Source organism: Pseudomonas sp. Q1-7 (assembly GCF_028010285.1).
GTDB lineage: Bacteria > Pseudomonadota > Gammaproteobacteria > Pseudomonadales > Pseudomonadaceae > Metapseudomonas.
The window spans coordinates 3,424,033-3,481,703 of the sequence record NZ_CP116304.1; the positions used below are offsets into that span (position 1 = coordinate 3,424,033).

A 57,671-nucleotide genomic window follows, 5' to 3' on the forward strand; every position below is an offset into this window, starting at 1 on the left:
GCGCGGTACGCGATGGACGCGACCTGATCCTCGTCGGCCCCTTCGCCCGCCTGATCTTCCAGCTCAAGCGCCTGTCGGTGGGCCTGCTGCGCAGCCTCATGCTCAAGGACGCGCGCAAGATCGGCTACCTCTGAGCCAGGGCGGGCCATGAGCGACCTCCCGCCACAGGGCATGCACCTGATGGCCAAGCCCGTCGGGCCGATCTGCAATCTCGATTGCGACTACTGCTTCTACCTGGAGAAGGAGCGGCTGCATCCACCAAGCAACCGCTTTCGCATGCCCGACGAGGTGCTGCGGGCCTATGTGCAGCGCTACATCGCCGCCCAGAACAGCCCCGAAGTGGAATTCACCTGGCAGGGCGGCGAGCCCACCCTGCTCGGGCTGGCATTCTTCCAACGTGCCTGCGCCTACCAGCGCGAGTTCGCCAACGGCAAGGTGATTCGCAACACCCTGCAAACCAACGGCACCCTGCTCGACGACGCCTGGTGCGCCTTTCTCGCGCAGGAAGGCTTCACCGTCGGCCTCAGCCTCGATGGCCCACGGGCGCTGCACGACCTGCATCGGCCGGACAAACGCGGCCGCTCCAGTTTCGACCAGGTCATGCGCGGCCTGGCGCTCTTGCAGAAACACGCGATCCCCTACAACGTGCTGGTGACCGTGACGCGCGAAACCGCCCGGCAGCCGCTGGCGGTCTATCGCTTCCTCAAGGAAGCCGGCGTGCGCCACATCCAGTTCAACCCGGTGGTCGAGCGCCTGCCGACACCGTCGGACGCGTCACGCGGCCAGGCTTTCGCCACCCCGCCCGAGCTGCGCCTGCGGAATCTGCAGGCACCCACCGCGCCGGTGACGGCGCAAAGCGTCGAAGCCGAGGCCTATGGGGAATTCCTCGTCGCCATCTTCGACGACTGGGTACGCCACGATGTCGGCAGCGTCCATGTGATGAACTTCGAGTGGGCGCTGGCCGCCTGGTGCCAACTGCCGGCCAGCGTCTGCCTGTTCGCCCCGCGTTGCGGCAAGGCGGCGATCGTCGAGCACGATGGCAGCCTGTACGCCTGCGACCACTACATGTACCCGGAATACCGCCTCGGCGACATCCGCCAGCAGGACCCGGCCGAGCTGCTCGCATCCCCCGCCCAGCAAGCCTTCGGCGCGGCGAAGGAAGAGACGCTGCCGGACTATTGCCGCCGCTGCGACTATCGGTTCGCCTGCCACGGCGAGTGCCCGAAGAACCGCTTCATCGAAACGCCGGATGGCCAGCCGGGGCTCAACTACCTGTGCGCGGGCTACAAGCGCTATTTCCGCCACATCACGCCCTACCTCAATGCCATGGCCAAACTGATCGCCCACGGCCAACCCGCCGAGTTGATCATGCAAGCCTTCAACGGTCCGCTGCTGATCACGCTTTAGGCACGTCGCGCGCATTCCCGTACAGCGCCAAGCCAGCGTGCGCCGCCACACGCCCTCACATCACGAGCAAGGGGAAGCGGCCAGACGCCGTTCTGCGTTCGTAGATCCGGATGCAATCCGGGAGCGGCGGCTGGAATTTCCCCGGATTTCATCCGGGCCACCGGTTGCGGCGAGTGCCGTGCAGGGCAGAAGCATTTAGGCTCCGCACGGCCTCGCCGCCCGCCGTCAGGGCGCCGTTCTGCGTTCGTAGCCCGGATGCAATCCGGGAGCGGCGGTTGGAATTTCCCCGGATTTCATCCGGGCCACCGGTTGCGGCGAGTGCCGTGCAGGGCAGAAGCATTCAGGCCCTGCACGGCCTCGCCGCCCGCCGTCAAGGCGCCTTTTTGAGCAGGAAATGCGACAGGGCCGGGATCAGCACCAGCGCACCGACCATGTTCCAGATGAACATGAAGGTGAGCAGGATGCCCATGTCGGCCTGGAACTTGATCGGCGACCAGGCCCAGGTCACCACGCCGGCGGCCAGGGTGACGCCGACCAGGGCAACCACCTTGCCGGTGAAAGCCACCGCATTGCGGTAGGCCACCGCCAGCGGCATGCCGGCACGTTGCTGGGCCAGTTGCACGCTGAGCAGGTAGAGGGCGTAGTCGACACCGATGCCGACGCCGAGGGCGATCACTGGCAGGGTGGCAACCTTCACCCCCATGCCCAGCCAGACCATCAGCGCTTCGCAGAGTATCGAGGTGAGCATCAGCGGCAGCACGGCCACCAGTACCGCGCGCCAGCTGCGGAAGGTCACGAAGCACAGCAGGATCACCGCCGCATAGACGTAGAGCAGCATGGTCCGGTTGGCCTCGCGCACCACGATGTTGGTGGCGGCCTCGATCCCGGCGCTGCCGGCGACCAGCAGGAACTGGCGTTGCTCGGTGCTGTGTTCGCGCGCGAAGCCCTCGGCCACCTGGATCATGTGATCGAGGGTTTCGGCCTTGTGGTCCTTCAGGTAGGCCACCACCGGCATCATCGAGCAGTCGGTGTTGAACAGCTCCGGGTTATTGACCGAGGCCTGCTGGGCGCCGTAGTTCAGCACATTCTGGTTGCGCGCGATGGTCAGCCACTTGGGGTTGCCCTCGTAGGAGCCGGCGGTGATCTGGCGCACCGCGTCGACCAGCGAGACGGTGGTCTGCACCCCGCCCTGCTGCTGCAGGAGCCAACCCAGGCGATCCGCCTCGACCAGGCTCTCGTACTTCAGGCAGCCTTCGTTGGGCGTCTTCAGCATCACCGCGAAGAGGTCGCTGGACAGCGAGTAGTTCGCGGTGATGTAGGCATTGTCGAGGTTGTAGCGCGAGTCCGCCCGCAGCTCGGGCGCACCGGGGTCCAGGTCGCCGATCTTCAAGTTCAGGCTGACGGCGAAACCGGCCACCGCCAGGACCGCGGCCACCGCCAGGGTGACCGTCGCCCAGCGCCGCTCGGTGAAGCGGTCCAGCCAGCCCCAGAGCGCCCCCAGGCCCTTGCCGCGCACTTCCTCGCGCTCATGCCGCAAGCTGCGGGCGGCGGCGCCTTCGCTGACGCCCAGGTAGGACAGCAGCACGGGCAGCAGCACCAGGTTGGTGAAGATCAGCACCGCCACGCCGACGCTGGCGGTGACCGCCAGGTCCTGGATGACCGGGATGTCGATCAGCATCAGCACGGCAAAGCCCACCGCGTCGGCCAGCAGCGCGGTGAGCCCGGCGAGGAACAGGCGGCGGAAGGTGTAGCGCGCGGCCACCAGTTGGTGGGTGCCGCGCCCCACGTCCTGCATGATGCCGTTCATCTTCTGCGCGCCGTGGGACACGCCGATGGCGAACACCAGGAACGGCACCAGGATGGAGAACGGGTCCAGCGCGTAGCCGAACAGCGCAACCAGGCCCAGTTGCCAGACCACGGCGATCAGCGAGCAGCAGACCACCAGGGTGGTGCTGCGCACGCAACGGGTGTAGGCGTAGATGATGAGGGTGGCGATCACCGCCGCGGCGGCGAAGTACGCCATGACCTGCAGCAGGCCGTCGAGCAGGTCGCCGATCAACTTGGCGAAGCCGATGACGTGGATCCTGACACCGCCCTCCTGCCCCTCGTAGCGGGCCCGGAACTTGTCTTCGATCACCCGGGAGAAGGCGTGGTAATCGATGGCCTGGCCGCTGACCGGGTCTTTTTCCAGCAACGGCACGAAGATCATGCTGGAGCGGAAGTCGTTGCCCACCAGGCTGCCGACGATGCCGGACCGGGCGATGTTCATGCGCAGCTGTTCGACACCGGCCGGCGAGCCGTCATAGGCGTCGGGCATGACCGGGCCACCCTGGAAGCCCTGCTCGGTCACCTCGGTCCAGCGCACGGCCGGCGTCCACAGCGACTTCATCCAGGCGCGGTCGACGCCGGGTGTCACGAACAGCTCGTCGTTGACCTCCTTGAGCACCTGCAGGTAGGCGGGATCGAAGATGTCGCCACGGGTGTTCTCCACCACGACTCTCACGGCGTTGCCGAGGCCGCGCAGCGAGTCGCGGTTCTCCAGGTAGTTTTTGATGAACGGCTGGCTCTGCGGCAGCATCTTCTCGAAGCTGGCGGTCAGGGTCAGGCGGGTCGTCGCCCCATAGCCCAGCGCGAGGGTGACCAGCACGCAGGTCAGCACCACCAGCAGGCGATGGTTGAAGATGATGCGCTCCAGCAGGCTGCCGGAGCGCGGGTCGAACCCCCGCAGCTCCCGCACCACCGGCATGCTGTCGTGCTCGTAGTTACCCATGTGTGTGTCTCTCTGATAACGGGGTCATGGAACGCGCAGCGGGCGCGCGCCGCGCACGCCGACCAGCACCAGTTGCCCCGGCCCGGCGGCCTGGGCGGCCTGGGCGGCGGCGACTGGCGCCAGCGCGGGTTGCGGCTGCAGCTGGAAGCTGGCGCCGTCGTCGCGGCTGAGCAGCAGGTGGCCGGCCTGGCTGAGCAGCGCGAGGCGGCCGTCGGCGAGCGCGGTTCCCGTGGTGATGCTCACCGGCAACCCGGTCTCCACCGGGTTCCAGCTCGCGCCGCCATCGACGCTGCGGAAGACGTTGCCGCGCAGGCCGAAGACCAGGGCCACGCCGGGCTTGCCGAGGATGCCGAAGAAGCTGCCGTCGTAGGCTGCCGGCCTGGACTCGAAGCGCCCCGTGGCACGGTCGAGCCGCAGCAGCAGCCCCTGTTCGCCGGCGATGTAGAGTTCGCCGTCCGCCGGGCGGATGGCATAGAGGTTTAGCGCGCTCGGGTTGTCGGTGCGCTCCATCCAGGGCGTCCAGCTACGCCCGCCATCCTCGGTGCGGAACAGCAGGTTGAAGGCGCCGACGATGTAACCCACCCGTTCGTTCTCGAACCACACATCGAGAAAGGGCTTGTCGGCGCCCTCCTCTGTCATGCGCTTGGCTTCGTCCACCAGCGCGGCCAGCGCCTCGTCGTCCGGGGCGCTGCGCGCCAGGGCCTCGTAGTGCGCGAGCAGGGTGGGACCGATCTGGCGACCATCCAACTGGCGCTCCCAGTTCGCGCCACCGTCGCCGCTGTGCAGGACCACGCCGTCGTGGCCGACCGCCCAGCCGTGGCGAGCCGTGGGGAAGTGCACCGCCACCAGGTCGGAGCTGACGGGAACGCGGGCCTGCTGCCAGCTTTCGCCGGCGTCATCGGACGTGAGAATGTGCCCGCGCTGGCCGACCGCGACCAGGCGATCGCCGGCGCTGGCCAGGCCCACCAGCAGGCTGTGCTGGGCAAGCGGGCTCTGCTGTGCCGGGGTGTCCAGCACGTCGATGAACCCCTCGGCCACCACCGGCCGACAGAATGGCGCGCTCAACGCCGCCATGAGGGCGAACAGCAGCGCCCACTTGAGAATGTTCATGAGTCGATCTCGTTGGAAGCCACCGGAGCATCACAGGGATGCCCCGGTGGCGAGGCCGCATCAGCGGATGCCGGTCCCAGCCAGGGCGTCAGGCGCCCATTGGGCCTTGGAGAGCGGCTGGATGTACTTCACGCCGCCGTGCGGGCCGTAGATGCCGGTGATGTTGTAGCTGCCGGAAACGAAGTCGTAGAACATGTGGTTGTCCGAGTTCGGCGCCTGCACGTCGTAGCTGTAGGCCATGTGGGCGAAGGCGCCGCGATAGAGCTGGCCACGGGCATCGAAGGCATCGGAGGCCAGGGCGATCCAGCTGTCCTCGTCGAGGTAGAAGGTGCGCTTGCTGTAGATGTGCCGCTTGCCGGGCTTGAGCGTCGCCTCGACCACCCAGACACGGTGCAGCTCCCAGCGCACCAGGTCGGGGTTGACGTGGTTCGGCGTGGTGATGTCGGCCGCCTTCTCGTGGTAGTTGAGTTTGTAGGTGTTGTACGGCACGTACATTTCCTTCTTGCCGACCAGTTTGAAGTCGAAGCGGTCCATCGCGCCGTTGAACACCCAGGCGTCATCGTAGGTCGAGCTGCCGGCCGAACCCGGGTTCGGCGTGTCATAGGCGATATCGGGGGCGAGCTTCACCCGGCGCTGGCCCGGCAGGTATTGCCAGCCGCGGCGGGGTTTCTCCAGCGGGTCCACCGCGTCGTTGAGCAGGATGGCTTCGCCCGCGCGGCGCGCGGGCCCCTGGTAGTAGAGCTTGGTCTTGAAGTACAGGTCCTCGGCCTTGGCCGGCACGTCGTTGCGCTCGGGCGCGAACAGCGGGTACTCCAGATAGGCGTCGCCCGTGGTCGCCAGGGCGGCGTGGCCGGCCGAGTCGACGTTCCAGGAATCGTACCTGGAGTTGAGCGCATGCCCCTGGTAGCGCAGCAGATGGTTCCACATGGCCTCGTAACCATCGTTGGGAATCGGAAACGGCACTCCCGGCAGGACATTCTCCAGCGCCAGCCCGGCATCGGTCGTCCGGGCTCCGGTGGCGTTCTTGCGCGTGTTGTCCAGCAGGCGCTGCGGCAGGGCGACGGTGCGATGGGTGGGGTAGACATCCATGCGGAAGGACGGGAAGCGCTTCAGCAGCTCGCGGGACGCGGCGGTGAGCTTGTCCCCGTGCTCGGCAGCGTTCTTGCCATCGATCACCAGGCGCGGTTTTTCATCGGCGAAGGGGTCCACGCGCATGGCGCTGCCGGCCTGGTAACCGCTCGGCGGCGTGGTCAGGCCACCGCTGTAGGCAGGGATGCTTCCGTCGGCATTGGCGGCCTGCTCGGCGCCGACCGGGGTGAGGCTCTGCCCCAGTTGTGCGGCCTGCTCCGGCGAAACGGCGGCCTGGGCGGAGGCGACCACAGCGAGCGACAGCGCGCTGACCATCAAGGAATTGATAAAAGCCATCTCTGATCTCCTGGATGAGTTGCTCAGAAAGTTGTCTTGAAGGTGAAGGTGACCATGCCGCGGTCCTTGAGCTGGGCCGGGACTCCAGCGAATGCGGTGGTCTGGCCGGGCACGCAGTTGTACTGGCCATTGGCACCCGGGACGGCGCCATCGACTGGCGAACCGCAGGTGTCGAAAGGACCGAAGTTGTCCACGTACTTCAGGTCGAAGCGGTATTGGTTGCGCAGGTCGACGCCGACGCCGACGGAGTAGCTGCCGGTGTCCTCGTTGCCACCCAACTGCACCGCCGAATGGCCATCCAGGCCGACGTTGTAGGTCATGGGCAGGTGAACATCGACGCCCGGGAAGACCTGGTACCAGGTCGGTGTGAAGTTCACGCCGAGGACATAGTTGTCGCGGGTGACCTTGTCGACGCCGCGGTACCAGTCCTCGCCCTTGAACAGTTGTTTGTTGTCCGTCACGTCCAGCCAGCGGCTGTAGGCCAGCTCGACCAGCAGCGACGCCGCGTCCCACGCCGGCGTGTCGGCGAAGGTGGTCAGGCCGTTGACCACCGCGTGTACCGTCTTGCCGCGCGCCACGGCGTCGTCGCCGTCGAAGCTGGAGACGAAGCCCGGAACGCCGAGGGCGGCGGCGGCCGGGTTGACCTGGCCGGGCACGCTGGCCAGCGGCATGTTCTCGCGGTAGTTCAGATCCACGCCCACGCTGACGCCGGCGATGTTCTTGGACAGGCTGATGCCGTAGATATCGATATCGTCGACATAGAACTGGTTGTAGCGACCGACGACGCCAGAACGCAGTTGCGGCAGGCCGACCGCGACCGGCTGCAGCGCCAGGTTCGGCAGGATGTCGGAGGTATTGCGGTAGTAGAGGCCGAGGGTCCCGTCGAGCCACTCCGGGCTCCACCTGACCATCAGGCCGAAGTCGCCACGCTTGTCCGGCGTGAAGGTATGCCCCCCCGTCAGGCGCAGGAACTGGGGCGCGCCGGGGATCACACCGAAGGCCGGATTGGGCTGGGCGATCAGCGAGAGGTCGTCGCTGCCGTGCTGGATCGCATCATTGAAGCCCAGATAGGTACCGGACTCGGGCAGGCGCGAAGCGTCCCAGTCCAGGAAGTACTGGGCGCCGAACGACAGCTCGGGATTCAGGGTGAAGCTGGCGGAAATCTGGTTACGCGGTATGAACAGCTCCTTGGCCTCGGTCCCCGGCACCGCCAGGGCCTTCGAGATGTCCAGACCGGACTGGCCGTAGCTGTTGCTGTGGGCGAACGCCAGGATGCTTTCTCCCCAGTACTGGGTATGGCTGCCCACCTTGGCGCTGAGCAGGGACTCGTCGCCCAGCTCCACGCTGCCGAAGACGAAGGCGTCGAGCACTTCCGAGGACGGGCCATTGAAGTAGCGCTCCGCGTAGCTGCTCAGTTGCCGCGAGTCGGCCACGCCGTTCTGGAACTGGTTGGTCGACGCATTGTCGCTGCCGACCTTGTCATAGGCATGGTCGTACCAACTGTTGCCGCTGACGCGGAAGCCGTACTGGCGACGGTAGACCACGTCGAGTTCATGCAGCACGTCGATGCGCTGGGATACCGCGCTGCCCGCCGAGAAGTTGCGGTTGCCGTCGTTGTTGTTCCAGGCATTGGCCAGCTTGGAGTTGGCGCTCTCCACACGCTGCGCGTAGTTGAGCTTGACCGTGTTGTCGAAACGCACCTGGAGGTCGTCGATGCCGGTGTCGAATTCAAAGGCATGCGCGGGCAGGCTGCCCAGGCCGACAAGCACGGCGGAGGCCAGGAGGCTCGGCCTCGGGTTGCGGCAGGTTCTATTGTTCTTGTTGTTGTCCTTCATCGTCATACTCGCTGTGTTTTGTGAATGCTGTTGCGGACGCGATTCACAGCCGCTGGAGAATCGCGACCGTGACCGAGCGCCCGATGGCAGCGCTGTGCTGGAGGCCGATGCGCGCCCCCCTTACCTGTCGTGCTCCTGCTTCGCCGCGCAGCTGGCGAACCAGCTCCGCCAGCTGCGCCAGGGTGCTGGCCCCCGGCACCAGGCCGCATCCGAGCAGCCCTCCCGAAGGGCATACGGCGGGTTTCGTCTCCCTGCGGAAAGCGAACGCGCCCATCCCCTCCTCCCCACACAGGCCAAGCGCGGCGCTGAACATCAGGAAGTCGCCCACGCTCTGGTCATGCAGCTCGACCACATCCAGGTCCTCGGCGCCGATCCGCGCCTGCGCGTAGGCCTGGGCGGCGGCGCGCCGCGTCGCCGCGCGGCCGAGGACGTCGAGCAGGTTGCCGGCGGCGAGTTCCGAGAGCGTCTCGCTGGCCCGCGCGCTCCCCAGGATGGCCACGCCACCGCGCGAGCCGTAACGGCCGGCGAAGGACTCCGAGCACAGCAGCAGCGCGGCTGCACCACAGGCTGGCGGGCACAGGTAGGGCGGCAGCCATCCGTCCCGCTCGGGGGAGTGGGCCAGGGCGACGGGGTTGAGGCGGGCCTGCGCCCGAGCCCGCTCCAGAACCCGCTCGAAGCACGCGGGCGTGACGCCCAGGTGTGTCTGCAGCCAGCTCATCTGTGCGGCATACAGCGCCGCCGGGTGGTCGCGCTGGGCGATCATCGCCAGCGGGTCGCCGGGCACGTTCGGATCGCGGCGGTCCTGGTCGACGACATCGTCCAGGCCGAAGAGCGCCCGCTTGGAGAGTCCCGCCTGCATGCCCTCGAAACCGAGGACCAGAATCGCCTCGGCCTCGCCCGCCAGGATGCTATTGCGCGCCAGATGCACCGCGGTGCTGGCGGACACGCCGCCGTCGCGCATGCAGAACATCGGAATGCCGGTCAGGCCGATCTGCATCAGCAGCTGTTCGCTGGCGCCGATACTGGCGTTCACGCTGGACAGGAACACCTGATCGACCAAGTCGCAGTCGATGCGCGCATTCTCCAGGGCCATGCGCACCGCCTGCCCTGCGAGTTCGGGCAAAGGGCGTCGAACGGTCAGCGGGGCAAAGGGCGTCACCCCTACCCCGGCGATCAGCACACGTTCTGGCATGTCTGCTCCCCAAGTCGGCCGCCCGCCGGGCGGTTCCCGCCGGGCACGAAATCTGTAGGGACACGGTATGCGTGGGAATCAGCTCTGCCCCCCCCAGCGTCTGGGGGGACACACGACCGGCAGGGGGGGCGGGGGGAGGCGTCGGCCCGGGCGCGGGAGCGCGCCTAGTGCTCTGACTGCAGAATCCCGAGCATATAGGCGCGATCCACCACATGCCGACGGGTGCCGGCCTGGAACTTGCCGAAGAGGTTCTTCAGGTGCCACTTGACCGTCTCTTCGCCGACATTGAGGGCGAGCGCGATCTGCTTGTTGGACAGGTTGGCCGCCAGCAGCTGCAGGACTTCCTGTTCCTTGGGCGTCAGCAGCCGGCTGGGCGCCACCTTCGCCACCGGGACACGGGCGACGGGCTCCGTCGTCTTCGGCACCGCAGATGCAGGCGTGGACCCCGCCTTCGAGCGGCTCCAGCGGGCCAGCATCGGGTGGGTATCCAGCAGGACGCGGCGCAGGCCGTATTCCTCCGCCAGGCTGTGTGCCTCGTGCAGGCTGGCCTGGCCATCGCGGCCGCTCTCGTTGAGGGCCAGGGCCTTGAACAGCAGGGCCTGGACCAGTTCGCGCCCGCGCCGCATCCGGCCGGCCAGTTCGTGCAGCTCGGCGGCGCTGGCCAGTAGCTCGGGCCACGCCCTCTGCGCCAGTTGCAGGTAGGCGCGGGCGACACCGGCCTGCAGGCGCAGTTCCGGCGCCAGCAGGCTGTCGGGGTCATGGAAGCATGGCGGAATCGCCTCTTCGAGGCGGCGCCAGAGCACCTGGCAGGTGTCCGCCCGACCTTGCAGGGCGTGAAGGCGGAGCTGCTCGCCGAGCGAGACCAAGCAGAAGCGCGGCACGTCCCGCTCCTCACCGAGCGCATGCAGCGCCTGGAGCAGGTCATGGCTGCGATGCGCTTGCCCTTGCAGACCCGCCAGCCGGGCCGCCGTGACGAAGCCGAAGACGATGGCATCGGGGCTGGCCAACCGTTCCACCACATCGAGCCGGTTGGCCAGCACGGTGGTCGCCTCGTCCAGCTCGTCGCGCTCCAGCAGCACCGCCGCCAGCGCGCTGGCGAGCAGGGTTGCCACCGAGCTGCGTCGCCCGATGTCCTGTTCGGCACGCTGCAAGGTGCCACGCAAGGATTCTTCGGCCGCCAGCATGCGCCCCTCCCACAGGTAGGTGACGCCGACCACCCACTCGGAGAAGCCGCGAATGGCATCCAGGCCCTCGGTCCAGCTGTACTGGGGCGCGCGCCGGCATATGCGGCGCGCCACTTCCGGCTGGCCGCGGAACAAGGCCAGGCGCGCCTGCTGATTGGCGACGATGGCCTGCACCTTGACCGCGCCCTTGGGCGGAGACTCGGCCCACCGGCCGATGATGGCCTGGGACTCGTCCGGGCGGTCGGCGAAGTAGGCCGCCGCCGAGGCGATGGCCGCGGCCTCGCAACTGGCCTCCTCGTCGATGGACGGATCGGCGCGCAGCGTGGCGACCAGATGCCGGGCCTCCCCCGAACGGTCGCTCATCGCCAGGGCCCAGGCCGCCGCCAGGCACATGTGCGGGCGCGACTCCACCTCCTCGGCGGGCAGCTCGCCGATCCACTCGATGACGCGATTGAACTGGCCGCGCAGCATGATCTCGTACAGGCACTGCTCGATCATGCCGTAGGCCTGGGCGGGCCGCTGCGCGCACAGGTAGTGGCGCGCCGCCTCTTCGAAGAAGCCACGGGCTTCCAGCCAGGCGGCCGCGCGCAGGTGCAGAGCGTAACGCCGCTGCTCCGGCAGCATGGCCACGCGCTTCTGCAGGAACTCGCGCGCCAGCGGATGGATGCGCACCCAATCGCTGTCCACGCCTTCGGCGAAGATCGGCGTACTGGCGCACAGTTCGGCCATCAGTTCCCCGGCGCGGGGCTGGTCGGTCAGCGCGACGCACAGATCGGGGTGCAAGTTTTCCGGCACGGCGATACAGGTGAGAAAGTCGACCTGCTCGGGCTGCAGCTTCTCCACCAGGCTGTCGACGAAGTAACGCTGGATGTCGCCGCTACAGGCCTTCAACGCCTGGATCGCGAGCTCGGGCCGGGCGCTCCGCTCGATGGCCGCCACGGCCAGTTGCAGGCCCAGCGGCCAGCCCTCGGTGAGTTCGTGGAGGAGGACCTTGTGGTCGATGTCGAGGCTCTCGCCGAAACGGCTGGCGAGCACGGCGACCGTCTCGTCGACGCGAAAGCGCAGGGCCTCCAGGCCCAGATCGAGGAACATCCCGCGGGCCTGCAGCTCGGCGGCCTGCAGGTTGAGGCGGCGACGGGAGGCCATCAGCACCCGCAAGTTCGCCGGTGCGTTGTGCAGGAGATAGGTCAGGGCACCCCGAATGGTGGCGTCCGGCAGCACATCGACCTCGTCCAGCAGGAGGACCACCTCGCCCCCCAGGTCCGCCACCTCGGCCAGCCATTCCGTCAGGTCACCCAGGGTATCGCGGCGGCTCATGGCCTGGTTGGCCGAACTGGCGAACGCCTGTCGACCGCTGGCCACCAGCATGGCCGCGGCCAGCCCCTGGATGAAGCGTATGCCGTCGTCGCGGCCATCCAGCGTCAGCCAGGCGACCACCGCCCCGCGCGACAGCAGCTCGCGGCGCCACTGGGCCAGCAGCCAGGTCTTGCCGAACCCGGCCGGCGCATGCACCGAAATCGCCATGCGCGAGGCCAGCGCCTCCACCTCGAGGTTCAGGCGCTCGCGGCGAAAGGCCGCCTTCTGGCTTCGCGGCGGCGTGGTCTTGAGCACCAGCTCAGGCTCGACTCTGTCCACGGTATGGGGCCTCAGGCAGGGAAAGTTCCCGGAGTCTTCCAGTATTGTTCCGAGCCCGGGCCGTTCGCCAGCCGAACGTCCACGCCTTTGCCAACGGCCCTCGACACAATCTGCCCCGTCGGGTGGCATCCGCCGGCATGTTCAGGCAACGCGGAGACAAGCAGGCGAGTGGTCCTGCGGCAGACACAACACGGCTTCGCTCCAATCGTTCTTGTTAGATGGACGGTCGCGCGACGATCACCGGGGTTCGCCCGGCGCCACGCGACCGCCCTGGCACAACATGGGGCGACACGACCCTGCCCTCCCCCAGCGGCGAGGAGGACCAGAGTGGTCTTGCGAGGGCCGGCTATTCGACCCGAACGATCTTCGGCGGGGTCCAGCTGCCGTCGAGGATCGAGGGGGTCTGCGCCTTCGGCCAGTACATGCGCAGCATCGGCAGAAAATCACCCTTGGGCGCCGGCAGCCAATTGGCCTCCTTGTCCTTGCCCGGCGACTCATGCTGGAAGTACAGGGTCAGGGAACCGTCGGCGTTGTACGTCATCTCGTCGCGGGGGCTGACGGTGAACTTGTTCAGCGGATTGGGCACGAACCACCAGCCCTGGTCGATCTGATACTGGGTGATGGACCAGAAACCGTTCACCGGCGGCAGCTGTCCCTTGGCGAAGGTCAGGGTGTAACGGTGGGCGCCGTTGAGCTTCTGCCCGCTGCTGTCCTCGGTGGCATAGGGATAGACGGCATCCGCCTCGACGTTCGCCGGCCAGCCGAAGGCGGCGACCACCGCACGCTTCATGTAGTTTGTACCGTAGTCGCCGAGCCCCTTGGTGTAGGTCCAGCCGTTGACCTTGCTGCCCAGGGCCTGCTGGTTCGCGCCGATTTCCTTCAGGGCGACCGCGGGCAGGTCCGCCAGCGCCTCTTGCAGCGCCGGCTCCAGCTTGCCGAGTTGGAACGGCTTGCACGGCTCGATTCCCAGCGTGGCCATGCGCGCCAGGATGGGTCCATCCTCGGCGGCCGGAGGCGCCTCCTCGCACATCAGCGAGGCAAGCTTGTTGAAGTAGGTCTCGGTGCTCATGCCGAGAATCACTTCCTGGGGCTTGGCGGTCATGCTGAAGCCCGGGTTCGGGTCCACCGCCGGGGCCTTGGGCGTGTAAGGCTTGCCCCAGGCCGACAGGGGGGTGAGCGTCAGCTGCGCCTGCAGCGCATTGACCGCCGCGTAATCCTGCTCGCTGCCATCGGCGTAGGTACGGCCCAGGATCAGCATCTTCCGGGTGGCGGACTTTATCTGCACCATGCCCTCGGGCACTTCGCCCTGCCAGCCTGGACCGGTGAGCAGGTACTGGGTCGGTGCGCCACCGGCAGTGCGCGCTCCCGGCGAGTGGAAAATGGTCATCCACAGGTCGTACATCGGCATCAGGTAATAGCGGTCGCCCATGTCGGGCTGGCTGAACACCTGGGGCTCGCTCAGGTCTGCCCAGGCGACCGAATAGAGCGTATCGGCGTTCGGCGCCGACACGCCACGGTACTCGGCCGGCGGGTAACGCTTGACGTTGAAGAACTGCCCCATGGGCGCATGGGCGTTGTCCACGCGGTCCACGTTGGTCATCTGCACACGGGTGACTTCCGTGGTAACCAACGAGTAGCCGTAGATGTACGCCTCCTTGGCGATCTGCAGCAGTTGATCCTGGTCGGCAGCCGGCGCGGGGGTTGCCAGGCTGAGGCTGATGGCAGCCAATAAGGCCGTAGGCGCGACTCTCATAAGCGTTCTCCAGGCTAGGAGTGGTTGTTGGAATACGGCTCCGGGTAGCGCATTCGCGCAGGTCGTTTCAGGGGCCGCTGCGCCCTGCCGACTGACCGGCATCGACAGTCGGCGATCATTCGGAGAGGCGAAGCAGGCGCGACAGCTCGGATGGGGCCGTTGGCTGCACAGGAGCGTGTCGAGCACACTCCGCGCCAACTGGAGCCAATCCTAGGCGCCAGGGTAGTCCACCGCCCCCCCCACTTAGGGTGGGCCCGGCTGGGCTTCGTACCTCGAGATGCTGACTCCCCAAGAGGAGCCAACGGGAGAAGTCGTTCCGATCCTCGACGGTCGACGGGACCGGCCTGGCCCCAATCGTAGTCCTGTTTGCCTCGACGCCGCCGGCGTTCAAGGCTCGCGGAGGCCTGGGATACCGCCCCCCCCCCTTTTCGCCGACCGGCCATCCGTCCGTGACATTGCCTGGCGCCGCTCCACTAAAATGGTTCCTGACAGCTACAAACACGACGAGAGGCAGAGCGATGAACTTGCCGAGTCTCGTGTGGGCGGACTTTCGCACCGACCGGGCAGAATCCAGCCCGGTAGACGGCTTGAGCGGGCGGTTTCGCATCCAGCACGTCGTTGAGCCGGCTACCTTGGCACAGAGCATCGAACAGGCCTCGCCACTGTTCGTCTGCTTCGAGTACGACTATCCCAACCTGCCCGCCCTGAAGGTCCTGCGCGCCACCAAGCAGACCTACCCTTCCCTGCCCATCCTGATGCTCACCGTTCATCACTCGGAGGCCCTGGCCATCTGGGCATTTCGTACCCGGGTCTGGGACTTCCTGGTAAAGCCGCTCACCACCGACGAGCTCTCTGATCGGATCGCGCCACTGCTGTCGATATTGGAGCTGCTTCGGCAGGCGCGGCGGGAGAATGCCATGCCGGCACCGCGCATTCCGCCAGAGAATCGCTTCGGTGTCCCCCACCTTGGCCAGCACGCGGCCCAGACCGCCCTGGCCTACATGCACCGCCACTATGCGGAGCCGCTGCGGCTAAAGGAGGTCGCAGGGGCCTGCCAGATGAACCACTACGAGTTCAGCCGCGCGTTCAAGCGTAGCGTCGGTCTGACATTCCGCGAATACCTTTGCCGCTACCGGCTGGAGCGCTCCCTGGAACTGCTGGGCAACCCCCACGCCACAGTGTCCGAAATCGCCTGCGCCGTCGGCCTCCCGAACCTCTCGCACTTCACCCGGACCTTTCGTCAGCGGGTCGGCATCACGCCCTCGCAGTATCGGCACGAAACCGGTACGCAAAAGACGCACAGGTCGCCGCAACAAGAGCACAGCAGTGGGGCTCTTCCCCCCATAAACTAATCAATCAGCCCGCCAATCGCGGACACTGACTCCCGCCAGCGGCGACAGCGGCATCAACAAAAGCGCGGCGTCGCGCAGCTGTCGCCCCTTCCAGGGAGTACGCGAACACAACCCAGACAAGTGCCTTCCGGCACCCAGTGGGCGAGGGCCGCGGACGTTTCGCGGCGACCGTCAGGAAGAAAAACTTCGCCCTTCTCCTAAGACAGGAGACAAGCCATGCTCACTCAATGGTTAAAGGTCTACTCAGTTCCGTTCGCGATCAGCATCACCGGCGTAGGTTTGTATGCCAGTCCGGCACATGCCGGAATCTGCGAGTTGGCGGACGGCAACCGGGATACCGGCTGGTCGATAACCTTCGACGACGCCCAAGTCAGCAATTGCGTCTTTACCGGCAACGCCGGAGAGGGGCGCAACAAGGGCACACTGGACCTGACACTGAGGTTCGTCGATGCCAATCCCGTCGCCATCCAATTTGTTGAGGAAACCGCCGCCGCCGCAGACAGCTTCGGCTTGCGCATCACCTGGAATCTGACCCTGGACAACCAGTTCCAATTACTCAGAGGCATCCGGGGCCGGGCATTCGACGGCAATCCAAAACTTGATGATGACGACAACGAGTTCGTCGCGGACGAGCACCCGGGATTCGCGCACTTCCACCAGGATGGAACCTTCAACCCCGGCCCGTTCATAGGGGCATCCGACTGTGACTGCGAATCCGACCGCGACTTCAAGATCAGAACAAAGGAAGACGGTCTCTTTGCCGCCGGTACTGTCGGCACGGTTTCCGGCCTAGGTGTTCACCAGATCGAGGAGCAGGGACAGCAACGCAACTTCACCGTCAATGTCGAGCCGCTACGCGCGGAAGTAGAAGGACAGCACGACCAGTAAACGAGGAGCCGCCCCATCCGCAATGTGCCACTAGCCAATCCGGCTGGCGGCACATTGCCCTTCGAACGCCGTCCTCCAGGCAATTCCCCGAGCGGCAGCAGTAACCCAAACCTGGGACTCGCCTCCACCCGGAACCGTTGAAGTGAGCGCCCAGGGCGTCCCGACGGCGGTGCGGATTCTCTGGTCTCCTTTGTCGACCACCACCGAGCAGCAGTACGATGACTTGATGGACATCAACGTGAAGGGTCTGTTCTTTTCCGTGCAGGCCGTGGAGCCGATCATGCGCCCAAGCGGTGCGATCAACCTCAACACCTCGTGGCTCAACCAGGTCGGTGCGCCTGGTCGGACGCTGCTGTCAGCCGCCAAGGCCACCACACGCCCGGCGGAGCTGCTGGAGCGCCGCCTCCGCGTAAACGCCATCGAACCCTCCATCCACCGTCAACCCAGCCAAAGCGACGCAGCCAGTCGCGAAAGCCTGCATCGCCGCACTCGGGTCGATAAGCCACGTAGTAGGCCTGGACCAGCGAGCAGTCCGAACCCTTGCCGGCGAAGAGTCGGTTCAGCCGGCCCGCGTCTGGATCGTCCTTCACCATCGCGCTACGCACCAATGCCAATCCCTGCCCTTCCAATGCCGGCCGCAGTCCGCCGCCGAATTGTTGATGCGCAAGCCATGGTCAGCCTTGACCCGTCGATTCGGCGAAGCGGCAGGCAATCCGCTTCAGGATTGGTTCAGGACTGGGCAGCGGAGCGATTCACTGCGACACGCGACGATCAGTTCCCGCCCCGCTGGCACGGCACTCATGACCTGAGCCATTCACTGGACGGCCCTTGGCAGCATCGGCTCGCTCTGATCGGCAGCGAGGCTGCCGGTGAGTAAGGCGGATACATGGAAGGGGTTCTACTGGCAGTCGGTAAAGCGCTGCAGCAGATAACCCGAAAGCTGGCATAAGCGCTCATGCCGACGCTGCCGGGCATTCCGGCAGAGCGCCCCATCTCGCTGGCAATGTAAGTTTGTGCCAGGTTGCCGATCCCTGATGTGCGGAACTACGAAATCCGCATTTGCGACGTCAGATTCTGTTGCATGAAGTCGAGGAAGCGACGCTGGAACAGCATGGTGTGCTCATGGGCCGCATTCTCGGCGGCATCCGCATCACGCGCGGCTATCGCTTCGACGATGTCCTCGTGATCCCGGCCCAGGCCCGACGAGCTCGCGGCGCTGACGATGAAATCGAAATGCAGATGCAGAAGCCGCTGCCCCTCGCCCAGGAGCTTCTCGTAGTAGCTGGTCAGGTAGGGGTTCTTGCCGGCACGGGCGATGGTCATGTGGAGCGCCTTGTTCAGCTCCGTCATGGCCTGGAAATCACCTTTGGAGATGGACTCCATGTAGGCATCTTCCGCAGCGCGGATCTGCGTCATCTCCTCGTCGGTACGCTGCAAGGCGGCGAGCCGGGTGACCGCACGCTGGATCAGGTCCAGCGCCGACACGTAGTTCGGAAACTCCTCGATCTCGAACGGCGTCACCAGGGTGGTGCGGTTCGGCAGGATCGTGACCAGCCCTTCGGTGATCAGTCGGGCCAGTGCATCGCGCACGGGCGAGCGCGAAAGGCCGAACTGGACCGCCAGGGAAACCTCATCCAACGGAGCCCCCGGCTTGAGCTTCAGCGTGAGAATCTGCTTTCGCAGCTCTTCGTAGATGTACCGCCCGCCGTGGCGACGGCCGTTGCTCTCCGGCTCTACAGAATCGTTACTCATCAGGCACCTTGATCATCTTGCCCGGGCACAGCGACACAGCCCGGTGGTGGGCCAAGAGTAACTCAGCCGGTACGGGCCGCCTATCGCTGCGGCCCCGTCGCGTCAGCGGATGTAACTCCCGCCATTGACATCAAGCGTTGCGCCGTTCATCGACAACTGTGATGGCCGCAGGACGAAGGCCACGAGCTCCGCAATCTCCCCTGGCTCCGTCATCTCTCCAATCGGAATATCGGCCACGGCAGCGGCCTTCCCGTTCTTCGCTACGAACTCTTCGGCCATCTCGGTACGAACCCATCCAGGGGCAATCGCGACCGCAAAAACACCCTCGCGGCCGAAACCCACCGCAATGGACTTGGTGAGATTCACCAGGGCCGCTTTCGTCGCGCCATAGGGCATCGCGTTTGCCGCGTAACCCCGCTGCCCTGCACGGCTTGCCATATTCACGATCTTGCCCCCGCCATGCTCCCGGAAATGCTGGATAGCCTGTTTGCAGAGATCGGCAGCCGAGAAAAAGTTGACCTGGAACTCCCGTGCCCAGGCTGCCTGCCAGGCATCAGGTTCCGCATCTACAGAAACTTCGCTACGGATTCCCGCATTGTTGATCAGCGCGTGGATACGACCGGACTTCTCCGCTTGCCGCCATAGCAAGAAGGGGCCGTCAGGACCCGAAAGGTCCGCCCGGAGGAGGGTTCCCTTGCCCGAGATCCGATCGAACAGCGCTTCAGCCGAAGCGCTGTCCCGCCCGTAGTGGATCAGGGGCCACGCCTCCTCGGCGGCAAGCCGCTCGACTATCGCCGCACCAATTCCGCCCGTTCCGCCAGTAACCAGCACACGCTGTCCACGAAGCGTTTTCGAAACCGCAGCCATAGACTTTCCCCTCCAGAACAACAGAACAACATTCGCGAAAATAACGCTCACCACAGGCATCACGCGTTGCAGTACACCGCCTGAATTCAAGGGCCTGTCTTGCGGAGTTTCTGTCGCTTGCCGGTTCTCAGGCTTGGCGCCGGTAGGCCAGAAGTACGACGCCCGCGACCACCATCCCCCCGCCCACCAGTTGGAGCGCGCTGAGCTGCTGATCGAGTATCAACCAGCCAAACACCAGGCCGGCTACCGGTTCCACGTTCATCACAGGCGCATTACGGGCAATGTCCAGCCTGGGCATGAGAATGAACAGCGTGGAAAAGGCTGCACCGTAGAGCAGCACGAGAAACGACAAGGCAAGCCATCCACCTGCCGACGCCGGCACGGATAGCCCTCCAGGCAGGGCTTCCATGGCGCTGGCCAGGAGCGCGACGACAAAAACCAGCGCCATGGTCAGCATGCTGCGCACCGTGCCAGCCATGTTCGAGAGCCGGTTTTCCGAGACCCACATGGCGCCGCCAAATACCGCCGCGCCGACGAAGCTGAAGAAGACCCCTTCCATCCAGCGATGGTCAAACTGGCCTTGCCCGGCCAGGATGGTCGGTACATCCAGCGCAATCAGCAGGCCGCAGAAAATACCGGCCATGAGCACCACCGAACGACGAGTAGGCGCCGGGCCACCCAGGACATAGGTCAGCAAGGCCAGGAACACGGGCGAAAGGTTGACCACGAGCAACGCCAGGCCGACAGGGATTCGCGCCACTGCGGAGTAGATGCAGATGCTCTGGAGGGCGATCAGGCTCCCCATCAGCAACTGCCAGCCGGCAATGGTGGATCCGAGGCGAACGGACTCCCCTCGCAGGATTACAAGAATGCCCAGTACCAGCATGGTGACACCGGAGCGACACAGGATCGCCAATAGCAATCCAGCCCCGTCATCGAAGGCGATGCGGGCCGCAATATGATTGCCGGCGAAGGCGCAGGCCAGCCCGGCAAGTAGCAAAACAGTGATGTGCCGTGGGAATAGCTGGGTTTGCATAGGGGAGATAGCCCTGATTGCCGGTAGACGGATCGGTCGCGGGATGTGCGGGGACCATGTCGCTTTTTAGAGCATCGAAATGCTTTTCGTCAGGTTCTGCTTCATGAACTCCAGGAAGCGATCACGGAAGAGCAAGGTATGTTCGTGCGAAGCGGCTTCCGCCTCGTCGGCCTGCCTGCTCGCGATGGCCTCGATGATCCTGTCGTGATCCTGGTCCGCGCTCGTCAGGCCCTGCGAACTGACGATGAAGTCGAAGTGCAGGTGCAGCAAACGCTGCCCCTCCCCCAACAACTTCTCGTAGTAGCTGGTGAGATATGGGTTTCGCCCGGCGCGGGCGATTTCCATGTGGAAGACCTTGTTTCGCTCCGACATCTCCTGGAAGTTGCCTTTCGCCAGCGCCTGGATGTAGGCGTCGTTGGCCTTGCGGATACGCTCCAGGTCCTGCTCGCTGCGGTTCACCGCAGCCAGTCGGGTCACCGCCCGCTGGGTGAGGTCCAGGGCGGCGATGTACTTCGGGAACGCCTCAATCTCGAACGGCGTTACCAGCGTGGTGCGGTTCGGCAGGATGGTGACCAGGCCTTCGGTGATCAGCCGGGCCAGGGCGTCGCGGACCGGTGAACGCGAGACACCGAACTGGGCCGCCAGCGACACCTCGTCCAACTGGGCGCCGGGCTTGAGTTGCAAAGTCAGGATCTGCTTGCGCAGCTCTTCGTAGATGTAGCGACCGCCATGCCGCTTCCCACCGTTTTCCGTTTCTAGCGTCACTACGCCCATGGCCATGATCTCGATGGTTCGAGCGGGTCCGCGGCCCGCCCGGTGGGAACGGCATGCTCCTTCAGGAAAGGAGCGCTGGCGTTCAGTCGGCCGGGAAAGCCGGCCCCCAGGTGTCGCTCAGCATGAAGCCGGCGGCCAGGGGATCGTCAGGGTCCACGCCCAACTGCTGCAAACCGTAGATCCAGGCACGCCCCGTCACCCGTGGCAGCACGGCGGGCCGCCCCGCGACGTCGGTACGGCCCAGAAACCGGACCTGGAACTCGCCATTGATGGTCGAGCGGGAGACCAGTTGAGCCCCCTCCTCCACCAGCCCCCGGGCTGCCAGGGTCGCCAGGTTGGCCGAACTGCCCGTACCGCAGGGTGAGCGGTCCACCCGGCCCGGTGGCAAGGTCGTGCAGGTCTGGTAGGTACGATCGTCGACGCGATTGCGGAACATCACATAGGCCACATCGTTGATGGCCTCGAACAGCGGATGCTGGACGCTGACCTGGCGGTTGATGATGCCCTTGAGGGCAACACCCGCCGCCGCCAGCTCACGGGCATTCTCCGGTGCGATGCGGAGACCTACCTGATCAACGTCCACCAGGGCGTAATACACACCGCCGAAGGCGATATCAGCCTTGATAGTGCCGAACGCCTCGGTTTCGATGGCCACGTCCAGGTGCTCGACGAAGGCCGGCACCATATCCAGCGACACGCTGAGACAACGTCCGTCCTCACAGCGGGCCTTGGCGTTTACCAGGCCAGCGGGCGTATCGAGCACGACGGTGGTTTCCGGCTCCTGCATGGGTACCATGCCCAGCTCCAGCAGCGCGGTGACCACGCAGATGCAGTTGCTGCCGGACATGGGATGGGCCCTGTCCGCCTGCAGGACGATGAAACCGGCGTGGGCTTCCGGCCGCGTGGGCGGTAGCAGCAGGTTCACCGACATCTGCAGGCAGCCACGCGGTTCCAGCATCACCAGGCGGCGCAGGCTGTCGTCCACCTCGTTGATATGGTTCATCTTGTCCAGCATGGTCTCGCCGGGGACGCCGACGACGCCACCGATAATGACCTTGCCGATCTCGCCTTCGCAGTGGACATCCACCAGTTGAAGCGTCTTCTTCCAACGCATGGCGGCTACCTCACTTGATGTACCAGCCCCAGGGCTGCTCGCTGTCGAGGCGGGTGATCTGCTTGGTTTCCAGGTAGTTGTTCAGCCCCCACTCACCCAGCTCGCGGCCGATGCCGCTCTGCTTGTAGCCGCCCCAGGGGGCCTCGGTAAAGGTGGGTTGCGAACAGTTGATCCAGACGATGCCGGCGCGCAGCTTGCGGGCCACGCGCTCGGCACGTTGCAGGTCCTTCGACATCACGGCGGCGGCCAGGCCGAAGCGCGAGTTGTTGGCCGAGCGCAGGGCTTCGGCCTCGCTGTCGAAGGGACGGACGCAGACCACCGGGCCGAAGATTTCCTCTTGCCAGATCCAGCTGTCTTCCGGCACGTCGGCGAAGACGGTCGGCTGTAGGTAGAAGCCCTGCTCGAAACCGCTTGGACGCTCGCCACCGTAAACCAGCTGCGCCCCCTCCTCCCGACCACGGGCGATGGCTGCGCGGACCTTGTCGTACTGGCCCTTGTTCACCAGTGGACCGAGCAACACGCCCTCTTCCAGGCCATTGCCGATGCGGACTTTCTCGGCTTCTTCCTTCAGGCGCTTGAGCAGCGGCTCATACAGGTCGCGCTGAACCAGCACACGGGAGGTGGCGGAGCAGACCTGGCCCTGGTTCCAGAAGATGCCGAACATGATCCACTCGACGGCGGCCTCGATGTCGCTGTCGTCGAAGATGATGAAAGGCGACTTGCCCCCCAGCTCCAGGCTGATGTTTTTGATGTCCTTTGCCGCAGCCTTCATGATCCGGCTGCCGGTGGGCACGCTGCCGGTGAAGGCCAGCTTGTCGACGCCGGGGTGTTCGGCCAGGGGCGCGCCGGCGTCCGGGCCCATGCCCGGAATCACGTTCAGTACACCGGCCGGCAAACCGGCCTTGTCGGCAATGCGGGCCAGTTCCAGGGCGGTCAGCGGGGTCAATTCCGACGGTTTGAGCACCATGCTGCAACCGGCGGCCAGCGCTGGGGCGACTTTCCAGGCAGCCATCAGCATGGGGAAATTCCAGGGGATGATCGCCCCAGCGACCCCCACCGGCTCCTTGCGGGCCACCGAGCGGAAGCGCTCGTCGGCCAGGGCCACGGGCTGCTCCAGCTGGCTGTCCAGGTCCTCGGCGAGGTCCGCGTAGAAGTCGAAGCAACCGGCGGTATCGCCAATGTCCCAGAGCGCTTCGGGCAGCGGTTTGCCGTTGTCCCGCACTTCCAGCTCGGCCAGCTCCTGCTGACGGTCACGGATGCCCTGGGCGATGCGACGCAACACAGCGGCACGGGCCGAACCGCTCATCTGCGGCCAGGGACCCTCATCGAACGCCTGCCGGGCGGCCTTGACCGCGAGGTCCACGTCTTCCGTGGTAGCAGCCGCAACGCGGGCAAGCAGCGCCTCGCTGCTCGGATCGAGGGTGTCGAAGGTGCCACCTTTGACCGGGGCGACCCACTGGCCATTGATGTAGAGCTGGTTGTACGAATTCATGCAAGTCCTCCAATGAAGGCGAAGCGGTTGGCGCTGAACGGGGTCAGGTCTTGAGCAGTCGGTCGTCCAGCCGCCAGGTCAGCGATCAGGCGCCCGGTCGTGGCGCCCAGGGTCAGGCCGAGCTGGCCGTGGCCGAAGGCCATGAGCACGTTGGACAGCCGAGGGGAGCGGTCGATGACCGGCTTGGTATCCGGCAGGAACGGGCGGTAGCCGACGCCGTACTCGAACGGGCTGGTTCGCAACTGCGGCAGGATGCGCCGGGCCTTCTCCAGGATGATGTCGGCGCGCTTGAAATTGGGCTCGGCATCGGCGCCGGCGAACTCGATGGTGCCGCCAATCTGCAGGCCTCGGGTCATCGGGCTGAAGCAGAAACCGCCATCGGCGTAGATCACCGAGTGGCGAACCTCCACACCCGGATTGGGCAACAACACCTGGTAACCGGCGATGCCGGCCAGGGGGATGCGTGCGCCGAGCTGGGCGAAGAACGCCCGGGAACCGGTGCCAGCCGCCACCACGACATGATGGGCCGGCAGTCGGTTGCCGCTCTTGAGCGTGACGCCCGTGGCGCGATCCGCCGTCTCGTCGATGCGCTTCGCCTGGTCGCGCACGCGCACGCCGCCCTGGTCGACAAAGCTCTGGGTCAAGGCTGCGATGAATCCCTCGGTATCGCTGACGGCACGCCAATCGGGGAACAGCAAACCATGCTTGAACCTGCCCGCCAGGCTTGGCTCAAGATCGGCGATGGCGGCCGCATCCAGCTCTTCCGAACTGAAGCCCAGGGACTTGCGCAGTTCCAGGTGCGGACGCTCATGGATCACCCCGGCCGGGGAGTCGAAGACCTCGATGATCGGGCGATCGCCGAGCAGGGTCTTGTCCGGGCAGGCATCGAGCAGGGGCGAGTAGTCCTCGTAGACGTTCTCGGTGAGCGTGGTCATGGCCTCGGCGATTTCGACGATCTTCGAACGCCGGGCGTTCGCCACGAAGCGCAGAAACCACGGCAGGATGCCCGGCAGCGCGCCCGGACGCAGGGCCAGCGGCCCCTTCTGGTCCAGCAGCCAGGACGGGATCTTCTTCAGGATGCCGGGCTTGGACAGCGGGATGACCTCGCTCACCGCCATCTGGCCGCAGCTCCACTTCGCCGTACTGTCACCCGGCGCGGCCGGGTCCACCAGGGTGACCTGGTAGCCCTCGCGCTGCAGGTACAGGGCACAACAGACGCCGACGATGCCGCCTCCGATGACAATCGCCGATTCCGCCAACCGACTTTGCCGAGCGCTCATGCAGCCCCCTTGTTGCCAATGAAATCGCCCAGGGAGAAACCGTCCCAGTACGGTTGCCCGTCATCCACGAAGAACTCCGCACGACCCGTGATCCAGGCACTGCCTTCGATGCTCGGATAAACAGCCGCGCTGCCATTCGACAAGGTGGTCGTAGCCTCCACGCGACCGGTGAAGCGGCTGCCGATAATGCTTTCGTGGCGGAAGGCCTCGTCTTCGGCCAGCCAGCCACGGGCATAGCGCTGAGCGACACGGGCGGAGGTGCCAGTGCCGCAGGGCGAGCGATCGACCAGGCTGTCGCCGGCGATGACCACCGCCCGGCCATGGGAATCCTTGGCCAGCGGGTGACCGGTCCACATGCAGTGCTTCACGCCACGGATCGAGGCATCGTCCGGGTGCACCACATCGAAGTTGGCATTGACCAGGCGCTGCACTTCCCGGCCCCACTCCAGCAGTTGCTCGGGCGCGAAGTGTTCGCATCCGGCGTAGTTGGCCTGGACTTCGATGATCGGATAGAAGTTGCCACCGTAGGCGATGTCGAGCTTCAACGTGCCCAGTTGCGGCAGGTAGACCTGCACATCCTGATACAACAGAAAGCCCGGCACATTGGTGAAGCGCACCGAGGTGACCTTGTCGCCCTGCTGCTCGTAGCGGGCGCGAATCTGGCCGGCCGGTACATCCACCACGACCTGGCCCGGTGTTTTCGGCTTCACGAGCCCTGCTTCCAGAGCGAAGGTAATGGAGCCGAGCGTGGCGTGACCGCACATGGGCAGGCAGCCGGAAGTCTCGATGAACAGCAGACTGAAATCGGCGTCATCGCTGACCGGGGGATAGAACAGGGTTCCCGACATGTGCGAGTGGCCACGGGGCTCCAGCATCAGGGCCCGACGGACCCAGTCGAATGCCTCGATGAAATGCTGACGTCGCTCGCTCATGGTGGCGCCGTGCAGCTTTGGTGCGCCGCCTATGACCATACGTACGGGCATGCCCTCGGTATGGCCTTCGATACAGGTGAAAACTTGGCTGGTCATCTCTGCTCTCTTGGGCATTCGGCATCGACTCCATTTGGAGCCGATGCCGGCTTCGGGTCAACGCTGGGAAGCCTCGAATACCTTGCGGAACTCGGCCTTCTCGTCATCGGTCAGCGGCTGCAGCGGCATACGCGCGTTGCCGGCACTGAAGCCCGCCAGTTCACAACCGTATTTCACCTTCTGGATGAACTTGCCGGATTCCATGCTGGCCATCACCGGGAACAGCGAGCGCATCACCGACTGGGCGCCGGCGAGGTCGCCGGAGGAGTACTTGCGGTAGAAATCCACCACCTGGTCCGGGAAGCAGTTGGCCGGGCCGCAGATCCAGCTGCTGGCGCCCCACAGGAAGAAGTCCAGGGCCTGGTCGTCGGAGCCACAGGACAGCTGGTAGTGGTCCTTGTAGGTGCTGCCGATCTCGATGGCGCGCAGCAGGTTGCCACTGCTTTCCTTGATGGCGATCACGCGAGCGTTGTCCTTGAAGGCCTCCAGCACGCCGAAACCGACTTCGACATTGGTGCGCACCGGGTAGTTGTAGAGCACCACGTTGACCTCCGGCACGGCATCGAGAATCGCCTGGTAGTGGCCGATCAGCTCCTCCTGGGACGGCAGGGCGTAATACGGCGGAGCGATCAGCACGTTGCTGTAGCCGGCGTCGCGGGTCTGCCTGACCTGTTCGATCACTTCACGGGTGCAGGAGCCGTTGGCGCCGGCGATGAGCACGCCGCGATCAGCCACCACTTCTTTCACTGTTGCCATCACCTGACGACGCTCGTCGTTGGTCAGGGCGTAGTACTCGCCGGTGGAGCCCAGCGGAACGAAGCCGCTGACGCCCGCCTTCAACTGATACTCGATGATGTTGGCCAGGGTTTCGTGGTCGACCGCGCCGGTCTTGTCGAAGGGCGTGACGAGAGCGGGCAGGATGCCTTTCAGTTGCATGGGTGTTCTCCAGATTGTGGGGCCGTCTTTTGTGGGGGTTAGTAGGCGTAGCGCCGGAGCATCCGGGCTTCGACCACACCGACCAGGCGGGTCAGCGGGAAAGCCACGAGGAAGTAGATGACGGCGACGGCGGAGAGGAACTCGACCGGCCGGGCCGTGCTGTTGGAAATGTTCTGGCCGACGAACATCAGGTCAGCGATGCCCACCGAGGAGATCAGGGCGCTCTCCTTGAACAGGCTGACCACGTTCGACAGCAGCGGTGGAATGGCGCGCAGCAGGGCCTGCGGGAAGATCACGTAGAGCACCTTCACCCGCGAGGTCAGGCCCAGGGCGGTGCAGGCATCGTGCTGTTCGCTGGCGATGGACTTCAGCGCGCCCCGGAAGGTCTCGCTGGTAATGGCCGCCATGTAGAGGGTCAGCGAGATGATCACCGACACGTAGGGGGGGATATCCATGCCGAACACCACCGGGAAGCAGAAGAACACCCAGAACAGTTGGATCAGCAGCGGCGTGCCGCGAAAGAACTCCACGTAGAGGGTCGTCGGCAAGGTCAGCAGCTTGAGGCTGGATATCCGCAGCAGACTGAGCACGAACCCGGCCAGGCTGCCGATCAGGGCGCAGCCAAGGGTGATGGCCAGGGTCAGCGCCAGGCCCTTGAACAGCACGTGCCAGTAGGTCAGGACGATGGAGAAATCGATGGTCATGGCATTCTCCTCAGCGCGCGGCCGCCGCGTCCTGGCGACGCTCGATCAGTTGCACCAACTGGCCGACTGGCAGCGACAGGGCGAAGTAGATCAGGGCAATCAGGGTGTAGGTTTCCAGCGGGCGGTAGGCCTCGGTGGCCAGGCTCTTGCCCACGTACATGAGGTCGGCGACGGCAACAATGGCGACCAGTGCGCTCTGTTGCAGGGTGCCAATGCCGTTGGTCATGAGTACCGGCAGGGCGCTGCGCAATGCTTGCGGGAGCACCACGTACAGGGTGCGCTGCCAGGGGCGCAGGCCGAGGGCGACGCACGCATCCAGGTGTTCGCGCGGCACCGCCTGGACGCCGGCGCGATAGGCCTCGGCGTTGAACGCGGTGAGGTTCATGCCCAACGCCAGGAAGCCCATGGCCACCGGATCAATGAATACGTTGAACAGCATCGGCACGCAGTAGAAGAACCAGACGATCTGCAGCAGGGCCGGGGTGCAACGGAAGAACTCGATGAACAGCTGGGCCGGCCAGCGCAGGAAAAACCAGCGGCTCATGGTCAGCAGGCACAGGCCGAAACCCAGCACCAGGCCGATCAGGTTGGAAACCAGCGCCAGCTCCAGGGTTACCTTCAGGCCGTCCCAGAGCACGCCGAAGTTGCCGTTCAGAAAGTGGAAGTCGAATTGGTAGTTCATGTCTTCGCCCTCAGTCCAGGTGGAGGACTTTTTCGAGGAACTCCCGGGTACGGGCTTCTTTGGGCTGGGTGAAGATCTGCTCCGGCGGGCCCTGCTCGACCACCTTGCCGTTGGCACAGAACACCACACGGGTAGCGATGTGCCGGGCGAAGTGCATGTCGTGGGTGACGATGATCATCGCCATCTTCTGCTCGGCCAGCTGCATCATCACGTTCTGCACTTCGATGACCATTTCCGGGTCGAGGGCGGAGGTCACCTCGTCGAAGAGCATCAGCTTGGGCTCGAGCATCAGCGCCCGGGCAATCGCCACGCGCTGCTTCTGGCCGCCGGAGAGTTGGCTGGGGTAGGCGTTGAGCTTGCTTTCCAGCCCAAGGCGAGCGAGGTACACGCGGGCCTTTTCTGTCGCCTCGGCCCTGGACAGGCCATGGACCTTGGTCGGTGCCAGGGTCAGGTTGCTCAGCACCGACAGGTGCGGGAACAGGGTGTAGTGCTGGAACACCATGCCGATCTGGTTCTGCAGCTTCTCGTCCAGCTTTGCACGGCCGCTGGAACCATTGATGTACGGCTTGCCCCGGAAATTGATGGTCCCGCCCTGGATACCTTCCAGCCCCATCAGGACCCGCAACAGCGAACTCTTTCCGCTGCCGCTTGGGCCGATGATCACCAGGCGGTCATCGGCACGCATGTCCAGGTTCATGTTGTCCATCACCACCAACTGCTCGCCATAGGACTTGCATACGCCACGGAGCTGAATGAAGTCGCCGGAGGCCAGATTGGAGGCGATCACGGGCTGGGACTGTGGCTGGGAAGCCACCAGATAGGGGGATTTCATAGGGAGTTCTCCGGGAGGGCCCCTGTTCGAGGCCCTCGGGGGTCAACGAGGGGTCACTGGGCGGTTTTTTCGGCGGCGTTGGCCTGCAGGGAGGCCTTGTCGACCAGGGCGTCGATCTCACCGGTCTCGCGGCGTTGGGTGACGTAGATGTTCAGCACCTGCAGGTCGGCCGCGCTGGCATCACGGCGCAGGCCGAAAGCCACACCCTGCTTGGCCAGGGCGGGCTCGGGCAGGACTTCCTTGGCCCAGTCGGGGTTGGCGACGGCGAAGAGGTGGTTGGTGTCGCTGGCGTCCACCAGCACATCGGCGCGGCGGGACATTACCGCCAGGCGGGTCTCGTCCATACCGGGCAAACGCATGATCCTGGCAGACGTCACCACTGCCGAAATGGCCTTGTCCTGTGCGGTGCCGGACATCACGGCGAAGGTCACGCCTTCCTTGTCGTAATCAGCGACGGAGTTCCCAGCCCCGGCGAACTTCGGGTTGTCCTTATTGACCAGCAGGGACACCTGGTAATCGGTGGCCGGCGCCGAGAAGGACACGGCCAGCGCCCGCTCCGGCGTCTGGTTCAGCGCCATGGCCAGGTCCCACTTGCCGCTCTGCAGGCCGGCTACGAGGTTGTCCCAGTTGGTATCCACGAACTCGACCTTGACCTCCAGCACCTTCTCGCCGAAGTCCCGGCACAGGTCCACGAAGTAACCGCTGTACTGTCCGGTCGCTGCGTCGCGCATGACGTACGGAGCGGCCACGGCTGCGCCGCAGCGCAGTACACCGGCCTTCTGGATGTCTTTCCAGATTTGCGTATCGGCCGCCTGGACAGGGGCCTGGGTGATCAATGCACCGACTGTGGCAACACACGCGATCACATTGCGGATGGAGCGAGAGAAGAACCGAGCCATTTTGAATCTCTCCGGTAACGTTGTTTTTGTAGGCAGAAGAGTCAGCATTCGATTTTTGCGCTGCATGCTGTGCTGCGTATTTAATTGTGTGCAGCGCTGCATTCAGACTAGGGCCGATCAAAAGTTCGTGTCAACACGCGCTTTGCAATTTTTTTTGCAGGAATGACCGAACGGTCGCGCCCATCCGGTGGATGGGCCGATTGCCTGGATGCCGCGAAGTGAGAGGTGGCGGGACTTAGCGAGTGTGCTGGAGGGCGTCGAGGAAGCGCTCGAGGATAAGGTTTTGCCGGCGCCCTTTGCGGGTCGCGACCGCCAGCTTGGCCTCGAAGAACAGATGCTCCGGGCTGAGCGGCGCCATCAGGCCCTTCTCCACCCAAGCCGCCGCATAGTGATCTGGCAGGAAACCGATGTAGCTGCCAGTGAGGATCAGGAAGGCGATGCCCTCCCGGTCCGTGGCAGACGCCGCGAAGTTGAGCAACTGGTGCAGGCCGATCGCCTCGGCCGTCATGCGGTAGCTAGGTACCACGGCATCCACGCTTTTCAGTTCCTCGTTGCCCACCTCCTTGGCGCGAGGGAACAAGGGGTGCTCATGGCTGCAGTAGAGATTGGAGCGCTCCTCGTAGAGCAGGCTGTACTCCAGGCCGGACAGGGGCGTGATCAGCGGGACGGCCCCCACATGCAAGCGTCCGTCCAGGAGGCCGCGCTCGATCTCGCCAGGGGTGCTCATGCTGAGGTTGATGCGCACCCCGGCGCCTTCTGCCCGTACCTCCTTGAGTGCCCGGGTGATACGCATCCTGGGCTGGGTCACCAGGTTGTTCACGATTCCGACGTTCAGGTCGCCGCGCAGTTGCTGGTGCATCTGGTTGACCTCGCTGCGGAACCCCTCGATGGCCACCAGCACTGTTTCGCTGGCCCGCAGCACCTCCCTGCCCTCGTCCGTCAGCGCGAAGCCGGCGCGGCCACGCTGGCACAGGCGCATGCCCAGGCGCTTCTCCAGATCGCTCATGTGCAGGCTGATGGCCGAGCGTGTGATTCCCAGCGCACCTTCGGCTGCCGAGAAACTGCCGCATTCGGCAACCGTCTTGAACAGCCGCAGCAGGCGCAGATCGAAATCGCTGACTTGGCTCAAGGGGGACTTTTTGGGCATACGTGAGCTATCTAATATGTATACGTGAGAATAAATAGATTTAACTCACCCATAATTCCGACACAAGCTGAATGCACCAGCCACCGCCTGGAACCTCTCCCTGAAGCGGCTACGGCGGAACAGCTCCCGCTGCCCACGGCGACGAAACGCCGTGGGACAAATGGGAATGCACGCAGGATCGGCATCAGGCGCTGGCTGACCAGGCTTTCTGGCGGGAAAGCACGGAGTCGGCGCTCTCCCCTACCAGTTTGGCGTACAGGCCCGGGGCGGTTGCGCCTTCGGTGCTGATCAGGAGAACGCGAGCGCGCGCATCGATGCCGACCCGGGACGCCAGGCGGCCTGTCGCGACAATGTTCACGAGCCCCGCGAGACCGGCGACGGCCGACTCCCCTGCCACCAGGGGAACGTCCCGCTCGCTGCCAGCGGCGAGCCGACGCATTGCCGCGACGGCATCGTCGTCCTGGATGGTCATGAAGAAATCGACGCAAGGTTGCAGGAACGTCCAGGCCAGGGGCGAGGCTTCACCGCAGGCCAGACCGGCCATCAGCGAATCCACCGAGCCGGTCGCCCTGGCGGCCTTGCCAGCGATGGCGCTCTGATACAGGCAATCGGCCTGTTCCGGCTCCACCACGATGAACGACGGACGTTGCTCGCCGTACAGCTCCCACAGATAGCTGGCGATACCGGCAGCCAGGCCACCGACACCGCCTTGCAGGAAAACGTGGGTGAACGCCGGGTCGCGGCCCTGACCACCGGCCGAGGCTTCGATGATTTCAGCGGCAAGGGTGCCGTACCCCTGCATCACGTCGCGCGGAATTTCCTCATAGCCCTCATAGGAGGTGTCGGACACCACCCACCAGCCATTCCGTTCGGCGAGCGCTGCCGCCGCCTCCACCGACTCGTCGTAGTTGCCGGTGATGCGGACGATTTCGGCACCATAGGCGGCGATGGCCTCCTCCCGCTCAGCGCTGACGTTGGCATGAAGCACGATGACGCAGCGGCAGCCAACGCTCTGCGCCGCCGCTGCCAGGGCCCGGCCATGGTTGCCGTCGGTGGCGCTGATCACCGTGAAGTCGGCAAGCGCCGCACGGTATTCGCCCGCCAGCAGGCCTCGGGGCTCGAAACGCTGCTCGGGAAATTCGCGAAGGATCAGACGCACCAGCGCAATCGGCGCGCCCAGCGCCTTGAAGCTGCCGAGCACCGAACGCGCCGATTCGTCCTTGACCAGGATCTCCGCCACCCCGAGTGCAGCCGCGAGATCCGGCAGCGAGTACAGCGGAGTGCCTTCGCTGTTCAGCCGAGACCACTGGGAAAGCCAGGCGCGACTCTCGTTGGCCTTCTCGATACTCATGAGGCTTTTCAGCCCAGCCGGGTAGGTTTCACGCTTCGCGTTCAGGTTACCGATCAACATAGGGACTCCTTTTACGGGCAAGGCAGGGCCGATCCCGCCGATCTGCGCCGGCGGACGCATGAAAAGCGTCGAATCAGCGCGGGGTATTCAAGCGGCGAACGACCACATCTAGCAGCACTTCAGCGCCCTTGATCAGTTGATCGTCATCCGTGTGTTCGCGCGGGTTGTGGCTGATACCGCCCTGGCTGGGCACGAAAATCATGGCGGACGGCGCGATACGCGCGATCATCTGCGCGTCGTGTCCCGCGCCAGAGGTCATGCGTTTGTGGCTGAAACCGAGGCGCACGGCCGATGCCTCGATTTCATCGGCCAGCCCGGCATCGAAGATCACCGGCTGAAAGCGCACCAGTCGTTCGGTGCCGATCCGTACGCCTTCCTCCTCCGCGATCACAGCCAGGTACGCCTCAAGGCGTTTTTCGGCGGCCAGCAGCCGTTGCTCATCGGGGTCGCGCAGATCCACCGTGAAGCGGGCCTTGCGCGGAATCACGTTGATCACATTGGGTTCGAAGTTCATGCAGCCGACCGTCGCGAGAGTGGTTCCACCCGAATCCCTGGCGATCTGGCGCAACTCGGCCACCACCGCGCTGGCGACATAACCGGCGTCGTGCCTCAGGCGCGTTGGCGTGGTTCCGGCATGGTTGGCGTTGCCTTGCACAGTCACCTGCTGCCAGGAGATACCCTGAAGATTCTCCACCACCCCGATCAGCGTATTTTCCGCCTCCAGGATCGGCCCCTGCTCGATATGCAGCTCCAGGTATTCATAGGGCACGATGCTTCCCGGTTCGAGATCGCCGGCGTAGCCGATCCGCTGCAGTTCCTCGCCGAGCCGGCTGCCGTCGGTGCCGAGGGTGGCCAGCGCGGCGTCCACCGCCATGCCGCCGGCGTACACGAGCGAACCCATCATGTCCGGCTGGTAGCGAACGCCCTCTTCGTTGGTGAACGCAGCGACGGTGATGGAACGCGCCGGCAGCACGGCGGCCTCGCGGAAAGCACGGACCACCGCCAAGCCCGCCAGCACACCGTAGCATCCGTCCAGGGCGCCGGCGTTGGTGACGGTATCGATATGGGAGCCGATCATCAGAGGAGCCTGGTCGCCCTGGTCGGCCGCCGAACGGAGCGTACCGAAGATGTTGCCGATGCGGTCGATCCGAACGTCCAGGTCGAGCGCGTTCATCCAGGCCACGAGCTGATCGCGGCCGGCCTTCTCCGCATCGGACAGCGCGATGCGGGTCCGCCCACCGTTCACGGGGTCAGCGCCGATCTCACCCAGGGCGCGGATCTGCCGAAGCAGGATCGGGCCATTCAAACGAAGCGCAGAACAGTTGCTCATCGGACTCTCCGGTGCACGGCAGACAGGCTGGGCATCAGCCGTTCCGCTCGGGTTGATGAGTAAATGCTATTCGCATCTTGTGTATTTGTTTCTTGATTCATGGCCTGTAAATGCAATTTCATTTCACATTCCCGCGTTATTGCGATCTTCCATTTGGAGACCTCTGCCATGAACCCTGATCCGTACGACCTGGCACTGCTGGAAGCCATCCAACAGGACGCCACGACTTCCCAGCTGGATCTTGGCGCGCGGGTGAACCTGTCGTCCGCCGCCGTAAACCGGCGCCTGAAAAAGCTGAACGCGGATGGCGTGATTCAGAGAACGGTAGCCCTGGTAGACCCCGCGCGACTGGGCTACTCCCTGACCGTCATCGCCGAAGTGGAGGTGGAAAGCGAACGCCTTGACCTATTGGACGCCATGAAGCGCAGCTTCCTGGCTTGCCCGCAGGTACAACAGTGCTACTACGTCGCGGGGGAATGCGATTTCGTACTGATCATGCTGGTCAAGAACATGGAGCAGTACACCGAGCTCACGCGAGCGCTGTTCTTCGAAAGCAACAACGTCAAACGCTTCAAGACGCTGGTCTCGATGAGCAACGTGAAGACCGGACTCAGTGTTCCGACGGCGGATCGTTAGCGACAGAAGCCTTGGAGGCTCCGTGCGCCTGCATCGACATGCGCCGCCCATCGGCCCCACCCCCGCATTGCGTTTACCCGGACTGCACCTGGCACGGGCGCACGGTCTCTCGTCGCCTGGTCCGGATCTGCGCGGCCTGTCGGCGGGAGAAAGTTCGTATCTCTTGGTAGACTTGCGCGGCGTTCCTCTCGCCCCGCAACTGCGCGATGCTGTGGAGCGGGCCATCCGTGCTCATTCGGGCGCGGAAGGGTCGCCACGGCCGCCTGCCCCCCAGGTTGGTGGTACAGGCCGTTTTCCAGGTGGTACATCCTTGCCACTCATCTGAAAGCCCCCCGAACACACGACGAACCCAATGCCTCCAGAGTCAATCTCCGCCCCCACAACCCCGCGCCCCGCCCTGTCCCGCCGCTTCTCCGTGGCGCCGATGATGGATTGGACGAACTGAACCGCAAGGGCCAGTAGGCTAGCGCTTTGTGGAAAACCAAAGAACAATCCGTACCACTTATTTACCACCAAGACCTCGACCAACCCGAGCAGGACTAGCGAGGCGCTGTAACTTCGTCGAACCATCGCTGGGTGGGTGATGTCCACAATGCTCCAGCCGGCATTCCAGAGCGCTCATCAGCGAAAAACGTCGCACACCGACCTCCGGCGCACCGCCGGCTCCCGCTATCGAACCCGCCCTTGGCCTGACGCAGTCACAGTCGGCGGCCTCTCTGCTGGCAACACCCCACCGGCAACGCCTGCTGGAGCACATCTGGCAGCACACCGCGCGCTCACGACAGAAATTCACCTTGATCTACCTAGCACCGCCCGAGCGCTATGCCGAAATGGTCCAGCAACTTCCTGCCTCCGAGAACTACCTCCACGCCTACCCCAGCGACATGCTGGACCACGGCCTGGAAATCGTTGCGTATGCGCTCAAGCTGCGGCAGGCGTATCTGCTGCACACCGGTACCACTCCCGAGGATCAGGTCGTGCAGGTGGAAACCTGAAACGCCGCCACAGTCTACGCCGCGCTGCCGCATGACCTCGGCAAGATTGCCGTCGACTTGCAAGTCGAATACGGCGGCGGCAGCCAGTGGCACTCGTGGCATGGCCCAAGCAGGATCAGCTCGCCGATTGGCAGTGGGTGCAAAAGCGCCATGAAAAGCTGCTACTGCGCCGCAAGCAGGACAACGGCCTGAACATCTGGACGTGCGAGGTGAACGGGCCACGCAAGTCGCACCGGCTTCATGACTAAGTACTGAAAGAACCTCGGCACTCGTTTGAGGATGTGCTCCCGACAACCCGTACCTGCAGCTTCGCGTTGATGGGTGATTACCATTGGTCGCACAAACCTCTAGCCACTGAAGCCACTCGCGTCAATTCGATAACCGTGTGCACTCGGCTCCGGCAATCGCCCCTTCTACTGAAAGCCAACGAGCTATGGCTCAGGAATGCAGGTAACTGTCCACCACCCGCTGGTACTGGCTCGGCGAGGCGCCGATATGGTGCTTGAAGAATCGCGTGAAATGCCCCTGCTCGGAGAACCCCAACGACTCGGAAAGCAAGCCCAGGGTGCCACTACGCTCGCTGTCGAGCCAGGAAAAGGCCCGCTGCATCCTCGCCGCGTTGAGCAGCAGGTTGGGTGTCATGCCGGTGTCCTTGCGAAACAGGGAATAGAAGTGCGCGCGTGACAGACCACAGCATTTGGCCGCATTGTCGATTGGCGCCGGGTCATCCAAGTGATTGAGCAAATAGTCGGTACCTTTGCGCACCCGCGCGTCGCGGTATTCATTGACGGTGCGAACGCCCATCCGACAGAGATGCCGCCACTGCGAGGAGTCTTCGATCAGTTGGATGAGGAAGTCGAACAAGTAAAACTCGATACGCTCCTGCGGAACCAGGCCGGGGCTGTGCATTTCAGCAATCAAACGATCCGCCAAATTGCGGTTTTGCGTGTTCAGTTCCATGGAGGATTGCGCAAAAAAGTCTGGACGACTGCTCAAGGCTAGCGACTGTTGCGCGGTGGCAAGCCAGGCGGGCTCGATATACAGAGCCAAAATCAAAGTATTGCCGGCACCCGCCTGATAATCGAAATAATGCGGTTCCCAGGCGTTGACCAAGACCGCATTGCGGTCGGTCAGCGGCACCTGACGGCCACGCACGTTGAAGAAGGTGTCGTCACCCGCCACTTTCACCAGCACATGGCATTCCGAATGGGTATGCATGACTAAGGGTTTATTCATGTTCAACAAGGCAACTCGGCCGAAATTGCCATGAAATACGCGTTGTGCGACCGACATAGGCAGTTCTCCCTCATCCGCTGGATGAGCGTTGTCCGCAGCGCTTGGTTCCATCTGCGCCGTCTTGGAAAATTTCTCTCGGGGCGTTTAGCCGAAGGTCAGCAGGCGTACCAACATCTTGGTGGATACCTGGATCCTCCACGTCGACAATCACGCAGGACGCCGCTTGCTTACGGAGGAACTCACGGGCACCGCTATCGCCATCGAGTTCCCGCAGCGCTGGCCAGCAATCTCGGCCGAACAACCCCGGATGTCCTGCATAGCGTCGATAGTTCGACTGAACAATATTTGACCAATTCGCCTTGGCGCACAAGTACCTCTTAGTCGTAACGCCGATCCAGGGCAATGACCTGATCACAAGGCATGACGCTCCCTGCCGTGGTATACGCGCAGGACATCCGCCATCACTGCCAGGGCTATTTCCGCCGGTGCCTTACTGCCCAGATCCAGGCCGATGGGCATGTGCAGGCGCGCGATCTGCTCGCTGGACAGGCCGCCAACGCGCTTGAGCCGTTCCGCGCGCTTGGCCGATGTGGCCTGCGAGCCCATGGCGCCAATGTAGAACGCCGGGGTGTGCACCGCCTCCATCAGGGCCAGGTCGTCGATACGCGGATCGTGGGTCAACGCCACCACTGCGGTGGCGGCGTGGCAGCCTCCAGCGCCGATAAACAGCGAGGGCAGCACGCGCTGTATCTGCACGCCGTCGAGCTCGATGTGCTCGACCTCCTCGCGGGGGTCACAGGCGATCACCTCACAGCCGATGGCACGGGCAAAAGCGGCGCAGGCCTCGGCCACCGGCGAGAGCCCGGCGAGGATCAGGCGCAGGACCGGGCCGACATGAATGCGCACCCTTTCATCGACGACTTGCACCCGTTCGCTACCCTGGTCGGCGTCCGGTTCCAGGCGCAGCGCACCACCGGCAAGGTCGACATGACGCACCAGGCGATGCTGACCGAGCAATGCCGCTTGCAGGCTTTCCAGGTGCTCGATCCACTCGCCGCTGGGTGCGCGGTGCTCCACCAGCACCACCAGCACCCCACCGCACGGCAAACGCAGGCGCCGACTCTCCTCGGCGCTGTCGCCGTAGCGGACAATCTGTGCCGACTCACGCAACTCGCCACGGGCCATGCTGGCCAGGAATTCTTCCTCGACACAGCCGCCGGAGAGCGAGCCGACATGCTCACCAGCACCGCAGGCCACCAGCATCGCCCCCGGTGCGCGCGGCGCCGAACCATAGGTCGAGAGGACCGTACAGAACCACAACGCACGACCGGCACGGGCCCAGTCGAGCGCCTGGCTGACAACCTGTAGATCGAGATGGCGCATGATTCCAGTACCTCGTAGAGCCAGTATCACCCGTGCCTTGACAGGGGAGACAGCAGACGCGAACTTGCCGGATTCGCACTTATCCAGACATGCGCTGGTGCCGGAGATTTCCGGTGACGCCTCCCTTTTGTCGTTGCTGCGTTTTATCAATCGTCCGCCGGATGGTCAGGTTACGGAAACGGAATGGCGCACGTATTGCCAACCCAATGGAATATTGATCTTCACGTCCGTCGATTTGCCTTTTCGTCTAAGTAAGGGCTGGCTAGCGAATAGAAAAGGCCCACGAGAGCGGGCCAAGCCATCACCCGGGATACCGGGAAGGGCTCAAAACAAAGTCAGGGTGTAGCTAAGGATCAGACGGTTTTCGTCGACGTCAGTGCGGTAGTTGGACCGCGCGGTGACGTTGCGCACTTTCACCCCCAGGCCTTTAAACGAACCGCTCTGCACCACGTAGCCGACGTCCAGGTCGCGCTCCCACTCATTGCCCTCGAAACCGCGGCCGGTGTCGACGTTGTCGCCGGTCAGGTAGCGCACCCCGGCGACAAGGCCCGGCAAGCCCATGGCGGCGAAGTCGTAGTCGTAGCGCACTTGCCAGGAACGCTCATCAGCCGAGTCGAAGGTGAAGGTCGGCACCTCGTTGCCCAGCGGGCTGACGTTGGCGAATACCCGCGGCAGGCCGTCGTCACCGAACATGGCCTGGTAGCCGAGATAGAAAGTGTGGCCGCCGTGCTTGGCCGAGAGCAGGGAGTAAAAGGCCTGGTTGTCGATCTCGCCCGCCAATTGCTTGCCGTCCTCTGCCGAGTCGAAATAGCCGATGTTGGCGCCGAGTACCCACTGGCCGACCGGCTCACTGTGCTTGAGGCTGAAGTGACGCTGGTTGTAGATGTCCTCCAACTGGGCGTACCAGGCGCCGACCGAGGTACGCGTGGCGTTGAAGGCGTAGTCGGCGCCGGCATAGTTGAAGCGGTCCGTGGTGATCAACCCGCCGGCATTGCGCAGCGGGACGAACCCGAGCATGGCGCCCAGTTCCTCGTCACCAGCCTCGTTGCGCAGGCTGGTGGAGCGCAGTTGGCCGCCCTGCAGAGTCAGGCCGGCGATCTCGTTGGAGACGATACTGGCGCCTTGGTAGGTCGGCGGCAGCAGGCGGATATCGCCGAAGTACAGCACCGGCAGCATTAGCTGCTGTTCGCCGATCTTCAGCTCGGTCTTCGATAACTTGACCTTCAGTGCTGCCCCCAGGCGGCTGTAGTCATCGGCCGCCCTGCCCTCTTCGGTCACCGGCAGCAGGCCGGTATTGACCCGATCCGGGCTGCTATCGAGTTTGATCCCCAGCAGGCCCAAAGCATCCACGCCAAAGCCCACGGTGCCCGGGGTGTAGCCGGATTTTACATTGAGGATGAAGCCCTGGGCCCACTCCTCGGCCTTGGACTGCTGGTTCGGCCCGACGATGTCGGAGAAGTCGCGACTGAAGTAGTAATTGCGTGCTTGCAGGGTCGCCGTGGCGTCCTCGAAAAAATCGCTTTCGGCAGCCAGAGCCTGGATCGGCAACCCCAGCAGCAAACCGGTGTAGAACAGGCAATGGGTGGGTTTGCATGGGCGAGTCAAGGGAAAGGTCATTGTTGTAAGCTCTCTTTCTTATTAGATTTTTAGGCAAAAGAGTTCCCACAGGCCTCTTGCAGGTCCATGTGTGGCAAGTGGGAACTCTTGAGAGGTACAGCGTTCAAGCAGTGCGTGGTTTGTCGTTACTGGCCGACGGCAGCGCGACGCTAGACGGCCCGCTCACGGTGCAGTTCACCGAGCAACCAGGACACCGCCACGCCGATCACCAGCGCCCAGAACGGCGCGCTGATACCGAACAGGCTGAACTTGCTCATGGCCACCACCAGGGCAACGAATGCACCGATCTGGCAACCGGTTTCCTTGTGGAAGGCCTGCTGCAACGAGCTGAGCAAAACGCCGATCATCGCCAGGCCGGCGACCACCAGGATCAACTCACGCGGCAAGGCGAGGATGAACGGCACGGCGACACCGGCGAACACGCCAAACAGGGCGAACAGCACGCCATTGACCAGGGTCGCCCCGTAGCGTTGACGCGGATCGTCGCCGGCCTGCTCGGAACTGCAGATCGCCGTCATCGGCCCGGCGATATTGGCGTTGTGCCCGCCCAACAGCCCGGCCAGCATGCCGCCCACGCCGCTCACCACGGTCATCGCATTGACCGGTGGTTTGTAACCCTCGACCATCAGTACACCGGTGGCCTGGGCATTCTCGGCACCGATTACCAGCGCCGCCAGCGGCACCGATATGGCGAAGAATGTAGCCAGGGTGAACATGGGAGTGGTGAAAGCCGGCATGACGAAGGCGATATCCACTTCTGCCGGTTTCAGCAGGCCCATCGCCAAGGCCACGGCGAACCCCACCACCCCGGCAGCCAGTACCGGCGGCACCGCCTTGACGAAGCGCATGACCAGGAAGAAGGTCAGCGCCGCCAGACCAGCCATCAGCGGAGCGCTGCCGACCGCGTCTACCGCGCCGACGCCAAAGCGAATCATCGCCCCGGCGATCATCGCCATGACGATGGGCATCGGCAGCCAGCGCATCAACTTGCCAATCACCCCGCTCAAGCCGAGCAGCAAGACCAGCGCACCGCTCATGATGAAAGCGCCGACCGCCTGGCGAAAATCCAGACCGCCAAGTGCCGCGATCAAGATCGCCGCGCCAGGAATCGAATAAGCGCCGCAGATCGGCTGGCGGTAGCGCAGCGCCATGCCGATGCTGATCAGTCCGCCGAGCACGTAGATGGCGAATAGCCAGGCAACCGTCTGGCCATTGCTCAAATGGCCGGCTTCGGCGGCGCTGATGACGATCAGCGCCGGCCCGGAACAGCCGAACAGCGCGGCTACTACCCCGGCACTGACCGACTTGAGGGTGATTGCCTCTCGGATTGAGTAGCCCGATGAGGCGCCGGAAGGTGGTGCAAAAACAGTGTTCGCTTTATTGCCAGGCATGACCCGTTCTCCGCGATTGTTGTTGTAATGCGGTATGACCGTTGTCTGCCGAGGCCTGCCGCTGGCAAGCCCCGACGGGAAGGTTACTCGCCGCGGAATACCGCCGTCCGCTTGCTGTGGAACGCCTCGACGCCTTCCTTGAAGTCGTGCGAGCTGCGCAGGCGGCTGTAGCAGTGGCCTTCCATCTCGATGGCCACGCTCAGCGGCGCGTCTTCGTTGTCGTTGATCAACCGCTTGGCCGTGCGCTGGGCCAGCGGCGAGAAGCGCCGCAGTTCATCGACCAGCGCGTCTACCGTGCTTTCCAGCTCGGCGTCCGCCACGCACTCGGTGGCGATACCCCACTCGTAGGCCTGTTCGCCGCTGATGCGTTTGGCACGCATGACCATGTGCTTGGTGCGGGCCACACCGATGATCTTCTGCAGACGCGCCGAGCCACCGGAGCCGGGGATCTGCCCGAGATTCTGCTCGGGCAATGCGTAGCGAGTAGTCTCCGAGGCGATACGGAAATCGCAGGCCAGCGACAGCTCGAAACCGACGCCGAAGGTGTAGCCACGGTTGGCGGCGATCACCGGCTTCTCGCAGCGCACCGGCGCGGCAACGTTCCAGGCCAGCTTGGAGACGTGCTCCGGCGAGGCCTCGAGGAAGCCCTTGATGTCGCCCCCGCTGGAGAAGTGCTCGCCCACCGCGCGCAGCACGATGACGCGCACTTGCGGATGTGCGTCAAGCGCTTCGAAGACCTGGCGCAGTTGGTCGCGCTGGGCCATGGAGATGACGTTCAGCGGCGGGCGGTTGAGGATGATGTCGGCGCGCTCACGGGCCACATCGACCTCGACCTGGAAGCCGTCGAACGGGGTTTCGAGAAATTGCTGGATCGCTTGCAGTTGCATGATAGATGTCCTCGGGATAATGAGCGGTCAGCCTTTTTGGGCCTGTTCCTGGTGCTGAGCCAGCAAGACGCGGCGCAGCACCTTGCCGACGGGGGATTTGGGAATTTGATCGATGAACTGGTAACGCCGCGGACGCTTGAACTTAGCCAGACCGGAGCTGATGCAGTGGGCATCCAGTTCGCTTTCGCTGACCTCGGCCCGCAGCTTGATGAAGGCGGCGATGATCTTGCCCCACTGCTCGTCCGGCAAACCGACCACCACCACTTCCTCGACGGCGGGGTGCAGTGAGAGCACGTTCTCGATCTCCACTGGACTGACGTTCTCGCCGCCGGTGATGATCAGGTCGTCCACCCGCCCGGTGACAAACAGGTCGCCGTCCTCATCGAAATAGCCGGTGTCACCGGTGAAGTACCAGCCTTCGCGCAGCGCCTTGGCAGTGGCTTCGGGGCGGTTCAGGTAGCCTTCGAACGCCTCGTCACTGGCCAGGTCGGCGATGATCTGGCCCTCCTCCATGGGCTTGGTTTGCACCTGAGCCGATTCGGCGTCGATCGGCACCACACGCACCCGCTGGTTCAGCGCGCTGCGCCCCGAGGAGCCAGGCTTGCGGCTGGCCTGCTGGTCGATGGTGAAGGTATAGATCTCCGAGCTGCCGTAGTGGTTTACGAACAACTGCGGCTGGAACGCCTGCTCGACGCGGCGCATCAGCCCGTCGCTCATGGGTGCGCCGGCGAAGCCGATTTTCTCCACGCTGGCGACCCGTTCGCGGGCGAAGGCTGGGTGCTCGATGAGCATGTGATAGAGAGTCGGTACCAGGTACAGGTTGCTGACCTGTTCCCGCTCGATAGCCTCCAGGGTAGCCTCGACGTCGAACTTCGGCACGCAGACGAAATGCCCGTCGATCAGCGCCATGGCCAGCAGCGAGCGCACGCCCATGGTGTGGTACAGCGGCATCACGCCGAGGGTGCACTCGCCGTGGCGATAGAGGTTCTGCGCCACATGTGCGACCGCCGCGGCGCGTTCCGCGCGGTGCCGGCGTGGTACGCCCTTGGGCTTGCTGGTGGTGCCCGAGGTATAGAGCAGCAGGGAGAAATCCTCGGGTGTGGAGCGCAGGATGGTCGCTGTCGGCGCCTCTGCGCAAAGCTCGGCGAAGCTCAGGTCGCCGTCCGCGGCGCGCTCACCCACGGCGATCCGCGGCAGATCGATCGCGGCCGCGCAGGCTGCGACCGCGGCAACGGTGGAGTCGTCGTAGGCCAATGCGCGGATCTGCGCATCTTCGATGCAGTAGGCCAACTCCTCCGCAGTCAAGCGCCAGTTCAGCGGGGTCATTACGATGCCGGCGAACTGGCAGGCCCAGTGCAGGGTTGCCATCTGCCAGCGGTTCTGCATGGCCACCAGCAGGCGATCACCCCTGCCCAGCCCGAGCGACTCGAGGCCGTGGGCGACACACTGGATTTCGGCGAACCACTGTTCGTAGGTTTTTTTCACTGTGCCGTCGCTGACCGCAGTGGCCAGTGGACGGCGTTCCACGGCAGCAAGGAAGCTGCGTCCCAGATCGAACATTATTGTTGTACCTCTTCGTTCGTTTGGCGTTGGGCAGCCACTTCCAGCACCGCCTGGACGATGCCGGTGTAACCGGTGCAGCGGCACAGGTGCCCAGAGAGCATGTCGCGCACTTCGGCCTCGCTCGGGTCGGGCTGCCGCTCGAGGAAATCCACGCAGGACATGAGGATGCCCGTAGTGCAGAAACCGCACTGCAGGGCGTGATGACGGCGGAACGCCTGTTGCAGGTCGCTCAGCGTGTCGTCGTCGGCCAGCGATTCGACTGTCTCGATGCGCCGCTCGTGGGCCTGCACGGCGAGCATCAGGCAGGAGCGCACGGCGACGCCGTCCACCAGCACCGTGCAGGCGCCGCAGACGCCGTGTTCGCAGCCGACATGGACGCCTGTGGCGCCGAGGTCGTGGCGCAGGAAATCGCACAACTGGGTGCGCGGCTCGGCCAGGCCTTCGCGCGAGCGACCATTGAGTTCGAGACGGACGGGGAAACGTTGTTCGGCGGTTGCGCGCATGTTCAGACTCCTTCGATGAGCCGGTGACCCAGCTCGCGAATCAGTTGCCGGCGGTAGGCCGCGCTGGCGTGCACATCGTCCTGGGCGTCGAGCGACCAGGCGGTTTCGTTGAGCGCGTCGGCTAGCGCCGCGCCGCGCGGCAGGCTGCGCACCACCGGGCGATCGGCGACCCCGCCGACGCCCAGGCGCACTTCGTCGGTGCCGACACAGGCGGCCAGCGAGACGATGGCGAAGTCGCCGTGGCGCATGGCGATTTCCCGGAAGCGGTAGCCGATGCCCTCGCGTTTGAGCGGGAAGCGCACCTCGACGAGCAGTTCGTCAGCGCGTTTGTCGGTAGTGAGGATCCCCTGGAAGAACTCGGCGGCCTTGACCACGCGCCTGCCCTTCTTCGACTCCAGGACGATCTCGCCGCCTAAGGTCACCAGGCACAGCGGCAGCTCGGCGCTGGGATCCGCGTGGGCCACCGAACCGCACACGGTGCCGCGGTTGCGGGTCTGGAAGTGGCCGATCCAGGGCATCGCCAGGGCCAGCAGCGGCACCTCGTCGACCAGCGTCGACCGCGCCAGCAGCTGCGCCTGGCGCACCGCCGCGCCAACGGCCAGGCAATCCTTGCGCAGCTCGATATAGTCCAGGTCGGCGACTTGGTTGATGTCGATCAGCAGCTTGGGCTGGGCCAGGCGCATGTTCAGCACCGCCATCAGCGACTGCCCGCCGGCAATGATGCGCGCCTCCTGGCCATACTCGGCGAGCAGCTCGAGCACCTGGCGGCGGCTCTCGGCGCGGACGTAATCGAAGGCAGCCGGTTTCATTGCGCACCTCCCTTGCCGAACAGCCTGGCGAACAGCGCACGCAGGCGCGCCCACCAGCCACCAGCGATCGCCTGGCCACTGACCCGCTGCGACAGGCGGGTGAAAATCTGCCCGATGATCACTTTCGAGGCCCCTTGCATCATGCGGCTGCCGACCGCGGCGACCTTGCCGCTGACGGCGACCTGGTATTGGTATTCCAGGCGCGTGTGACCGTTCTCCAAGGCGACGAAACGCACCCTGGCGTGGCCCTCGGCCGAGCCCATGGAGCTGGTGCCGGAGCCGGACAGGCGCAACGAATGCGGTGGGTCCAGCTCGCTCAAGGCGACCTTGGCCTCGAAGCGTGCGCGGATCATGCCCACGCCGACGGTGACGTCCGCGCGGTAGCGATTCTCGCCCTGCAGTTCGAGGGCATGGCAGCCGGGGATGATCGCCGCCAGGGTGGCCGGGTCGAGCAGGGTGTCGAACACCTGCTGTGGCGGGGCCGGGATCACCACCGCATCGTTGGCGCGCAGGGCCGAACCACCGGCCGGCTCTGCGGCGAAACCGTCGTCCTGCTGCATGCCGGCCGGCCGCGGCGGCTCGTCGATGCCAATCAGCGTGCGCACCTTCGAGGGTGTCAGCGGGAGGCGGATGTCGGCGCGGCCGAGGGCATCGGCCACGGCGTTGGCGATGCATACCGGAGTGCTCATGTTGTTGCCCTCGCCGACGCCCTTGGCCCCCAGAGGGGTGAACGGCGACGGTGTTTCCAGGTGCAGGATCACGGGCTCGAGCACTTCCGGTGCAGTGGGCACCAGGTAGTCGGCGAAGGTTCCAGAGAGGAAGCTGCCGTCCTCGCCATAGGCGAACTCCTCCATCAGCGCCGCGCCAAGCCCCTGGGTAAAACCGCCGCGGATCTGCCCGTCGACCAGCGCGGGATTGAGCAGGCGGCCGGCATCGTGGCACGTCACGTAGCGGTCGATGTGAATCTCGCCGGTGACGCGGTCGATCTCCAGGCCACAGATGTCAAAGACGAAGCCGTAGCACAGTGAGCTGTTGATGAGATCGCCGTCGTCTGGCGCCATGAGCTGCGGCGGGCTCCAGAATGCGGTCTCGCGCAGGCCACCCGGCTCGCCTTGCGGGAGCAGGCCAGGCGTCCAGTGGGTGGCGCCGGCGATGCGGTGAAAGGGTGCAGAAGGACCGCCGTTAGCGACGAAGATCTTGCCGTCGGCGAAGCGGATGTCTTCCGGTTTGGCTTGCAGTTGCGCGGCGGCGATCGCGGCGAGGCGATCGCGCACCTTCAGCGCAGCCTGGTAGACCACCCCGGCCACCGCGCCGGCGAAGCGGCTGGAATAGTTGCCCGAGGCGATCGACCACGCATCCTTCTGGGTGTCCAGTTCGACGTTGACCACGATCGACTCCAGCGCCACGCCGAGCACATCGGCGACTACCTGAGCCACCGCGGTCTGGTGCCCCTGGCCCTGGGGCGTCGAAGAGACGTGCACGCTGACGTCACCGAGCGGGCCGACGTTGATGGTCGCCGTGCTCACCGCACCGTTCTTCGGCCCGGCCTTGCGCCGTTCCTCGGGAGTCATCGCAGTGGTGATGTAGCCCATGTTGGAGATCGACGGCTCGATCACCGCGGCATAGCCGATGCCGTACAGCCGGCCTTCGCCGCGCGCCTGGTCGCGGCGGCGCAACAACTCGTCGAGACCGCCGTCCTTGACCGCCAAATCGATGCCGGCCTGGTAATTGCCGGAATCCAGCAGAGCGCCGGCCGCGGCACGGTAGGGGAAGGCGTCGGCCGGTACCAGGTTGCGGCGGATCACCTCCAGCGGATCGAGATCCAACTGCACGGCGATATGCTGCAACAGACGCTCCAGGGCGAAGTACACCTGCGGGCCGCCGAAGCCTCGGTTGAGGCCGGTGGGGGTCTTGTTGGTCAGCACCACGCGGTTGCGCACCAGCAGATTACGAATCGCATAGGCCCCCGTGAGGTTGCCGTGCATGCGGTAGAAGGTGGCCGGCTCCGGTGCGCGCAGGTAGGCGCCGCAGTCGTCGATCTGGTCATAACGCAGGGCGGTGATGCGACCGTCTGCCTGCACCGCCGCCTCTATTTCGGTGACCCGATTGGTCGCAGAGGAAGCGCCTTGCAGATGCTCGAGGCGGTCTTCGACCCATTTCACCGGGGCTCCGACCTTGCGTGCCGCGAGTCCCATCATCACCACGTAGGGGAACACGCCCTGTTTGATACCGAAGCTGCCGCCGGAATCTTTCGGCGTGCGCAGACGCAGGCGGTTGCTCGGCACGTTGAGCGCGCGGGCCATCACCGTGTGCAGCGCATAGGGTCCCTGGAAGTTGGCCAGCACATCGTAGATGCCAGTGGCGCGCCCGTACTGCGCAAGCACCACGTAGCACTCGATGGGCGTGCAGGAGCTGCGCGGAAAACTCACCTTCAGCGATACCCTGTGCGGCGCCTGCTCGAAGGCCTGTTCCGGTTCGCCGTAGCGGAAATGCCGCTCGTTGACCACGTTGCTGCCGACTGCTTCATGCAGCACCGGCGCCTGCTCGGTGGTGGCGGCCTCCGGGTCGATGATCGGCGGCAGCAGCTCATAGTCGACGCGTACGCCTTCCAGGGCGTCTTCGGCCAGGTAACGGCTCTCTGCGATCACTACCGCCACCGGCTCACCGACGTAGCGCACCTTGTCCACGGCGATGCACCAATGCTCCATCGGCTGACGCACGCCGACCGGAAATGGCAGGGCCCAACGCTTGACGTCCTCACCGATGAGTACGCCGTGCACGCCTTTCATCAGCAGCGCTTTGGAGAAGTCCACCGCAGTGATGCGCGCATGGGGATGAGGTGAACGGACAATGGCGGCATGCAGAGTCCCGGGCGGGATGGCGGCATCGTCGGCATAGCAGCCCAGGCCACGCAGCAATGCAGCGTCCTCGACACGGCTCTGGCGAGCACCGATATGGCTGCTATGCGGGGTAACGAGGTCAGGCTGATATAGGTTCATCACTACGTCTCGCGTTTATTGTTGTGCGCGATTTACTCGTAGTGGAGTGTATGGAGCCTTACCAGCCAGCCGCCTTGCCCGGGCCGATGAATATCTGTCCGGAAGTCCGCTGAACTGCCTTTTAGTCTGATGGGTGAGGAGAATTCGTACCGGTCTTGCTTTACCTGACGCACTCGAATGTGGGGCTTTGCGCAAGGTTATCGACGACACCCCTTGTGAATAGGCCTATGCCAACCAGTAGAGCGTGCAGAGAAGCGTGCCCGGAGATGCACCAAACCAAGAAGGGGAATCAGCATGACTTCGGCGCGAAAGCGCACATTGCTCAGGCAGACTGCGGCCCGGAGTGGACGGCAGCCAGAATTGCGCGGCTACTTCATCCCTGGGGCACCGGATCGTCAAAGTAGCCGGCGAAGTAGGCGTCCAGCTCCCCTTCGCTCTGCTCCAGGCTGTACAGGGTGTCGGCGGCAAGCAGATCCAGCAAGACCAGGCCGTTCAGGCTGGAGTCTTCATTGCAGGCCGCCTGCAGACGCTTGGCCATGCCCTGATTGACCTTGCGCAGGTTGCGATAGGCCTCGCGCAGGCCGTCCAGTTGCCAGTCCGCGGCCAGGCCCTTATGCGCTTTCAGATGCTGCCCCAGCAGGTAGGTGCCGAGCACTCGGAACAGTGTCTCGTCGCTGCTGCTGAAGGGCAGATGAAACCAGGCCATGGCCTCCAGAAAACGGGTATGCGGACAGCCGCTGGTGGCTCCGAGCAGGCCGAGCAGCGAGCCCGTCGCGCGTTGCAAGGTGGTACGCTGGCGCACCTCGCGCCCGCGGTGTTGTACCTGTACTTCTACCGCCTCAAACGACACGTGCCCGGCCAGCAGGCGCACCGGTTGCTGCAGCGCCAAAGCGAAGGGACAGGCGCGCTCCGCCTCGGCCTTAAGTGGGCAATGCGGGCATTGTTGGAAGGCTAGGCGCGTCCAGTCGGGGGCGTTCTGCTCCGGGGCGCACGCCTCGCCCAGACGAACCTCCAACTCCAGCGCCGCCTGCCCAGCTATAGCCAGCCGATAGTGGATGATCTGTCGCTCAGAATCAAATGCCATGACCCAGCTTCCAGTTGTATTCCAAGTTCGCTCAGGCTATTAAATCATCACGTGCCCTAGAGAAAGGGCTTGCCATACGGCCGCAGCAGCAATCTGGTCTCAACGCCATAAAGCCCCGCTTCGAAAAGTAGGTTTCCGGCAGTCATTTTTCGATAATCATTGAAAAAAGCAGATAGCAACAGAGAGCTTTACGTGAGCAAGTACAAAGAAAAAACCATCATTCATATCGTCGACGATGATTACGGCATACGCGCTGCACTAAATCGGTTACTTGTACACGCTGGCTACGATGTGAAGCTTTACTCAAGCGGGGCGGACTTTATCGAAAAGTATGACAACAGCCCTGGCTGTGTGATTCTCGACCTTGCAATGCCCGGCCTCAGCGGAGAGCAAGTTCTCCACAAAATAACCAACGCCCGACTTAACCTGGTTGTATTAATACTCACCGGCCATGCAACCATCGACACCGCGATTAAACTCATTAAGGCCGGAGCAATAGACCTTATAGAAAAGCCATTTGACAACGATCAGCTACTTGGCAAAATAAGTAGATTGCTAGAGCCAGCTCAAGCTTTTTTCGCCAAAAACATACTAATTTCCGATTACCAAAAGCGCATATCATCCCTAACCCCAAGCGAACGCTCGGTAATGGATCTTTTGCTAACAGGAATGACCAGCCGAGAAATTGCCGATCACCTTCACAACAGCAAAAAAACCATTGACATACATCGCGCCCGCATAATGAAAAAAATGGGTGCCGCCTCTCTTCGCGACCTACTGGAGGGCTGGATTAGACTAGGCGCATCAGCCCCAGCGGATCACCACCAAAATCAAAAGCCGTTTTAACACCATCACCCTGGGCTCTATATAGGTATCAGTACCTATACCAAAGCCACGCCGACGATCAGTAACCTTGCAGCAACTCAGTAGGCAGTTAAAAATTGCTCCCAGAGACGACCGCAACCTGACATCTAGCCACCACTGCCAGACACATGAACTCAAACATCAATCAATCAGACCAAATAGAACTGATAAACTACAGGGTTTCCTGGAAAGATAGATATTCTAGCTATTTGGGCGGGAACTCAGCATTCCTCAGAGATGTCGGACTCGAAGAGTCCGAACAGATAGTTTGGTTGTCCGATTTTGATCTACCATGGAAAGAGTGTGCCGCCAGCATCATTCGAGAAGATCAAGATATTTTGACCGGAAGGATCCGCCAGACTCATTCAACAAGATTATTACCGATGGCCGACAACGCCCTACACCTTATTCACACACAAAAATACCCAATAACAGAGAGTTGCGGCAGGATCACCGGCGTCATTTGCATTTACTACGAGCTAACACCTCCCCCAACAGCGGAGCACACATCAAAACCCGAGCCCTCTCCTATGCAATTTAACTACCCACTCACCTAATGACATTAAAGTATTATTAGGAGCCCTTATCCGCTTGCGTGGAATCATAAATTCTACCCCTTCTGAAAAACGCTCTCAGTAACTGAAACCCACAGCGGTAGCGATTTGCAAGAACCTGCAGATACACGTCACCGAACGGTATACCGGCCGCTCCTCTCGGCTCGGTGGCCGACAACAGTTGGACTGCCAAGTGCACTCTTTCATTGGTTTAGCCTTACAGCAGTGCGCGACACCCGAAACACATCAAATCACCACCACTCCAATGTATCCTAGCAATCGACGCCCCGGTAATCTCAGCCAGGCTGGAGTCACAATGGTCAACAATCCAAGAAGCCTTTTCCATGAGTTGGTCGAGCAGATCGAAATAGGCGTCATCATTCTGGACGATGAACTCCGCGTGATGACTTGGAATCGTTTTATCAGCGAGCGTACTGGCAGGCTGCAGGAGCAAGCACGGGGAAAACCCTTCGTTGACGTCTTCCCCGAAGCCAACGGCGAGCGCTTCGTCAAGGTGGTGAAACTAGCTCGCGAGCGCGCCAAGCACGTCTACAGTCACTGGCTGGACAACCTGCCGCTGGTCAATCTCAGCAGCGACAGCGACGAACACGAGCGGCAGCTACAGAGCACCCTGTTCTTTCCCTTCGAGGCGGCGAACGGCGAACGCTGCTTCGGTCTGCTGATGTACGACACCAGTGCAGTCGCCAAGACGAGCGAGCACCTGGAGACCGCGCTGAAGGCGCTCAACCATAAACAGAGTGAGCAGAAACAACTGCTACGCAAGCTGGAAACCGCCAACAGCCAGCTGCTGCAGTCGGAGAAGCTAGCGGCCATTGGCCAACTGGCCGCCGGGGTGGCGCACGAGATCAACAACCCCATCGGCTACGTGTTTTCCAACCTCAAAACCCTCGACGGCTACGTCCGCGACCTGCTGAAGATAGCCGACGCGGTGGATAGCGCCACCGATCTGGACGAGCTGCGCCAGCTCAAGCGCGACCTGGAGTACGACTACATCCGCCGCGACGTGGAAGCCCTGATCAACGAGTCGGAAGATGGCATCGACCGGGTCAAGCGCATCATCAGCGCGCTCAAGGACTTCTCCCATATCGAGGAAGAGGAATTCCGCCCCGCCGACCTGCACCGCGGCCTCGACACCACGCTCAACGTGGTCAACAACGAGCTCAAGTACAAGGCCGAAGTGGTCAAGGAATACGGTGTGCTGCCGGAGGTGGAGTGCATCCCCTCGCAGATCAACCAGGTGGTGATGAACCTGCTGGTCAATGCCGCCCACGCCATCGAGCAGTTCGGCCGCATCACCCTGCGCACCGGCAGCGACGGCGTCTGGGCCTGGATCGAAGTGGAGGACACCGGCAAGGGCATCGACGCCAGGACCCTGAACCGCATCTTCGAACCGTTCTTCACCACCAAACCGGTGGGCACGGGCACCGGTCTGGGCCTGGCGCTGTCGTACAGCATCGTGCAGAAGCACAATGGCCGCATCGAAGTCGACAGCACACCGGGAATCGGCACGCGCTTCCGGGTCTGGCTGCCCTTACGGCAGCCAGACCCCGTGCCGCAACAGGACGCACCAACGGCATGACCAGCGCCCCGCCCTCCTCGCTCGCCACCCTGCTGTTGGTGGATGACGAGGACAATATCCTCAACAGCCTGCGCCGCGTGCTGCGCAACGAGCCCTATCGACTGCTCACCGCCGGCAGCGGCGAGGCCGCACTGGCCCTGCTCGAGCAACAGTCGGCGGACCTGGTGATCTCCGACGCGCGCATGCCCGGCATGGACGGCGCCACGCTGCTGGCCGAGGTGCAACAACGCTGGCCGCAGTGCCTGCGCATGCTTCTCACCGGCTACGCGGATATCACCACTACGGTCAAGGCGATCAACGAGGGGCAAATCTACCGCTACATCAGCAAGCCCTGGGACGACAACGAGCTGCGCCTGATCATCCGCCAGGCCCTGGCCTTCCAGCATTCCGAACGCGAGCGCCTGCGCCTGGAAGCCCTTACCCGCGAGCAGAACGAGCGCCTGCAGGAACTCAACGCCACCCTCGAACAACGCGTGCGCGACCGCACCGCAGAGCTGGAGCAGACCGCCGACATGCTCGACCTGGCCTATGCCGAGCTGCGCAATAGCTACGTCACGGCCACCGAGGTGTTCGCCAACCTGGTGGGCCAGCGCCTGAGCAAGGAGCGCCAGACCAACACCCAGGTGATCGCTCTGGTCAAGGCGTATGCCGAGCATCACCGGCTCGATGAGCGCAGCAGCAACGACCTGGCCATGGCCGCCGCACTCTACAACATCGGCAAGCTGACCTGGGACGACCACCTGCTCAGTTGCCCCTCCGACACCCTGTACAAGGAAGCGCGCGCGCGCTACCGCCAGTATCCGGTGCTCGGCGAAAGCTTGCTGATGACCCTGGAGCCGGTGCAGGACGCCGGCCGCCTGATCCGCCACCACCAGGAGCGCTGGGACGGCAACGGCTTTCCCGACCGCCTGGAAGGCGTCGCCATACCCTTCGGCTCGCGCCTGCTCAAGCTGGCGGTGGACTTCATCGAGCTGCAACGCGGCCTGGTGCTGGAACGCCGACTCAACCGCGACGAAGCGCTGCTGCTGATCAAGAAGTACGCCGGACGCCTCTACGACCCCGAGTTGTGCGACGCCTTCATCGAACTGTGCACCAGCCTGGCGCCGGATCTGGTGCTGGCCGACGCCAGCATCCTCGCAGTGGACACCCGGCGACTGGAGCCGGGCATGCTGCTCGCGCGCAACCTGCACGCCGAAAACGGCATGCTGCTGCTCAACGAGGGCAAGCAGCTGACGCGAGTGCTGATTGATAAGTTGATCGCCTTCGAGGCCTCCGAAGGGGGACGCTACACCCTGTTCGTGCGCAAGCCCGACGGGGCTCAACCGGGAGACGCATGATGATCAAGATCCAACTGGTGGACGACGAACAGCACATCCTCAGCGCGCTGCAGCGAGTGCTGCGTCCGCATCACTGGGAAGTGCACGCCTTCAGCGACGGCCATCAGGCCCTGCAGGCCCTCACCGAGCACAAGTACGCGGTGATCGTGTCCGACTACAAGATGCCCAACCTGGACGGCATCACCTACCTGCAGTTCGCCAAGCAGCGCCAACCCAACGCCATGCGCATGGTGCTCAGCGCCCATGGCGACCGTCAGTCGATGATGCAGGCGATCAACCGCGCGGAAATCTACCGCTTCCTGTCCAAGCCTTGGGAAGACTACGAGATCGAGACGGCACTGAAGGCGGCCATCGACCTCTACCTGCTGCGCGACGAAAACCAGCGCCTGCTGGCCCAGGTGCGCAGCCAGAAGAGCACGCTGCAGCGCCAGGAACAGGAGCTGCGTCGCCTCGAAGCCGAACACCCGGGCATCACCCGCGTGCGCCGCGACGAACAGGGCGCCGTGCTGCTCGACGGCGGCGAGTCGGACCATGGCTGACTACCAGCCCCACGCGCGCAAGCTCAGCCTCAAGGTGGTCTATTACGGGCCGGCGCTGAGCGGCAAGACCACCAACCTGATGCAGCTGCACACCCTGCTGCGGCCGCAACGCAAGGGCGAGTTGATGGTGCTGGAAACCCGCGACGACCGCACCCTGTTCTTCGACGTGCTGCCCATTGGCCTGCGCGGCGCCGCCGGCCTCGACCTGCGTCTGAAGCTTTACACTGTGCCCGGCCAGGTGCAGCACGACAGCACGCGCAAGGCCGTGCTGTCGCGCGCCGACGGGGTGATCTTCGTCGCCGACTCGCAGCCGGCACAGCAGGACAACAACGCCAACGCCTTCGACAACCTGGCCGACAACCTGCAGAAGCTGGGCATGGACATCGAACAGTTGCCGCTGGTAGTGCAGTTCAACAAGCGAGACGTGGCCGATGCGGTGGCCGAGGCCGAACTGCAGGCGCGCTGGGCGCAGACGCCCTGGGCGCCGCTAAGCATGGCCTCGGCGCTCAACGGCCAGGGCGTGGTCGAAAGCTTCCGCCAACTGCTCGCCCGCCTCTACCCGCAGCTCGACCGCGAATACCGCCTGGCCGAGACCCAGGGCATCGACGCAGCCAACTTCGTGCGACTGCTCAGCGCGGCGCAGAGGGACGCCGATGCGTAGCTTTGACGACGATCCGCGCCTGGCCGAACTGCTGCCGAGCGAGCGCCAGCAGCAGCTGCTACAACTGCTGCAGGAGCTGAGCGGCCACGCCCTGCAACTGGACGAACAGCCCACGTCGGGCGCCGAGGCGGTGGAGTTCAACCTGGAAACCCTCGGCTGGCTCAGCTGCCCGACACAGCCGCGACTGCAAGCGGCCGTCGCGCGTCTACTGGAGTTCGTACTGTTCTACGTCGGCAAGTACCGCCTGGCCGCCAACCTGCACCACGACGCCAGCGAAGCCAGCTTCGCAGAGCTGCAGCGCCAGCATGCCGCCCTGCAGGCCTCCGAGACGCGCTACAAGGCGCTCTCCACACAGCTGCAACGGCGCGTGGAGGAGCAGGTCAAGGTCATCGAACAGACCCAGCAACAGCTCTACGAAAGCGCCCGCCTGCGCGCCGTCGGCCAGCTTGCTGCCGGCGTCGCCCACGAGATCAACAACCCCGTCGGCTTCATCGCCAGCAACCTGCGGGTGGCCCGCGACTACCTCGACGAACTCAGCGAAAAGCTCCCAGGCGACCACGACACCGGGCTGATCCTCGAAGATTTCCGCGCCCTGCTGCAGGAGTCGGAAGTCGGCACCCAGCGCATCGCCGCCATCGTCGCCGACCTCAAGACCTTCGCCAATATCGACCAGGACGATTTCGTCCCCTGCGACCTCAACGCCCTGATCGCCAGCACCTGTCACCTGCTGCAGGCCGAGAGCAACCAGGCGCTCGACATCGAGCTGAAGCTGGCAGAGCTACCCGAGCTGGCTGGCTACCCGGCGAAGATTTCCCAGGCGCTGTACAACGTGCTGGACAACGCCGCCAAGGCCATTGCTGGGCAGGGGCGCATCCGCGTCATCAGCCGCCTGGGCGAACAGGGCACGGCGGAGGTGCTGGTGGAAGACAACGGGTGCGGCATTGCCGTTGAGGACCAGGCGCGTCTGTTCGACCCCTTCTTCACCACGCGCCCGGTCGGCTCGGGCACAGGCCTGGGCCTGACCGTGGCGCGCGACATCATGGCGGCGCACCAGGGCGAGATTCTGGTGCGCAGCAAGCCTGGCACCGGCACCCGGGTCACCCTGCGTTTTCTGAGTCGCTGAGGAGTCTCCGTGGGCAAACGCTATTCATCGCTGTTCGTCGGCCAGGAGCCGAGCGCTGCGCCGCAGGATCAGGCACCGGCAGCGCCCTATCGGCTGCTGCTGGTGGACGACGAACCGGGCATCCTCGCCGCGTTGCGCCGCGTGTTCCAGCGCGAGAACTACGTGCTGCACTTCGCCCGCAACGGCGTCGAGGCCCTGAAAATCCTCGCCAATCAGCCGGTGCACCTGGTCATCAGCGACTTCATGATGCCGCGGATGAACGGCAGCGAGCTGCTCGCCCAAGTGCGCGAGCGCTGGCCCGAGACCATCCGCATCATGCTCACCGGGCATGCCAACACCGAGGCGGTGATGGGCTCGATCAAAGGTGGCGCGGTGTACCGTTTCATCCTCAAACCGTGGAACGACGACGACCTGCGCCTGAGCATCGCCCTGGCCCTGGAGCAGTACACCCTGCAGCAGCGCAACCGCAGCCTGGAGCAGGAGAACCAGAAGCAGCATCGCGACCTGGAGACCCTGGCCAAGCTCAGTGTCACCAACCGCAGCCAGCTGGCCATCCTCCTGCACAAGAAGGGCCTGCTCAACGCCCAGCAGATCCAGCAGCTGCACAAGGAGATGCAGACCCACAAGACCCCTGTGCTGCGCCAGCTGATGCAGCACGAGTGGCTGGACGGAGAGAAGGTCTACGAGCTGCTGCGCAAGGACCTGATGTTCGAAGAAATCGACCTGCGCGAATTCCAGGTCGACGCCTCGCTGCTGGCCCTGGTGCCGCAAGCCATCTGCACCCGCCAGTTGGTACTCCCGCTGCGCGTGGCGGACAAGCGCCTGCGCCTGGCCATGGCCGATCCGCTGGACCAGGGGCTGATCGACGAACTGGGCTTCATGACCGGGCTGAGCATCCACCCGCTGCTGTGCCGCCTGGGACAGCTGCAGGACACGCTGCACGAACTGTTCGGCGAACCCGGCAACCAGCTGGAAGACCTGACCACCGTGGTGGGCAGCAGCGACCCCTACGAAGGCATCGAGATCGTCCTCGACGACGACAGCGGCAACGAGAGCCTCGAACAGCTGCTCGGCAGCTCGGAGGACCCGCCGGCCATTCGCCTGGTCAACGCGGTGATACTCGAAGCGCTGCGCCTGGGCGCCAGCGATATCCACATCCATCCGCGCACCAAGCACGTGGTGGTGCGCTACCGCATCGACGGCGTGCTGCAGGACAAGATCCAGATCCCCAGCGCGCTGCTGATGTCGCTGGTGTCGCGAATCAAGGTCATGGCCGAGCTGGACATCACCGAACGGCGCCGCCCGCAGGACGGTCGCATCACGGTGAAGACGCCGATGCGCATCGTCGACCTGCGCATCTCCACCCTGCCCACCATCAACGGCGAGAAGGTGGTGATGCGTGTGCTCGAACGCCAGTCGGCGGCGCAGTCGCTGGAAGACCTCGGCTTGTCGCCGCACAATCTGCGGCGCCTGCTGCACGTGGTCAACAAGCCGCAGGGTATCATCCTCGCCACCGGCCCCACCGGCAGCGGCAAGACCACCACCCTGTTCGCCCTGCTGCAGCACGAGGCCTCGCCGGAGAAGAACTACGTTACCATTGAGGACCCGGTGGAATTCCACGTCGACCTGGCCGGCCAGGTGCCGGTGCGCGAGCGCATCGGCCTGAATTTTTCCAACGTGCTGCGCGCCATCCTGCGCCAGGACCCGGACGTGATCCTGCTCGGCGAAATCCGCGACAGCGACACTGCCGAGGTGGCCTTCCACGCCGCGCTGACCGGCCACCTGGTGTTCTCCACCCTGCACACCAACTCGGCGGCGGCGACCATCGCCCGCCTCTTCGATCTGGGCCTCAAACCCTACGTGCTGGCCTCGGCGCTGGAGGCGATCATCGCCCAGCGCCTAGTGCGGCGTATCTGCAGCCTGTGCCGCGAGCAGGTGCAGCCGCCGCGCGAGCGCCTGCAGAGCCTCGGTCCGGAGTTTCTCGAAAGCGGCATGCGCTTCTTCCAGGGCAAGGGCTGCAACCAGTGCAACCAGGGCTACAAGGGCCGCGTCGGC

At 64.2% G+C, this 57,671-nt stretch carries 47 protein-coding genes and 2 pseudogenes (2 of these 49 only partly in view); 16 read left to right on the forward strand and 33 right to left on the reverse strand.

Going from position 1 to position 57,671, the window contains the following annotated elements; genetic code table 11:
• Window positions 1–134, forward strand: the end of a protein-coding gene (locus tag PJW05_RS15775; RefSeq protein WP_271407952.1) for an SDR family NAD(P)-dependent oxidoreductase. 700 nt of this gene lie to the left of the window's left edge; only the last 134 of its 834 coding nucleotides appear in the window; the start codon falls outside the window, past its left edge; the stop codon is at window positions 132–134.
• 13 nt (window positions 135–147) lie between these two features.
• Entirely contained in the window at window positions 148–1,407 is a 1,260-nt protein-coding gene (locus PJW05_RS15780) for an anaerobic sulfatase maturase (protein WP_271407953.1), read from the forward strand.
• A 370-nt stretch (window positions 1,408–1,777) separates the two neighbouring features.
• Here the strand turns inward: PJW05_RS15780 and PJW05_RS15785 are convergent, their stop codons facing one another.
• The 7 genes from PJW05_RS15785 to PJW05_RS15815 all read right to left on the reverse strand — a co-directional run bounded on the left by PJW05_RS15785 (window position 1,778) and on the right by PJW05_RS15815 (window position 14,311).
• Window positions 1,778–4,177: an efflux RND transporter permease subunit gene (locus PJW05_RS15785; protein ID WP_271407954.1), complete on the reverse strand. Its 2,400-nt coding sequence runs from the start codon at window positions 4,175–4,177 to the stop codon at window positions 1,778–1,780.
• A gap of 24 nt (window positions 4,178–4,201) precedes the next feature.
• On the reverse strand, window positions 4,202–5,287 hold the full coding sequence (locus PJW05_RS15790; protein ID WP_271407955.1) for a WD40/YVTN/BNR-like repeat-containing protein: 1,086 nt from the start codon (window positions 5,285–5,287) through the stop codon (window positions 4,202–4,204).
• Between the two features lie 60 nt (window positions 5,288–5,347).
• Window positions 5,348–6,712, reverse strand: coding sequence for a DUF1329 domain-containing protein (locus PJW05_RS15795; RefSeq protein WP_271407956.1), 1,365 nt, complete (start codon window positions 6,710–6,712; stop codon window positions 5,348–5,350).
• A gap of 23 nt (window positions 6,713–6,735) precedes the next feature.
• On the reverse strand, window positions 6,736–8,547 hold the full coding sequence (locus tag PJW05_RS15800; RefSeq protein ID WP_271407957.1) for a DUF1302 domain-containing protein: 1,812 nt from the start codon (window positions 8,545–8,547) through the stop codon (window positions 6,736–6,738).
• A 43-nt stretch (window positions 8,548–8,590) separates the two neighbouring features.
• Window positions 8,591–9,739 (reverse strand): thiolase C-terminal domain-containing protein, encoded by a 1,149-nt coding sequence (locus tag PJW05_RS15805; RefSeq protein ID WP_271407958.1) that lies wholly within the window; start codon window positions 9,737–9,739, stop codon window positions 8,591–8,593.
• A gap of 164 nt (window positions 9,740–9,903) precedes the next feature.
• Window positions 9,904–12,558, reverse strand: a complete 2,655-nt coding sequence (locus tag PJW05_RS15810; protein ID WP_271407959.1) for a helix-turn-helix transcriptional regulator — start codon at window positions 12,556–12,558, stop codon at window positions 9,904–9,906.
• A gap of 346 nt (window positions 12,559–12,904) precedes the next feature.
• Window positions 12,905–14,311: a DUF1254 domain-containing protein gene (locus PJW05_RS15815; RefSeq protein ID WP_271407960.1), complete on the reverse strand. Its 1,407-nt coding sequence runs from the start codon at window positions 14,309–14,311 to the stop codon at window positions 12,905–12,907.
• A 518-nt stretch (window positions 14,312–14,829) separates the two neighbouring features.
• Here PJW05_RS15815 and PJW05_RS15820 point away from each other — a divergent pair.
• The 3 genes from PJW05_RS15820 to PJW05_RS15830 all read left to right on the forward strand — a co-directional run bounded on the left by PJW05_RS15820 (window position 14,830) and on the right by PJW05_RS15830 (window position 17,428).
• Window positions 14,830–15,663 carry a helix-turn-helix transcriptional regulator gene (locus PJW05_RS15820; protein WP_271407961.1) on the forward strand — a complete coding sequence of 278 codons (834 nt, stop codon included), beginning with the start codon at window positions 14,830–14,832 and terminating at the stop codon, window positions 15,661–15,663.
• Between the two features lie 216 nt (window positions 15,664–15,879).
• The gene (locus PJW05_RS15825; protein ID WP_271407962.1) at window positions 15,880–16,551 is read left to right on the forward strand and encodes a hypothetical protein; all 672 of its coding nucleotides are present in this window, start codon (window positions 15,880–15,882) and stop codon (window positions 16,549–16,551) included.
• 142 nt (window positions 16,552–16,693) lie between these two features.
• Window positions 16,694–17,428: an SDR family oxidoreductase gene (locus tag PJW05_RS15830; protein WP_271407963.1), complete on the forward strand. Its 735-nt coding sequence runs from the start codon at window positions 16,694–16,696 to the stop codon at window positions 17,426–17,428.
• A 167-nt stretch (window positions 17,429–17,595) separates the two neighbouring features.
• On the opposite strand, the gene PJW05_RS15835 is transcribed toward PJW05_RS15830, so the two are convergent.
• The 16 genes from PJW05_RS15835 to PJW05_RS15910 form a co-directional block, all read right to left on the reverse strand.
• The gene (locus PJW05_RS15835) at window positions 17,596–18,303 is read right to left on the reverse strand and encodes a GntR family transcriptional regulator (RefSeq protein WP_271407964.1); all 708 of its coding nucleotides are present in this window, start codon (window positions 18,301–18,303) and stop codon (window positions 17,596–17,598) included.
• A gap of 102 nt (window positions 18,304–18,405) precedes the next feature.
• Window positions 18,406–19,170 (reverse strand): SDR family NAD(P)-dependent oxidoreductase, encoded by a 765-nt coding sequence (locus PJW05_RS15840; RefSeq protein WP_271407965.1) that lies wholly within the window; start codon window positions 19,168–19,170, stop codon window positions 18,406–18,408.
• Window positions 19,171–19,297: 127 nt separating this feature from the next.
• Window positions 19,298–20,206, reverse strand: a complete 909-nt coding sequence (locus tag PJW05_RS15845) for an EamA family transporter (protein ID WP_271407966.1) — start codon at window positions 20,204–20,206, stop codon at window positions 19,298–19,300.
• Window positions 20,207–20,272: 66 nt separating this feature from the next.
• Window positions 20,273–20,980 (reverse strand): GntR family transcriptional regulator, encoded by a 708-nt coding sequence (locus PJW05_RS15850; RefSeq protein WP_271407967.1) that lies wholly within the window; start codon window positions 20,978–20,980, stop codon window positions 20,273–20,275.
• An 82-nt stretch (window positions 20,981–21,062) separates the two neighbouring features.
• Complete coding sequence (locus tag PJW05_RS15855; protein WP_271407968.1) at window positions 21,063–22,094, reverse strand: proline racemase family protein; 1,032 nt, start codon at window positions 22,092–22,094, stop codon at window positions 21,063–21,065.
• Window positions 22,095–22,104: 10 nt separating this feature from the next.
• Window positions 22,105–23,586: an aldehyde dehydrogenase family protein gene (locus tag PJW05_RS15860; RefSeq protein ID WP_271407969.1), complete on the reverse strand. Its 1,482-nt coding sequence runs from the start codon at window positions 23,584–23,586 to the stop codon at window positions 22,105–22,107.
• Complete coding sequence (locus PJW05_RS15865) at window positions 23,583–24,866, reverse strand: NAD(P)/FAD-dependent oxidoreductase (protein ID WP_271407970.1); 1,284 nt, start codon at window positions 24,864–24,866, stop codon at window positions 23,583–23,585. Before PJW05_RS15865 ends, PJW05_RS15860 begins: the two co-directional genes overlap by 4 nt.
• Window positions 24,863–25,894 (reverse strand): 4-hydroxyproline epimerase, encoded by a 1,032-nt coding sequence (locus PJW05_RS15870; RefSeq protein ID WP_271407971.1) that lies wholly within the window; start codon window positions 25,892–25,894, stop codon window positions 24,863–24,865. The genes PJW05_RS15865 and PJW05_RS15870 overlap by 4 nt, the downstream gene beginning before the upstream one ends.
• Window positions 25,895–25,951: 57 nt before the next feature.
• Window positions 25,952–26,830 carry a 4-hydroxy-tetrahydrodipicolinate synthase gene (dapA, locus tag PJW05_RS15875; protein WP_271407972.1) on the reverse strand — a complete coding sequence of 293 codons (879 nt, stop codon included), beginning with the start codon at window positions 26,828–26,830 and terminating at the stop codon, window positions 25,952–25,954.
• A 38-nt stretch (window positions 26,831–26,868) separates the two neighbouring features.
• Window positions 26,869–27,534: an amino acid ABC transporter permease gene (locus PJW05_RS15880; RefSeq protein WP_271407973.1), complete on the reverse strand. Its 666-nt coding sequence runs from the start codon at window positions 27,532–27,534 to the stop codon at window positions 26,869–26,871.
• Between the two features lie 10 nt (window positions 27,535–27,544).
• Window positions 27,545–28,216, reverse strand: a complete 672-nt coding sequence (locus PJW05_RS15885) for an amino acid ABC transporter permease (protein ID WP_271407974.1) — start codon at window positions 28,214–28,216, stop codon at window positions 27,545–27,547.
• Between the two features lie 10 nt (window positions 28,217–28,226).
• The gene (locus PJW05_RS15890) at window positions 28,227–29,048 is read right to left on the reverse strand and encodes an amino acid ABC transporter ATP-binding protein (protein ID WP_271407975.1); all 822 of its coding nucleotides are present in this window, start codon (window positions 29,046–29,048) and stop codon (window positions 28,227–28,229) included.
• Between the two features lie 53 nt (window positions 29,049–29,101).
• Complete coding sequence (locus PJW05_RS15895) at window positions 29,102–29,947, reverse strand: transporter substrate-binding domain-containing protein (protein ID WP_271407976.1); 846 nt, start codon at window positions 29,945–29,947, stop codon at window positions 29,102–29,104.
• Window positions 29,948–30,182: 235 nt separating this feature from the next.
• Entirely contained in the window at window positions 30,183–31,094 is a 912-nt protein-coding gene (locus tag PJW05_RS15900) for a LysR family transcriptional regulator (RefSeq protein ID WP_271407977.1), read from the reverse strand.
• Window positions 31,095–31,278: 184 nt separating this feature from the next.
• Window positions 31,279–32,505: a diaminopropionate ammonia-lyase gene (locus tag PJW05_RS15905; RefSeq protein ID WP_271412234.1), complete on the reverse strand. Its 1,227-nt coding sequence runs from the start codon at window positions 32,503–32,505 to the stop codon at window positions 31,279–31,281.
• Between the two features lie 73 nt (window positions 32,506–32,578).
• The gene (locus PJW05_RS15910; protein ID WP_271407978.1) at window positions 32,579–33,835 is read right to left on the reverse strand and encodes a Zn-dependent hydrolase; all 1,257 of its coding nucleotides are present in this window, start codon (window positions 33,833–33,835) and stop codon (window positions 32,579–32,581) included.
• Between the two features lie 168 nt (window positions 33,836–34,003).
• On the opposite strand from PJW05_RS15910, the gene PJW05_RS15915 reads away from it, so the two are divergent.
• From PJW05_RS15915 to PJW05_RS15925, 4 genes and pseudogenes are all read left to right on the forward strand, one after another.
• Window positions 34,004–34,471 carry an Lrp/AsnC family transcriptional regulator gene (locus PJW05_RS15915; protein ID WP_271407979.1) on the forward strand — a complete coding sequence of 156 codons (468 nt, stop codon included), beginning with the start codon at window positions 34,004–34,006 and terminating at the stop codon, window positions 34,469–34,471.
• A gap of 352 nt (window positions 34,472–34,823) precedes the next feature.
• Window positions 34,824–34,913, forward strand: a pseudogene (locus PJW05_RS26820) (hypothetical protein); the annotation flags it as partial.
• Between the two features lie 229 nt (window positions 34,914–35,142).
• Window positions 35,143–35,580, forward strand: a pseudogene (locus PJW05_RS15920) (TraI domain-containing protein); the annotation flags it as partial.
• 23 nt (window positions 35,581–35,603) lie between these two features.
• Window positions 35,604–35,714, forward strand: coding sequence for a conjugal transfer nickase/helicase domain-containing protein (locus tag PJW05_RS15925; RefSeq protein ID WP_271412235.1), 111 nt, complete (start codon window positions 35,604–35,606; stop codon window positions 35,712–35,714).
• Between the two features lie 190 nt (window positions 35,715–35,904).
• On the opposite strand, the gene PJW05_RS15930 is transcribed toward PJW05_RS15925, so the two are convergent.
• The 10 genes from PJW05_RS15930 to PJW05_RS15980 form a co-directional block, all read right to left on the reverse strand.
• Entirely contained in the window at window positions 35,905–36,759 is an 855-nt protein-coding gene (locus PJW05_RS15930; protein WP_271407980.1) for a helix-turn-helix transcriptional regulator, read from the reverse strand.
• Between the two features lie 354 nt (window positions 36,760–37,113).
• Window positions 37,114–38,085: an XdhC family protein gene (locus tag PJW05_RS15940; protein ID WP_271407982.1), complete on the reverse strand. Its 972-nt coding sequence runs from the start codon at window positions 38,083–38,085 to the stop codon at window positions 37,114–37,116.
• Between the two features lie 324 nt (window positions 38,086–38,409).
• Window positions 38,410–39,702 (reverse strand): OprD family porin, encoded by a 1,293-nt coding sequence (locus tag PJW05_RS15945; protein ID WP_271407983.1) that lies wholly within the window; start codon window positions 39,700–39,702, stop codon window positions 38,410–38,412.
• A gap of 149 nt (window positions 39,703–39,851) precedes the next feature.
• On the reverse strand, window positions 39,852–41,093 hold the full coding sequence (locus tag PJW05_RS15950) for a benzoate/H(+) symporter BenE family transporter (protein WP_271407984.1): 1,242 nt from the start codon (window positions 41,091–41,093) through the stop codon (window positions 39,852–39,854).
• A gap of 83 nt (window positions 41,094–41,176) precedes the next feature.
• Window positions 41,177–41,980, reverse strand: coding sequence for an enoyl-CoA hydratase/isomerase family protein (locus PJW05_RS15955; RefSeq protein WP_271407985.1), 804 nt, complete (start codon window positions 41,978–41,980; stop codon window positions 41,177–41,179).
• A gap of 27 nt (window positions 41,981–42,007) precedes the next feature.
• A complete protein-coding gene (locus PJW05_RS15960; RefSeq protein WP_271407986.1) occupies window positions 42,008–43,540 on the reverse strand; it encodes an AMP-binding protein in 1,533 nt (510 codons plus the stop codon).
• Window positions 43,540–44,046, reverse strand: coding sequence for a (2Fe-2S)-binding protein (locus tag PJW05_RS15965; RefSeq protein WP_271407987.1), 507 nt, complete (start codon window positions 44,044–44,046; stop codon window positions 43,540–43,542). Before PJW05_RS15965 ends, PJW05_RS15960 begins: the two co-directional genes overlap by 1 nt.
• Before the next feature lie 2 nt (window positions 44,047–44,048).
• Window positions 44,049–44,855, reverse strand: a complete 807-nt coding sequence (locus tag PJW05_RS15970; protein ID WP_271407988.1) for an FAD binding domain-containing protein — start codon at window positions 44,853–44,855, stop codon at window positions 44,049–44,051.
• Window positions 44,852–47,854, reverse strand: coding sequence for a xanthine dehydrogenase family protein molybdopterin-binding subunit (locus PJW05_RS15975; RefSeq protein ID WP_271407989.1), 3,003 nt, complete (start codon window positions 47,852–47,854; stop codon window positions 44,852–44,854). The genes PJW05_RS15970 and PJW05_RS15975 overlap by 4 nt, the downstream gene beginning before the upstream one ends.
• Before the next feature lie 373 nt (window positions 47,855–48,227).
• Window positions 48,228–48,938: a DUF6901 family protein gene (locus tag PJW05_RS15980; protein ID WP_271407990.1), complete on the reverse strand. Its 711-nt coding sequence runs from the start codon at window positions 48,936–48,938 to the stop codon at window positions 48,228–48,230.
• Window positions 48,939–49,130: 192 nt separating this feature from the next.
• Between PJW05_RS15980 and PJW05_RS15985 the strand changes: the two genes are divergently transcribed.
• From PJW05_RS15985 to PJW05_RS16015, 7 genes are all read left to right on the forward strand, one after another.
• Window positions 49,131–49,784, forward strand: coding sequence for a response regulator transcription factor (locus tag PJW05_RS15985; protein ID WP_271407991.1), 654 nt, complete (start codon window positions 49,131–49,133; stop codon window positions 49,782–49,784).
• Window positions 49,785–50,672: 888 nt separating this feature from the next.
• Complete coding sequence (locus PJW05_RS15990) at window positions 50,673–51,956, forward strand: ATP-binding protein (protein WP_271407992.1); 1,284 nt, start codon at window positions 50,673–50,675, stop codon at window positions 51,954–51,956.
• Complete coding sequence (locus PJW05_RS15995; protein ID WP_271407993.1) at window positions 51,953–53,293, forward strand: HD domain-containing phosphohydrolase; 1,341 nt, start codon at window positions 51,953–51,955, stop codon at window positions 53,291–53,293. Before PJW05_RS15990 ends, PJW05_RS15995 begins: the two co-directional genes overlap by 4 nt.
• The gene (locus PJW05_RS16000; RefSeq protein WP_271407994.1) at window positions 53,293–53,832 is read left to right on the forward strand and encodes a response regulator; all 540 of its coding nucleotides are present in this window, start codon (window positions 53,293–53,295) and stop codon (window positions 53,830–53,832) included. The genes PJW05_RS15995 and PJW05_RS16000 overlap by 1 nt, the downstream gene beginning before the upstream one ends.
• Entirely contained in the window at window positions 53,825–54,493 is a 669-nt protein-coding gene (locus tag PJW05_RS16005; RefSeq protein WP_271407995.1) for a GTP-binding protein, read from the forward strand. Before PJW05_RS16000 ends, PJW05_RS16005 begins: the two co-directional genes overlap by 8 nt.
• The gene (locus PJW05_RS16010; RefSeq protein ID WP_271407996.1) at window positions 54,486–55,616 is read left to right on the forward strand and encodes a sensor histidine kinase; all 1,131 of its coding nucleotides are present in this window, start codon (window positions 54,486–54,488) and stop codon (window positions 55,614–55,616) included. Before PJW05_RS16005 ends, PJW05_RS16010 begins: the two co-directional genes overlap by 8 nt.
• A gap of 9 nt (window positions 55,617–55,625) precedes the next feature.
• Window positions 55,626–57,671 carry the 5' portion of an ATPase, T2SS/T4P/T4SS family gene (locus tag PJW05_RS16015; RefSeq protein WP_271407997.1) on the forward strand. The gene runs 198 nt beyond the window's last position, so only the first 2,046 of its 2,244 coding nucleotides appear in the window; its start codon is at window positions 55,626–55,628; its stop codon lies off the right edge, out of view.

Bases quoted from the DNA above. Each gene is read 5' to 3' on its own strand.
- PJW05_RS15965 (WP_271407987.1), bottom strand. From the start codon at position 44,046: ATGCGCGCAACCGCCGAACAACGTTTCCCCGTCCGTCTCGAACTCAAT.
- PJW05_RS15950 (WP_271407984.1), bottom strand. From the start codon at position 41,093: ATGCCTGGCAATAAAGCGAACACTGTTTTTGCACCACCTTCCGGCGCC.
- PJW05_RS15870 (WP_271407971.1), bottom strand. From the start codon at position 25,894: ATGACCAGCCAAGTTTTCACCTGTATCGAAGGCCATACCGAGGGCATG.
- PJW05_RS15970 (WP_271407988.1), bottom strand. From the start codon at position 44,855: ATGAAACCGGCTGCCTTCGATTACGTCCGCGCCGAGAGCCGCCGCCAG.
- PJW05_RS15820 (WP_271407961.1), top strand. From the start codon at position 14,830: ATGAACTTGCCGAGTCTCGTGTGGGCGGACTTTCGCACCGACCGGGCA.
- PJW05_RS15900 (WP_271407977.1), bottom strand. From the start codon at position 31,094: ATGCCCAAAAAGTCCCCCTTGAGCCAAGTCAGCGATTTCGATCTGCGC.
- PJW05_RS15895 (WP_271407976.1), bottom strand. From the start codon at position 29,947: ATGGCTCGGTTCTTCTCTCGCTCCATCCGCAATGTGATCGCGTGTGTT.
- PJW05_RS15800 (WP_271407957.1), bottom strand. From the start codon at position 8,547: ATGAAGGACAACAACAAGAACAATAGAACCTGCCGCAACCCGAGGCCG.
- PJW05_RS15805 (WP_271407958.1), bottom strand. From the start codon at position 9,739: ATGCCAGAACGTGTGCTGATCGCCGGGGTAGGGGTGACGCCCTTTGCC.
- PJW05_RS15990 (WP_271407992.1), top strand. From the start codon at position 50,673: ATGGTCAACAATCCAAGAAGCCTTTTCCATGAGTTGGTCGAGCAGATC.
- PJW05_RS15905 (WP_271412234.1), bottom strand. From the start codon at position 32,505: ATGTTGATCGGTAACCTGAACGCGAAGCGTGAAACCTACCCGGCTGGG.
- PJW05_RS15880 (WP_271407973.1), bottom strand. From the start codon at position 27,534: ATGACCATCGATTTCTCCATCGTCCTGACCTACTGGCACGTGCTGTTC.
- PJW05_RS16000 (WP_271407994.1), top strand. From the start codon at position 53,293: ATGATCAAGATCCAACTGGTGGACGACGAACAGCACATCCTCAGCGCG.
- PJW05_RS15815 (WP_271407960.1), bottom strand. From the start codon at position 14,311: ATGAGAGTCGCGCCTACGGCCTTATTGGCTGCCATCAGCCTCAGCCTG.
- PJW05_RS15940 (WP_271407982.1), bottom strand. From the start codon at position 38,085: ATGCGCCATCTCGATCTACAGGTTGTCAGCCAGGCGCTCGACTGGGCC.
- PJW05_RS15780 (WP_271407953.1), top strand. From the start codon at position 148: ATGAGCGACCTCCCGCCACAGGGCATGCACCTGATGGCCAAGCCCGTC.
- PJW05_RS15855 (WP_271407968.1), bottom strand. From the start codon at position 22,094: ATGCGTTGGAAGAAGACGCTTCAACTGGTGGATGTCCACTGCGAAGGC.
- PJW05_RS15995 (WP_271407993.1), top strand. From the start codon at position 51,953: ATGACCAGCGCCCCGCCCTCCTCGCTCGCCACCCTGCTGTTGGTGGAT.
- PJW05_RS15955 (WP_271407985.1), bottom strand. From the start codon at position 41,980: ATGCAACTGCAAGCGATCCAGCAATTTCTCGAAACCCCGTTCGACGGC.
- PJW05_RS15785 (WP_271407954.1), bottom strand. From the start codon at position 4,177: ATGGGTAACTACGAGCACGACAGCATGCCGGTGGTGCGGGAGCTGCGG.
- PJW05_RS15845 (WP_271407966.1), bottom strand. From the start codon at position 20,206: ATGCAAACCCAGCTATTCCCACGGCACATCACTGTTTTGCTACTTGCC.
- PJW05_RS15840 (WP_271407965.1), bottom strand. From the start codon at position 19,170: ATGGCTGCGGTTTCGAAAACGCTTCGTGGACAGCGTGTGCTGGTTACT.
- PJW05_RS15795 (WP_271407956.1), bottom strand. From the start codon at position 6,712: ATGGCTTTTATCAATTCCTTGATGGTCAGCGCGCTGTCGCTCGCTGTG.
- PJW05_RS15960 (WP_271407986.1), bottom strand. From the start codon at position 43,540: ATGTTCGATCTGGGACGCAGCTTCCTTGCTGCCGTGGAACGCCGTCCA.
- PJW05_RS15975 (WP_271407989.1), bottom strand. From the start codon at position 47,854: ATGAACCTATATCAGCCTGACCTCGTTACCCCGCATAGCAGCCATATC.
- PJW05_RS15790 (WP_271407955.1), bottom strand. From the start codon at position 5,287: ATGAACATTCTCAAGTGGGCGCTGCTGTTCGCCCTCATGGCGGCGTTG.
- PJW05_RS15825 (WP_271407962.1), top strand. From the start codon at position 15,880: ATGCTCACTCAATGGTTAAAGGTCTACTCAGTTCCGTTCGCGATCAGC.
- PJW05_RS15885 (WP_271407974.1), bottom strand. From the start codon at position 28,216: ATGAACTACCAATTCGACTTCCACTTTCTGAACGGCAACTTCGGCGTG.
- PJW05_RS15835 (WP_271407964.1), bottom strand. From the start codon at position 18,303: ATGAGTAACGATTCTGTAGAGCCGGAGAGCAACGGCCGTCGCCACGGC.
- PJW05_RS15850 (WP_271407967.1), bottom strand. From the start codon at position 20,980: ATGGGCGTAGTGACGCTAGAAACGGAAAACGGTGGGAAGCGGCATGGC.
- PJW05_RS16005 (WP_271407995.1), top strand. From the start codon at position 53,825: ATGGCTGACTACCAGCCCCACGCGCGCAAGCTCAGCCTCAAGGTGGTC.
- PJW05_RS15910 (WP_271407978.1), bottom strand. From the start codon at position 33,835: ATGAGCAACTGTTCTGCGCTTCGTTTGAATGGCCCGATCCTGCTTCGG.
- PJW05_RS15915 (WP_271407979.1), top strand. From the start codon at position 34,004: ATGAACCCTGATCCGTACGACCTGGCACTGCTGGAAGCCATCCAACAG.
- PJW05_RS15930 (WP_271407980.1), bottom strand. From the start codon at position 36,759: ATGTCGGTCGCACAACGCGTATTTCATGGCAATTTCGGCCGAGTTGCC.
- PJW05_RS16010 (WP_271407996.1), top strand. From the start codon at position 54,486: ATGCGTAGCTTTGACGACGATCCGCGCCTGGCCGAACTGCTGCCGAGC.
- PJW05_RS15865 (WP_271407970.1), bottom strand. From the start codon at position 24,866: ATGAGCGCTCGGCAAAGTCGGTTGGCGGAATCGGCGATTGTCATCGGA.
- PJW05_RS15890 (WP_271407975.1), bottom strand. From the start codon at position 29,048: ATGAAATCCCCCTATCTGGTGGCTTCCCAGCCACAGTCCCAGCCCGTG.
- PJW05_RS15945 (WP_271407983.1), bottom strand. From the start codon at position 39,702: ATGACCTTTCCCTTGACTCGCCCATGCAAACCCACCCATTGCCTGTTC.
- PJW05_RS15860 (WP_271407969.1), bottom strand. From the start codon at position 23,586: ATGAATTCGTACAACCAGCTCTACATCAATGGCCAGTGGGTCGCCCCG.
- PJW05_RS15980 (WP_271407990.1), bottom strand. From the start codon at position 48,938: ATGGCATTTGATTCTGAGCGACAGATCATCCACTATCGGCTGGCTATA.
- dapA (WP_271407972.1), bottom strand. From the start codon at position 26,830: ATGCAACTGAAAGGCATCCTGCCCGCTCTCGTCACGCCCTTCGACAAG.